We start from the raw sequence: 55,969 nt of genomic DNA on the forward strand, positions 1-55,969 counted from the left end.
GACCTTCACCGCCATCGCGCTTCTGTCGATCGTCTCGTATTTCCTGCCGGACGTCTTTTCGATCGCCTATATCGACCCGCTGGCCGGTGCGGTGATCGGCGGCCTGCTCGTCGGCTTCGCTCTGCTGGCCCTCTTCCGCCACCGGGCGAGCCTCGGCGGCGCCGGCATTCTGGCGATCTATCTGCAGGACCGCTTCGGCTTCCGCGCAGGCCTCGTCCAGCTGGCCTTCGACCTGACGATCCTGACGATCGCGCTCTTCGTCGTCGATTTTGCCGCGGTGATCTATTCGCTGATCGGGGCGGTGGTGCTGAACGGCTTCCTCGCCATCAACCACCGTCCCGACCGCTATCTCGCCACCTGAGGCCAGCCGGAACCGGCCTTTTCAGGGCCCCTCAGGCCGGCGCGATCATCGTCGAGGGATCGACGATGCGGTCGTAGTCCTCGGCCGAGACGAGGCCCGACGCGATCGCCTCTTCGCGAAGAGTCGTGCCCTTCTTGTGCGCCGTCTTGGCGATGTTGGCGGCGTTGTCGTAGCCGATCGTCGGCGCCAGCGCCGTCACCAGCATCAGCGACTGCTGCATCAGGCTGGCGATCCTCTCCTCGTTCGCCTCGATGCCGTCGACGCAGTGCTCGGCGAAGCTCTCCATGCCGTCGGCAAGCAGCCGGATCGAGGAGAGCACGGCATTGGCGATCACCGGCTTGAAGACGTTAAGCTCGAAATGGCCCTGGCTCGACGCCACCGTGACGGTCGTCTCATGGCCGAAGACCTCCGTCGCCACCATGGTCAGCGCCTCGCACTGGGTGGGGTTCACCTTGCCCGGCATGATCGAGGAACCCGGCTCGTTGGCCGGCAGGCTGAGCTCGCCGAGGCCCGAGCGCGGGCCCGAGCCGAGGAAGCGGATGTCGTTGGCGATCTTCATCAGGTCGGCCGCCAGCGTGTTCAGCGAGCCGTGGAAGAAGGTGAGCGCGCCGTGGGAGGCGAGCGCCTCGAACTTGTTCTCGGCGGTGCGGAAGGGCTGCCCGGTCAGTTCGGCAATCTCCGCGGCGATCTCGGTATCGAAGCCGACAGGCGCATTGAGGCCGGTGCCGACCGCCGTGCCGCCCTGGGCCAGCGCCAGGACGCCGTCGAGGGAGTCGGCGATGCGCTTCTTCGCAAGTTCCAGCGCCATGGCGTAGCCGGAAAACTCCTGGCCGAGCGTCACCGGCGTCGCGTCCTGGGTATGGGTGCGACCGATCTTGATGATCGAGGCGAATTCCTTGGCCTTCCTGTCCAGCGAGGCGTGAAGCGTCTCGAGCGCCGGCTCCAGCCGCGCCTTCGCCTCGACCACCGCCGCGACATGCATCGCCGTCGGGAAGACGTCGTTGGACGACTGGCTCATATTCACGTGATCGTTCGGATGAACCGGCTTCTTCGAGCCCTTCTTTCCGCCGAGCATCTCGATCGCCCGGTTCGAGATCACCTCGTTGACGTTCATGTTGGTCTGGGTGCCCGAGCCGGTCTGGTAGACGACCAGGGGGAAGTGGTCGTCGAGCCTGCCCGCGACGATCTCGTCGGCCGCCTTCTCGATGGCGTCGGCGATCTCCTGCGGCAGCCGGCCCTTCTTGGCACTCACCCGCGCGGCGGCCTTCTTGATCGTCGCCAGAGCGTGGATCAGCGGCAGCGGCTGGCGGTCGGTGCCGATCTTGAAGTTGTTGCGCGACCGTTCGGTCTGGGCGCCCCAGTAGCGGTCGTCCGCGACCTCGATGGCGCCGATGGAATCGGTTTCGGTCCGTGTCGTCACGTGGCTGCCCTTCCTTCACGAGCGTGTGTGGTCGCACAGGCAATAGCCCTGCCCGGCCGTGATCGGAAGCCCGGCGCATCGGTAAAATCGGTTGAATTTTGAGGGCGTCGACCGGCCTTGCCACATATGCGGCAGGATGGCGCGGCGGCGATGCTCTTGCTCACTTACCGACAAGCGCAATGTATCACTTGGGACCCTGATCCGAACGAGGAAGATCGAGACATGAACGCGAAGACATTTTCCGCCAGGGGCGGCGTCGCCCTCCTGATCGTCGCCGCACTGGCGGTCTCGGCGGGCTGCAGCCGGACCCAGCGGACCTGGGCTGGCGCCGGCATTGGCGGCGCCAGCGGCGCGGTCATCGGCAACGCCGTCGCCGGCACCGGCGGTGCCATTGTCGGCGGCGTCGGCGGCGCGGTGGTCGGCGGCGCCGTCGGCCACAACTACTAACGCGGCATTCGCCGAGACGGCTCCGGGGCGGCGACGCCCCGGCAGCCCTTGGCGCCCACGCGGCTCAGCTTTCTTGAGCAGGCGACCATCATCGATCGGACGTAACGCGCCTTGAACGCTCCCACCTCCCCCGCGCGCAGTTTCCGCCTCTCGAACGCGTGATCGAAATTCCCGCTGATACTACTGCTGATTTACAGATTTTTCAGCATTCCGGCGTTTCCTCAAATCTCGGGATTGCAAAATCGGAAATGGAGCGGATGGGCCGGCGCTCATCACCGGCGTCGTGGCAGGGAGGCGGGAATGGCATCTCTTTACCGCAAGACATTCGCAGCCGGGTCGCCGTTCGGCGACGCACTCCACGAGGAGGCAGGCCATTTCAGCTTCGAACAAAGTTCGGTGCTGGCGAAATCGCTGCTCCTGACCCGCGAGATCGAGCTTGCCTTTCTCGGCAGGGAATCGCTGCGGGCGCAGTATCACGCAGCCGTCGCCGCCGCCGAGGATCTGGACGAGCCGAAAGACCGCGCGAGGCACATCGCCCTTGTCGAGGTCATCACCGAGAACCGGGCCGACTTTCCGCCTGACGAATTCGTCGTTCATACCGGGCTCGAGGCCGGCGGCGCGATCAGCACCAGGATCGCCCCGCTCGCGCCGGCCAAACGCCACCGCAGCCAGGCGCTCGCCGGCTCGCCGCTGGCGCCGTCACCGCGCCCCGCAGACCTCGAAAGCGACAGCAATCCGGTCGCGATGCGGGCGCTGTCCCGCATCGTCGAGACGCTGGTTCTGGCAGCGGACGCCTCCGAAGATGGGCCCCGCGGCGGAGAGCCGGTCTTCGAAGAGCCCCTGGATCCGGAACTCGCCGCCAACGACGCCTGAGGCGACGACGGCCCTCGCACGAATGTTCAGAGCATCGAGCGTCCATTCGGACGCACGGCGCTCCAATCTCCCGATCAGCCGGAGGTCAGCGGCGAAATCGCGATCTCGACGCGCCGGTTCTGGGCGCGGCCGGCTTCCGTCGCATTGGAGGCGACCGGCTGGCTCTCGCCGAAGCCCTGGGTGTTCAGCCGGCGCGGATCGACGCCCTGGCTGGCCAGATACTGGCTGACCGAGGAGGCACGCTGCTGGGAAAGCTGAAGGTTGTAGCCGTCGGAGCCCTGGCTGTCGGTGTGGCCGTAGACGTCGACGATCGACCGGTCGAACTCCTGCAGGACCAGCGCGACGGAATTCAGCGTCGGATAGAATCCCGGCAGGATCGACGCCTGGTCGGTCGGGAAGGTGATGTTCGACGGCATGTTCAGGATGATCCGGTCGCCGACGCGGGTGACCGAGACGCCGGTGCCGCGCAGCTGGGCGCGCAGCTTGGCTTCCTGGTTGTCCATATAAAGGCCGATGCCGCCGCCGGTCAGCGCGCCGACGCCGGCGCCGATCAGCGCCGCCTTGCCGCCGTCATGGCCGGTCGCGCGGCCGATGACGTAGCCGCCGAGGGCGCCGACGCCGGCACCGATCCCGGCGCCGCCGAGCGTGTTGGAGATCTTCCGTTCGCCCGTATAGGGATCGGTGGTGCAGCCGGCAAAGGCAGCGGTGAGAGCGAGCGCCAGAGCGAGTTTCTTCATCGAGCGTGACCAGCCAGTTGCGACGGGTTACCACCCGTCGGCGTTGTTCCTTCGAAGCGGCGATAGAAGCCACAGTTGGCTGGAATAGGGCTTGCCGGCACCGGCGGATCTTTCCGCGCCGAAGTTGCCGCCTTGCAACAGCGCCGCTACGCCCCGATGCCAGCGCTTCGCAGAAGGAAGCCGGCAACGCTCGCCAGCGAAAGGACGAGACCGCAGACGATGACAAAGCGGTTGGCCCAGCCGGTCGGGTCGACGGCCGAGAGAAGCGCTGCGACGACCGCCGGCAGGGTGATCAGCACGGGGTGCAGCCAGTAGCCCTTCACCTCCGTCGCGCCGCTGCCGAGAACGAGGACGAGCGACAGAGCGAAGGAAGCCGCGACGGCCGTCAGCAGATAGCGGACTTCCGGCCTCAGCCCCTTCGGCGAGAGCGGCGTCGCGCGGCCGTCGATCCTTGCGACGATCCAGGCAGCGAGCCAGACCGCCACCAGCGGTCCGGCATAGGCAAGGCAGCCGCCGAGAAAGGCGAGCGCCCCCTCCAGACGAACGGCAAGCGCCGAGCCCGCCTGACCGATCTGGAACTTGCCGACGCTGTCGTCCAGCGTGTCGAGGCGGCTCGCCAGCCAGGCCATCGGCGCGGCGAGGACGAGGAGAAAGGCCGCAGCTGCAAGGGCGAGCCGGCGAAGCCGAAACCGCCCGCGCAGATCGGGCCATGCCAGCCCTGCCCCGATCGCCCCGGCGAGAGCGATCAGGCCGTTATATTTGCCAAGGACCGCAAGAGCCGCGCTGGCACCGGCAAGAATGTAGCTTTTGGCGGTGTTCCGCTCGATCACCATGAGCATGGCAAGCTGGAAGAGTGCGGTGAAGAACAGGCCGCTGAGCGAGTGGCTGTAGGCGCGCTGGGCCTCCCAGCCGACCGGCGGCATCAGGAAGAGCCCGAAGGCGGCCGCCGCCGCTCCGTCCCGCGACAAGTCGAGCGCCCGGCCGATGCCATAGAGGACGGCGGCAAGCAGGCAGAGGATCAGCGAGCGGGTAATGTAGACCGCGGCGATATCGTCGCTGACGATGAGGTCGACCAGCTTGATCAGCCAGGTGTGCAGCGGCGGCTGCACGCCGCTGTAGCCGAGCGCCCAGTGGCCCATGGCAGCCAGCTGCTCGCGGTCGTCGAAACCGGGCGGCACCCTGGCGACGATACTGAGGAGGCAGTTGGCGATGAAGACCAGGGCGATGACGGCGAGCGGCAACGGCAGCGGGCCGACGCGGGCCGCGGCGAACCGCCCGACCGCATCGTCGATAAAGGCCGTCCGCGCAAACAGCGCGCCGAGCAGGGCCGGCGCACCCTTTGCGGTGCGATCGTCTGAGACCGTCAATGCCGTCTCCGAGGGCGGGAACGGGCCCGCCGGGCCCGATTAAGGAAGCCGCCGGCGAGCGCCGGTGACCCCTTGCCCTTTAGAGGATGCGAGGCGGGCCGTCCAATGGCGGGTCGGATCGCGAAGAGCTCCGCGATCCGAGCGACTGGCTCAGGCAGCCTTGCGCTGCTTGAGGAGGCCGCGATTGACCAGGAGTTCGGCGATCTGAACCGTGTTCAGGGCCGCCCCCTTGCGCAGATTGTCCGAGACGACCCAGATGTTGAGGCCGTTTTCCAGCGTCTGGTCCTCGCGAATGCGGGAGATATAGGTCGCATCCTCGCCGGCCGACTCGTAGGGGGTGACATAGCCGCCGTCCTCGCGCTTGTCGATGACGAGACACCCAGGCGCCTCGCGCAGGATATCGCGCGCCTCGTCGGCGGTGATCGGGTTCTCGAACTCGATGTTCACCGCTTCGGAATGGCCGATGAAGACCGGCACGCGCACCGCCGTGCAGGTGACCTTGATCTTCGGGTCGAGCATCTTCTTGGTCTCGGCCATCACCTTCCACTCTTCCTTGGTCGAGCCGTCCTCCATGAAGACGTCGATATGCGGGATGACGTTGAAGGCGATGCGCTTGGTGAACTTCTTGGCTTCCACCGGATCGGCGACGAAGACCGCGCGCGACTGGGTGAACAGCTCGTCCATGCCGTCCTTGCCGGCGCCGGAGACCGACTGGTAGGTGGCGACGACGATGCGCCTGATCTTGGCGTGGTCGTGCAGCGGCTTCAGCGCGACGACGAGCTGGGCGGTCGAGCAGTTGGGATTGGCGATGATGTTCTTGCGCGAGAAGCCGGTGACGGCGTCGGCATTCACCTCAGGCACGATCAGCGGCACGTCCTGATCGTAGCGCCAGGCCGAAGAGTTATCGATGACGACGCATCCCTGCGCGCCGATGCGAGGCGAATATTCCTTGGAGATATTGCCGCCGGCGCTCATCAGGCAGATGTCGACGTCGGAGAAGTCGAAGCCCTCCAGCGCCTTGACCTTCAGCGTCCGCTCGCCGAAGGAGACTTCCGTGCCCTGGCTGCGACGCGAGGCAAGCGCCACCACCTCGTCAGCCGGGAAGCCCCTCTCGGAGAGGATCGACAGCATCTCGCGACCGACATTGCCGGTGGCTCCGACGATGGCAACCTTGTAGCCCATGGGATATCAGACCTTCTCTCGCTCTCCCCTTGCCAAACGATCGAGCACGCTCGTCCTCCGCCCCGGGGGAGACAAGCGGGGCGGGGCGTCAGCTAATCGACGTTTTCGTGAGTTTGGAGCGCACGGTCATGGCCGGTCATATGCGCGGGAAGGCAAATCTTGTCAATCGCGGCAATTGCGGATCAACAGGGTGCCCGTCCGGGGCGCGCCTCTCGCCTTTGAAGCGATTCGTGCGTGCCGGGCGCCGCCTGTCGCCGGGCGGCGCGGAAAGGCGCCGCGCTCGCCGGCGCATGACAGGAAGGAAAGACCGAAGCGATGGAGCATTTCGTCATTCTCCTTGCCGGCCGCATGGAGCCGACGCCAGCCCTTCGCGCCGCGATCGAAGGCGGCCGGGTGATCGCCGCCGACGACGGGATCCGGCATGCGGCGGGCCTCGGTCTTGCGCCGGAACTCTGGGTCGGCGACTTCGATTCCGCCCCGCAGCAGCCCCCCATCGCCCTCGCCGGCATCCGCCGCGAGACCTTTCCGCGCGACAAGGACAAGACCGACGGAGAGATCGCCATCGAGGCGGCGATCGCGCTCGGCGCGACGAGGCTCACCCTCGTCGGCGCGCTCGGCGGCCCGCGCAGCGACCACGCCTTTGCCCATTTCATCCTGGCGCTGCGCTATTTCCACCAGGGCCTCGACATCGCACTGGAAGACGGGGCGGAATCCGCCTTGCCTCTGTCCGCGACACCCCGGCGCGTCGATCTCGAACCGGGGACGCAGTTCTCGGTCCTGAAGTTTTCAAACGTGAGAGGCCTGACGATCGAAGGGGCGAAATGGCCGCTCGACAATGTCGACCTGCCGTTTTCCTCGATCCTCACCCAGTCGAACGAGGCCGCCGGCCCGATCACCGTCAGCGTCGCTGAGGGCGACGCGATCCTCCTCGCCCAGTGCGACCCGAGCGTGCGGTGAGATTCCGGGCGTTCGGTAAAATTCGGCGGTCAGCCAGATCGATCGACGCTTGGCCTTCAGGCACGAGTTCACTATGGTGCGCGCCGAGTGGTCCCGTAGCTCAGCAGGATAGAGCATCAGATTCCTAATCTGAGGGTCACAGGTTCGAATCCTGTCGGGATCACCAGAAAATCCATTGTCCGGCCCGGAGACGTGAGTAACGGACCGTTCCTAAGACATGGGTGACAATCTCGTGCCGCACGCCGCAGCAATGCATCTGCACGGGTCGCCGCCGAAAGGAGCGTGATCGAGCCGCCATTTGTTTCGGCATCTCCCATCGTTCGAAGTCGAATGCTATTCAAGGCTGTGTAATTGTAACGGCGTCGGAGCGACGCTGACGCGATACCGGCGTGCTCCCTGCCGTGCGAAAGCCCGCCGACTGGTGGCACCCGGCAGCGTTCAATTGTATCTTTATACGTTGACAATATGTCGGCGATTTCCACGGATGCGTTGACAATCCGGGCCGACTATCTTGCCGACATCGACAGCGACCCGACGGAATGGTCCGACCGGGCGATCATCGGAGCAAGACCGCCATGAACCAGAGTGTCATTCTCGCCGGCCGCGTTCTCCTCTCGGCCATCTTCATCGTCTCGGGCTTCGGCAAGCTGACCGGCGCAGAGGGCTTCGCCGGCTTCCTGTCCAGCCTGAACTTTCCGGCGCCGCTCGCCATGGCCTATCTGGTTGGCGCCTTCGAGCTCGTGGCCGGCCTCGCCGTGCTCGTCGGCTTCCAGACCCGCATCGTCGGCATCGCGCTGGCCCTGTTTTGCGTGGCGACCGGCATTCTGGTCCATGCCGGCGACCAGACGGTGCTGTTGAAGAACATCGCCATGGCCGGCGGCTTCCTCGTTCTCGCCGGTTCCGGCGCCGGCTCGATCGCCATCGACAAGTCGAGACGCGAAAGCCGCTACGCCTGAGGCATCAGGCCAAGCCGAGCGATCCGGATGTCCTCGCGCCCAGCGGCGCAATAGCAGCATCGCCCGGGACGGCCGCGCCGTCCCGGGCGATGCTGTTATTCGTATTCGGTAGCCGCTTCGGCTGTCGGCGCTTCTACGCGGCCTCGGCCGTCTGCGGCATGTTCGCCCGATATTCCTTCTCGGCCCGCTCGGCGGCGCTGTCGCCGTCTTCGGCCTGATCTGCGCCCGACGCGGCGCCTGCCTCGCTGCCGGTGGCCGCGGCAAGAGCGGAGACGTCCATCCGCGTGGTCGAGGAGAAGGGATTGCCGGCGTCCTCTTCCGTCTCGGTCTTGTCCGCCGCCTGTGCATTGGCGACCGGAGTGGCGCTAGCCGTCGCGGAAGCCTTTTCGGCCTTGGCGAGTTGTGCCGTGTAGCGGTCGATCAGCGCCTGCTGCGTCGCCGCCGCTTCGGCATCCTGGGCCTCCTCGGCCTCTGCCAGCGCCTTTTCGGCGGCGGCGAGCTTTTCCTTGATCGCCGCGGCGTCGTCGCTGCTGGAATCGCTCGCCGAAACAAGGCTGACGGAACTCGTCGACCCGACTGTCAATGACATGCTGTCCTCGCGCGAAGAAATCGTCTCATGACCATCAGCTAGGCCGACAGTCGTGAAGGATCCCTTGCCGAAACTGTTACCGAATGTATCGAAGCGTTGCGGCAGCTTTCCGCTGCCGCAGTTCTCCTCCGCCGGCGACGATGCCGACACGTCCACCGGCTGCCCATGTCGAAGATTTCGGCCGCCAGGCCAAGGCTTGGCAGACATCCGATCGGCCGTCCGGATGCCTCCTTGCATCAGCCGGCAAAGCGGCGCCCGAGATCCTCGGCGAGGGCCCTGTCGCCCGCCTCCCGCTGGCGAGCGGCCGAGCGCAACAGGCAGGCCTCGGATTTGAGGATCACCCCGTCGCCGAGCACCTTCAGCTGGTTGGCCTTCAGCGTCGAGCCCGTCGTGGTGATGTCGACGATGATGTCGGCCGAGCCCGCGGCGGGGGCGCCCTCGGTGGCGCCGAGGCTCTCGACGATGCGGTAGCTCTGGATGCCGTGGATGCGCGAGAAAAAGCTTTGGGTCAGCCGCCAGTATTTCGTGGCAATGCGCAGCCGGCGGCCATGGCGGGCGCGGAACGAGCCGGCGACGTCGCCGAGATCGTCCATGCTGACGACGTCGACCCAGGCCTCCGGAACCGCGACGACGACATCGGCATGGCCGAAGCCGAGCCGCTTCACGAAGCTCACCGCCATGTCGGGATCGGCGACGCTCTCGCGGATCAGGTCCTCGCCGGTGATGCCGAAGTCGATGGCGCCGGCGCGCAGCTCGCGGGCGATCTCGGAGGCGGAAAGCAGCAGCACCTCGAGCCCGTCGAAGCCTTCGACGCTGGTGCGATAGGAGCGGCTTTCTCCGGCGGTCACCGCGATGCCGGCGTCTTTCAGCGCCGCGACGGATTTTTCCATCAGCCGGCCCTTGGAGGGAATGGCAAGGGTGATGGTCATGGTCGCAATGTCCCGGCTGCGAAGAAGCGGGCGTTCGTCAAGCGCTGCGGCGGCTTGCCCCCCTCTGTCCTGCCGGACATCTTCCCCTCAAGGGGGGAGATCAGCAGCGTAGACGTCACGCGCTTCCCATTGTGCGTTTGCCCAACGTGCAGCCGGCAGAGATTGGCAGATCCGGCAGTTGGCGTTCGATCTCCCCCCTTGAGGGGGAGATGCCCGGCAGGGCAGAGGGGGGTGAGCAACGCTGGCAGCAAGATCTCAGCCATTCACCACCTCCCCGATCCGGTCGAGCCAGAGCGAAAAGCCGACGGCGGGGATCGGCGCCTCGGCGCCGAGGATCGTCATCAGCCGGTCGTAGCGGCCGCCGCCGGCGAGCGGATCCTCGCTGCCGCGCATCCGCGCCTCGAAGACGAGGCCGGTGTAATAGTCGATCGGCCGGCCGAAGGCGGCGCGATAGGATAGGCGCGAAAGATCGACATTTGCCGCCCGCATGGCGAGATTGCGGGTCTCGAAGGTGGTCATCGCCCGGCCGAGATCGAGCCCCGCCGTGCCCATCACCTCGGCGAGCCTTTCGCCCGCCTCGTCCAGCCGGCAATCGACGGCGAGGAATTCCTCAAGGATATGAAGCGCCCCTTCGCTCAGCCGGGCCTCGGCCACCTGCACCTTCTCGATCAGCCTGGCGGCGATCTCGCCGGGCGAGCGGCCGGAATGGGGCGGCAGGCCGGCCTCCTCCATCCGCGTGCGGATCAGCCGCGTCAGCGTGCCCTCCTCGCGGTCGCGGGCAAGATCGACGAGTTGCGGGTCGATGCCGGCAAGGGCGTCCTCCGGGCCGTTGGCGAGACGGCCCAGCGCCGCGCGCAGCTGACCGTCATGGCCGAAGGTGCGGATCAGCCGCCGCTGCCAGCCTTCCGGCAGACCCAGCGCCCGCAGAACCGCTTCGAACAGGCCCTGGTCCCCGAGAATGACGTCGATGGTGCCAAGATCGACGCCGCAGGCATCGAGGCTGGCGAGGGCGTCGGCGACGGCGCGCGCGTCGGAGGTCGCACGGTTCTCCTCGCCGAGATCCTCGATGCCGGCCTGGAAAAACTCCGCCGGCCCGTCCGCTCGCTGGCGAAAGACGAGGCCGCGATAGGAATAGCGCCGCGGCAGGTCGGCGCCCTCGGCGATGTGGCGCATGCAGACCGGCACGGTGAAATCCGGCCGCAGGCAGAGATTTTCGCCGCTTTCGCCGCGGGTGAGGAAGATGCGCCGGCGCAGCGCCTCGCCGGCGGTGTCGAGATAGGGCTCGGCCGGCAGGATGATCGGCGGCTCGGCCGGCTCGGCGCCCCGTTTGGCGAAGAGCTCGTCGAGCGCCGATCCGATCTGGTCCTTGCCGGCGGCCATCACGTCAGCCCTTCGCGCCGGACGCACGGGCGAGGATGGCACGCACCGCCGCGATCATGTCGCCCGGCTTGTCGGGCGCATAGTCGACCATCTCCTGGCCGGCCCGCGCCTCGCGCCATTCGGCATTGTCGGTGATTTTCGCCGAAAGCTCCTTGCCGAGCGCCAGATCCTTGACCTGCACCTTGCAGGCGGCCTTCTCGTCGCCGCCCTGGATGATCACGCAAGGGGCATCGCGCCGGTCGGCATATTGCAGCTGCTTGCCGAACTGCTTCGGGTTGCCCTGGAACACCTCGACGGGAACGGGGGGCCCGAGCGGCTCGCCGCTTTCGTCCTTCGGGTTCAGCGCGGCGCGGAGATCGGACGCCATCTTCTGGTAATCCGCCATGCGGTCGCGATCCATGACGGTGACGACCACAGGGCCGGTGCGCGTCGATGTTTCGAGGCGGCCGAGATTCTTCAGCGCCGTCATCAGCCGCGAGACGCCGATGGAAAAGCCCGTCGCCGGCACCGGCTGGCTCATGAAGCGCGACACCAGCCCGTCATAGCGCCCGCCGCCGCCGACCGAGCCGAAGCGTACGACCTCGCCCTTTTCGTTGGTCACGTCGAAGAGCAGCTCGGCCTCGAAGACCGGGCCGGTGTAGTATTCGAGGCCGCGGACGACGGAGGGGTCGATGACAACGCGAAGAGAACCGTATCCTGCAGCCTCGCATGCCTCTGCAATTTGGATGAGTTCCCTTGCGCCCTCCCGACCAACGTCGTTTCGGGCCGTGTCGAATGCAAAGCGTCCAGCGAACAAATTGTCGTAAAACAGTGTCTCGCCCTCGGCAGTCCGCATATCACCTAACGGCCTGCCGGTCGCGTTGCGCACTTCTGTGAGATCGAACGCCTGCGAGGTAGCCGTCAGCACAAACGTTTGCTGTTCCTTATTGAGCCCCGCCCCCGGCGTGAAATCCCCGCTTTCGTCCTTACGCCCCTCTCCGAGCAACAGCCGAACGCCCTCGACGCCGAACTTGTCCAGCTTGTCGATCGCCCTGAGCACCGTCAGCCGCCGCCCGGCGTTCTCCTCACCGCCGAGTCCGATCGCCTCCAGCACGCCGTCGAGCACCTTCCGGTTGTTCACCCGGATGACGTATTGCCCGTGCGGGATGCCGAGGGCCTCCATCGTGTCGGCCATCATCATCGCCATCTCGGCGTCGGCCGAGACGTTCGGCGCGCCTACGATGTCGGCGTCGAACTGCATGAACTGGCGGAAGCGGCCCGGCCCCGGCTTCTCGTTGCGGAAGACGTAACCCGCCCGGTAGCTGCGATAGGGCTTCGGCAGGGTCTCGAAATTCTCCGCCACATAGCGGGCGAGCGGCGCAGTGAGATCGTAGCGCAGGCTCATCCACTGCTCGTCGTCGTCCTCGATCGAGAAGACGCCCTCATTCGGCCGGTCGCTGTCGGGCAAAAACTTGCCCAGCGCATCGGTATATTCGAACACCGGCGTCTCCACCGGCTCGAAGCCGTAGGTCTCGTAGACCCGCCGGATCTTCGCCAGCATCGCGTCCTGCGCGCGCAGATCGCTCGCGTCGCGGTCGACGAAGCCGCGCGGCACCCGCGCCGTCACCCGTTTCGGCTTTTTCGCAGCCATATGTCGTTTCACCAATGCGTCGCGGCCAGCCATCCGACGCGCAAGAGCGCTCGGTGCCAGCCAGTGTAACCATCTGGCTGCGGCTTAGCCCATCGGCCGGATGGGCTCAAGCGCGTCAGGCAGCAGGCGGAAGTGACCAAGCTGTCCCAAGCGGTGGTCTGGCGTCAGGCGTTCCAATCGCCCTATATGAAAGACATCATCTTTCGAGGGTGCGGGAATGACGAGCCTGACCATCACCAATCTCGACGACAAGACGACGAACCAGATCATCCGCATGGCGACCAGGCATGGCCGCTCCATGGAGGACGAAGCGCGGGTTCTGTTGCAGCAAGCACTCGAAGTGATCGCAAACCAGCTCTCGCAGGAGTCTCCGGCCGTGCCCGAAGGGGACCGGCGCGAAAACGCTCGGCATCAGCCTCAACCCTCTGCTGGCTCCGACCCTGATACTCCGCCGCGCGGCAACCTCGCTTCAAGAATTCGCGCGAGGTTCGAGCCGATCGGCGGTGTCGAACTCGACCTACCACCCCGTGAACCGGGCCGTGAACCTCCGTCCTTTGATTGAATGATCATTCTCGATACGAACGTGGTTTCGGAAATGATGCGCCCAATTCCGGAGCGGCGGGTGATCAGATGGTTGGACCAGCAGGACATGGACGCGGTCTTTCTCACAGCGATCAGCGAAGCAGAATTACGATACGGCATTGCCATCATGCCCGACGGACGACGAAAAAAGCTTCTAGCCGACAGTCTGGCCGCGACCCTTTCCGAAGATTTCGGGAGCCGCATTTTGCCATTCGGCAAGAAAGCTGCCGAAGCCTATGCCGTCATCCGGTCGAAGCGCCGAGCCATCGGGCGCCCTATTAAAGAGATGGATGCTCAGATCGCGGCCATTGCAGCCAGCCATGGCGCAGACATTGCGACTCGCAACGTCAAGGACTTCGACGACTGCGGTGTCACGGTCATCGACCCATGGCTGCCCTGATCGGTCGTACCAAGCTCGCTTCAGTTACTCCCCACCGCCAGTTCCGGCACCGTTTCCAGCACCAGCGCCATGTCCGCCCGGAATGCCTTTGTCTCACGCTCCCTGGCCGCCTCGTCCGGCAGGCGCAGGAGATAGGACGGATGCACGGTGACGATCAGCTTCGTCGCCGCGTCGAGGTCGATCAGCATCGAGCGCGTCGCCTTGATCGTCACCGTCTTGCCGAGCACTGCCTGCGCCGCCGTCGCGCCGAGCGCGACGATCAGTTTCGGCGCGATCAGCCGGCGCTCCTGGTCGAGCCACCAGCGGCAGACGGTGATCTCGCCGGTGTTCGGCTTGGCGTGGATGCGCCGCTTGCCCCGCGGCTCGAACTTGAAGTGCTTCACGGCATTGGTGACATAGGCTTGTGAGCGGTCGATGCCGGCGGCCGCCAGCGCCTGGTCGAAGACCTTGCCGGCCGGGCCGACGAAGGGCTCGCCGGCGATGTCCTCCTGATCGCCCGGCTGCTCACCGACGAAAATTACCGGCGCGTCCTCGGGGCCTTTGCCGAACACCGTCTGGGTTGCCGGCTCCCATAGCGGACAGGCTCGGCAATGGGCGGCCTGCTCGCGCGCTTCGCCGATCGTGCCGGGGGCCTTGTCGTCGCCAGCGCCGGAGCCCTGCCCCTTCTCCATCCGTGGCAGGCTCATGGCGCGACGCTCCTTCAGTCTTTCGTCACGCAAACTCGGCAATGTCGGCTGGGTTTCCAGCATGCGGCGGTGGGCCGCTTCGGCCCCGGCGATCAGCGGCTTGACGAGGGCGGTCTCCGGCATGTTCGCCCAGTATTTCTTCGGCATCTCGGCGGTCATCGCCTTCACCTTCAGCCGCGCCGGGTTGAAGATCGAGGCGTAATAGGTGAGCCACAGCGCCTCCATGTCGTCGTCGCTCGGCGCCATGTCGCGGGTCGCGCCTGGGAGAAAGGCGAGTTCCTCGCCGTTCCAGTGGGCGGTGCGCTCAGGCGTCAGGATGGTCCAGACCATTCCGGCAAAGCGCCTGGCGAAGAACGGCGCGGTCAGTTCGACGGTGTGATGGAAGGGCTCGAACCAAGCGACCGAATGGCGGCCGAGCTCGGCATCCTCGATCTCGCGAAACCGCACGAAGGCCTTCATCTTGTGGCTATCGCGGCGCACCGCTTTTTCCATCTCGGTCGCACGGACGACGTCCCTGTCCGAGGCAATCTCGAGCAGGCGCTTCTCGCCCTGCAGGCGCCAGAGCAGCCGATAGGCGAAGACGAAGCGGTCCGGGTCCGCATGGCAGATCAGCTTGCGGGCAAGATCGGGAAAGGCTTTCGGCACGCTCGGCTGCGGCGCGTCAGCCGGCATCGTGTCGGGCAGCGGCTCGGCAAACAGGCTTGGCGCCTCCTCGCCGATGGTAAAGCTCATCTCTTCAGGGGAGACCTTCAGAGTCAGCGCCCGGCGGGCAGCGTCCCGCCATCCGTCGAAGTCGGCCGGGAAGGCGAGCGGGGCGTTGTACATGGAACGAACATCCGTTTGCCTTCGGCGGCCGTTGAACGGGGTCGACGCAAGTCGTATCTCTTCTGAACAAGACCCTACACGGGAGCGTCGCGATGAATTTTCACGAGCGGCGGATTTCCGCGCGCGAGTTCAACCAGAACGCCTCTGCCGCCCGAAAGGCTGCAAACGACGCCCCGGTGGTGGTGACGGAGCGCGGGCGGCCGACACATGTCCTCATGCGATACGAGGAATACGAGCGACTGACATCGAACAATCGGTCGGCCTTGGACATGTTCGCCGATCCGAGACCCGAAGCGGATTTCGAATTCAACCCTGAGCGCGATAAGTCCTTGCCGCGGTCGTCGAGTTCGATCTCGATTGATGTACCTGTTCGACACCAAAGTCGTTTCTTCGCTGCGTCGGCCCGACAAGCTCAATCAACGGACGGCGCAGCGCATCGCCGCTATTCCCGATGGAAAGGTTCGCATTTCCGTCATCTCGGTTCTCGAGCTGGAACTCGGCATCCTCTCCCTCGCGCGCAAGGATGCGAGACAGGCACAAATCCTCCGCGAGTGGTTTGACGCGAAACGGGCTTCCCTGTCTGAAGCGCAAGTCCTGCCCATCGACGAGCCTGTTGCTTTGGCTAGCGCCGCCTTGCACGTTCCCGATCGCCGTGACCGACACGACGCCCTCATCGCGGCGACCGCGCTCGCCCACGGCCTGACGCTGGTGACACGCAACGTCAAAGATTTCAGAACGATCGACGGCCTTCGCCTGCTCGATCCCTGGGCCTGACGCGCGCCCGCCGGTGTCAGCGCCGGTGCAGCCGCTCGTGCAGCGCCCGGATCTCGTCAGTGAACTCGTCGAACGGCCCGACAATCTCGACTTGCGGCAGCATCTCGCGAAGGGTCACCGGCTTGTAGGGCAGCGGCGCCGCGCCGAAGTCCGCGAGCCAGCCGACCAGCTGCGGCGTCGAGGTGGCGTAGACCGCCCGGCCGACGCCGCACCACCCTTGCGCCACTGCGCACATCGGGCAGTGCTCGCCGGAGGTGTAGATCGTCGCTTCCGACCGTTGCTCCTTCGAGAGATTGAGCGCCGCCCAGCGCGCCAGGGCGAATTCCGGATGCGCCGTCGGATCGCCGGAGCCTGTCCGGTTGTGGTCCTCCTTCAAGACTGTGCCGTCACCGGAAACGAGCACCGAGCCGAACGGCCGGTTGCCGGTGTCGACAGCCTCACAGGCAAGCTCGACACAGCGGCGAAGATGGCGGCGGTCGATCTCGGCATTGAAATGAAGGCACATGCGGCTTCCTGACGCTCCTAATTCCCGCGAACAGATAGCACGGTGCATCGGCGCACAGGTGCTTAAAACAGTTCCAATTGTCCCCCTGCCCGCTTCGCCTTCGGAACGAAGCTGTCCCGCAAGCCCTCCCGATCGGTCAGCCCGCCCGGCGACCAGTCGACCGCCATGATGAACGGCCGCACCTTGTCGATCGACTGGCAAAGCCTTGCGATGTCGTCGAGCCGAAGCGTGCGGTGGCGCCGCGTCGAAAGGATGCGCTTCACCGCCCTAGTGCCGAGGCCCGGCACGCGCAGCAGCATCTCGCGATCCGCCCGGTTGACGTCGATCGGAAAGTGCTCGCGGTTCTTCAGCGCCCAGGCAAGCTTCGGGTCGATGGCGAGGTCGAGCATGCCGCCCTCCCCGCCGGCAACGATCTCCGCCCGCTGGAAGCCGTAAAAGCGCATCAGCCAGTCGGCCTGGTAGAGCCGGTGCTCGCGCATCAAGGGCGGCTTGGCGAGCGGCAGCCGGCTCGAGGAATCCGGGATCGGCGAGAAGGCCGAATAATAGACCCGGCTCAGCCGGTAATTGCCATAGAGGTTTTCCGAGCGGCCGAGCACGTCATCGTCGTTGGAGGCGTCCGCGCCGACGATCATCTGCGTCGACTGCCCACCGGCGGAAAAGCGCTTCGGCTTGGCCCGGTCGCGCTTTTCGCTCTTATGCTCCTCGATCTTCGCCCTGAGATGCCCCATCGAACGACGGATGTCGCGGGCGTCCTTTTCCGGCGCCAGCGCCGAGAGCGTCACGTCCGTCGGCATCTCGATATTGACCGACAGTCGGTCGGCGAAGAGGCCGGCCTCCTCGAGCAGCGCGGGCGAGGCATCGGGGATCGTCTTCAGGTGGATATAGCCGGAAAAATTCTCCTCCAGCCGCAGCTTTCGCGCGATCCGCACCATCTCCTCCATGGTGTAGTCGGAGTTCCGGATGATCCCCGAGGAGAGAAACAGCCCTTCGATATAGTTGCGGCGATAAAAGTTCATGGTCAGAGCCACGACCTCGTCGACCGAGAACCGCGCCCGCTCGACATTCGAGGACGAGCGGTTGATGCAATAGACGCAGTCATAGATGCAGAAATTGGTCAGCAGGATCTTAAGAAGGGATATGCAGCGGCCGTCCGGCGCATAGGCATGGCAGATGCCGGAGCCTTCCGTCGAGCCGATCCCCTTCGACTTCGACGAGTCGCGCCCGGCTGCCCCGCTGGAAGCGCAGGAGGCATCGTATTTCGCGGCGTCGGAGAGGATTGCGAGTTTTCGGCGAAGGTCGAGTGCGGGCATGGGCGTCTCTTATCGTTCCCGAAATGTTCTGACCAGAGAGAAAGGGCTTAGCCAGCACCAGCATATTGTCGCAGCGGCGCCACGATGCCCAACCGAGCCGCATGCGGCGCGGCAGCCGTCCAGAATCAAGCACTTGTTCGTGATCATCAGATCGTCTGGAGAGTGAACGATTGCGGCTTCCGCTGCGTTGTCCAGTCAAAGGGATCAATGCGCAGAGGGGTCATCCTCCGTCGCGCCCGTGAACCTTGCGGCATCCCTTATCGATTGGAGACAAGTGATGAAAACGATCATTTCCACCATACTGGCCGCAGCCATGACGCTGGGAACTCTCGGAACGGGCACGATGAGCGCCAGCGCCGAGCAGATCGGCGGACACCAATGGTACCGCCACGGCGGACACCACAACGGGCACCACGGCAAACGCCATTATCGCGGCGGAAACTGGGACAACCATCGCTACTATCGTGGCGGCCACCGCTATTATCGCCACTATGACGACAACGGCGCGGCAATCGGCGCCGGCATTGCCGGGCTTGCCATCGGGGCGATCGTCGGCGGTGCGCTCGCCGATCACGGCCATGTCCGCAGGGCGTATCCGGCCGGTGGCCACGTCGCCCGATGCGACGCGCATTACCGCTCCTATGACGTTCGGACCGACACGTTCATGGGCTATGATGGCCGCCGCCACCGCTGCAGGCTGTGACCCGGAGAAACCGACGTGACAACATCGAGATGCCCGGGAGCGGTTCGCTTCCGGGCATTTTTGTGTCCCGATGGCCTCACACCACATGGACCAGCAAGTAGGGGGGTCCGTGTCAGCGTGGTCGCCTGATGGCTGGGTGCAACCGTCTGAGATACAAGCGGAATTCGAGACACCCCGCGGCAACCCGATCGCCGTGACAAACGTTGACACCGGGCCAAGAAATTGCCCGAAACACGGCTTCCTATGGCGAAGGGACAGATGGGCTCCGTCGACAGCGTCCTGATGCTTGAAGGCAGGACGGCCCGACGCCCCGCAGCGATCGGAATAAGACGATGAACAGATTGACTTCCGCAGCCCTCGCGGCGCTGATCGCGGCCGGCACCATCGGCGCCGCGACGGCCAGCGCCAGCGCGGATCCATGGCGTCACGGCGGCTGGCACCACGGCGGCGGCTACTATCACGACTACTATCGCGGTGGCTGGCACCATCACGACAACGGCGCGGCCATCGCCGCCGGCATCGGCGGCCTCGCGCTCGGCGCGATCGTCGGCAGCGCGATCGCCTCACCAGGCTATTACGACGAGCCGCCGGTCTATTACGAGCGTCCGGTGCCGGTCGAGCGGGTCTATCCTGCCCGCCGCTACTATCGTGTCGCGCCGCGCACGGTCTATTACGGCGATCACGCCACCGTCTGCGCCGAGCACTATCGTTCTTACGACCCGCGGTCGGACACGTTTCTCGGCTATGACGGCTACCGTCACCGCTGCAATCTCTGAGCCGACGCCTGCCTGAGGCAGTCCGGGAGACCACGCATGGAAAAGGCCGGCGGAGCGATCCGCCGGCCTTTCGCTTGGCCGAAATACCCGCCGTCTGCGCCGGCGTTTCGATCAGTGGCTCAGCGCCTTCTTCACCGCACGCTTGGTGACGACCTTCACGAGGTTGGCGCGATAAGCCGAGGAGCCGTGGATGTCGCCCATCATGTCGGCCTCCGACACGGTCAGTCCGTCCACCGCCTCGGGCGCGAAGTCCGACGACAGCGCCTGTTCGCCGTCGCTCCAGCGGAAGGCGCCGGACGAGCCGGCGCCGGTGACACCGACCTTGACGCCATCAGCCCGCCTGGCGACGAAGACACCGCACATGGCGTAGCGCGAGGCGGGGTTGCGGAACTTCTCGTAGGCGCACTGATCCGGCGCCTCGAAGGAGACCGCGGTGACGATCTCGCCCTCTTCCAGCGCCGTCTCGAACAGGCCGAGAAAGAAATCGTCGGCTGCGATCTCCCGCTTGTTGGTGTGGATCGTCCCGCCGAGGGCCAGAAGCGCCGCGGGATAATCCGCCGCCGGATCGAAATTGGCGACCGAGCCACCAACCGTGCCCATGTGACGGACCGCCGGATCGCCGATCAGCCCGGCGAGGCTCGCAAAGCCCGGGCAGACGGATTTGATCTCGTCGCTCATCGCGACCTCGGCATGGGTGACGCCGCCGCCGATCCGGATCGACCGGCCATTGACGGTGATGCCTTTCAGTTCGCCCACATGGCGAAGGTCGATCAGCGCCTCCGGCGCCGCGAGACGCTGCTTCATCGTCGGGATCAGCGTCATGCCGCCCGAGAGATATTTGGCCTCGTCGCCCTTCTCGGTGGCGAGATTGGCGGCCTCTTCCAGCGAAGTCGGCCGGTGGTAACTGGTTTCGTACATCGTCTTGCCTCTCTTCAAGGGCTCGCCGGGCTGGCGCATCGCCAGCCGCGCGGCTCACCGCGTCCGTACCGTTATGCCGGCGAGGCCGGCGAACCGGCGGCGTCCAAAAGACGCCGGCCGGCCTCAGGATCGACCGCCTACGCGACGGCGTTGAGCGCCTTCCAGACCTTTTCCGGCGTCGCCGGCATGGTCAGGTCGTTGTTGCCGATCGCGTCGGTGATGGCGTTGATCACCGCCGGCGGCGAACCGATGGCGCCGGCCTCGCCGCAGCCCTTCATGCCGAGCGGATTGCCCGGGCAGAGGGTCTCGTTGGTCGACACCTTGAAGTTCGGCAGGTCCCAGGCCCGCGGCATGGCGTAGTCCATGTAGGAGGCGGTGAGGAGCTGGCCGGCATCGTCGTAATGGGTGCCTTCGAGCAGCGCCTGGCCGATGCCCTGCGCAAGGCCGCCATGCACCTGGCCCTCGACGATCATCGGATTAATCACCCGGCCGAAATCGTCGGCCGCGACGAACTGGATGATCTCGGTCGTCCCGGTCTCGGGGTCCACCTCCACCTCGCAGATGTAGCAGCCGGCCGGGAAGGTGAAGTTGGTCGGGTCGTAGAACGCCCCCTCCTTCAGCCCCGGCTCCATGCCGTCCGGCAGGTTGTGGGCGGTATAGGCGCCGAGGCAGACCTCGTGCCAGCCGAGCTTCTTGTCGGTGCCGGCGACCTTCACCTCGCCATTCTCGATGACGATGTCGCCCTCGTCGGCCTCGAGCACATGGGCGGCGATCTTCTTCGCCTTGGCCTCGACCTTGTCGAGCGCCTTGACGATCGCCGACATGCCGACCGCGCCGGAGCGCGAGCCGTAGGTGCCCATACCGAACTGCACCTTGTCGGTATCGCCATGGACGATCTGGACATTGTCGACCGGCAGGCCGAAACGCTCGGCGACGAGCTGGGCGAAGGTCGTTTCGTGGCCCTGCCCATGGCTGTGCGAACCGGTGAGAATCTCGATCGTGCCGACCGGATTGACCCGCACTTCGGCCGATTCCCACAGGCCGACGCCGGCGCCGAGGGAGCCGACCGCCTTCGAAGGGGCGATGCCGCAGGCCTCGATGTAGCAGCTCATGCCGAGACCGCGCAGCTTGCCGCGGGATTTCGCCTCCTCGCGCCGCGCCTCGAAACCGGCGACGTCGGCAGCTTCCATGCCGGCGTTCAGCGTCGCGTCGAAGTCGCCGGCGTCATAGGCCATGATCACCGGCGTCTGATGCGGGAAGGAGCGGATGAAGTTCTTGCGGCGGAATTCGGCCGGCGAAATGCCGAGCTCGCGCGCCGCCGTCTCCATCGTCCGCTCGACCACATAGGTCGCTTCCGGCCGGCCTGCGCCGCGATAGGCGTCCACCGGGACGGTGTTGGTGTAGACCGTCTTGACGTTGGCATGAATCGCCGGGATGTCGTACTGGCCCGACAGAAGCGTCGCATAGAGATAGGTCGGCACCGAAGACGAGAACAGCGACATGTAGGCGCCGAGATTGGCGATCGTCCCGACCCTGAGGCCCAAGATCTTGTTGTCGGCGTCGAGGGCGAGTTCGACGTCCGTCTCGTGATCGCGGCCATGGGCGTCGGTCAGGAACGCCTCGGAACGGTCCGACGTCCACTTCACCGGGACGCCGGTGCGCTTGGAGGCCCAAAGGCAGACGATCTCTTCGGGATAGATGTAGATCTTCGAGCCGAAGCCGCCGCCGACATCCGGCGCGATCACCCTCAGCTTGTGCTCCGGCGCGACGTTGTAGAAGGCGCTCATCACCAGCCGCGCGACATGCGGGTTCTGCGAGGTCGTCCAGCAGGTGTAGTGGTCCTCCGCCGGATCGTAGTGGCCGAGCGCGGCGCGCGGCTCCATCGGGTTCGGCACGAGGCGGTTGTTGTGAATGTGGATCTTGGTGACGTGGGCGGCCTTCGAGAAGGCCGCGTCGGTCGCCGCCTTGTCGCCGAGTTCCCAGTCGAAGATCAGGTTGCCCGGCGCTTCGGGATGAAGCTGCGGCGCGCCCTCCTTCAGGGCGTCGACCGCGGTGGTGACCACCGGCAGTTCCTCATAGTCGACCATCACCGCCTCGGCGGCGTCACGCGCCTGCAGCTGGGTTTCGGCAACGACGATCGCCACGGCCTGGCCAACATGGCGGACGGTGCCGACGGCGAGCGCCGGCCAGGCGCCCATCTTCATCGGCGTGCCGTCCTTGGAGGAGACCGCCCAGCCGCAGATCAGATTGCCGATGCCGTCGCCCTGCAGCTGCTGCCCGTTGAGGATACCGATCACCCCGGGCATGCCCTCGGCGCTGCTCGTGTCGATACCGGTGATCTTGGCATGCGCGTGCGGCGAACGCACGAAGGCGGCGTATTTCATGCCCGGCACGCTCATGTCGTCGACATAGCGGCCGCGTCCGGTGATGAAGCGGCGATCCTCCTTGCGCAGGACCTTCGCACCGATACCTTCAACGCCCATTCTCAAACCTCCCTGAAAACCCGGCCGCATCTCCCATGCGCCAGGGCGCAATCCGGCCGTTTCGAAATCTCTGCGACGGACCAGGCGCCGCCGCGGTCTCACCACGGCGGCGGCGGCCGCGTCATTCCGCGGCGATGCTCTGTGGCTGCGAAGCGCCGGCTGCCGAGAGGATCGCCTTGACGATGTTGTGATAGCCGGTGCAGCGGCAGATATTGCCGTCGAGTTCCTCGCGCACCGTCTCCTCGTCGAGGGACGAGCCGTGCCGCTGGATCATGTCGACCGCAGTCATGATCATGCCCGGCGTGCAGTAGCCGCACTGCAGGCCGTGATGCTCGCGAAAGGCCGCCTGCACCGGATGCAGGTCCGCGCCGGAGGCGAGACCCTCGATCGTCGTGACGCTCGAGCCCGAGGCCTGGACCGCGAGCATGGTGCAGGACTTCACCGCCTTGCCGTCGACATGGACGACGCAGGCGCCGCACTGGGACGTATCGCAACCGACATGGGTGCCGGTCAGGCCGAGATTGCCGCGCAGGAACTGCACGAGCAGCGTCCGGTCCTCGACCGAACCCTTCATCTCACGCCCGTTCACGGTGATCGTGACGTCCGTCATTCACTCCTCCCAAACTCGCCGGCCGTCCGGCCGGTCCTCGTCGTTGCCGTCGACACCCTTTCCGATGGCCTGGGGTTCGATCGAACCTTCAGGCCGGGCGGGGTCGCTCCGGCGGGAGATTGCCCCTTTGCGGTCGAGGCTTCAAGCGCTTTTCAGAATTGTTCCATTTGCCACGGCACCGGCGAGCGGTCGCGACATTGCAATCAACTCGGGTCGTCGGAGGCAGGTGAAGCCAATGCATCGCGAACGGCATCGGGATTCTTCTCGATGACCCGCAGAAGAGCGACTGTCGCCTTGTCGGGACGCCGGCGCCCCTGTTCGTAAGCTTCCATCGTCCGCGCAGGGATTGCAAAGTCGCGCTCGAAAGCACGGGTGCTGGAGGCGAGCCCAGAGCGAATCCGGCGAATGCGCTCCGGCGTCAACACTTCAGCCGGGACATCGTAGCTTTCTGCCTTCTGCTCGGAACGAAGGTCGGCCGCAAGCTCTTCGAACGCCTCGATCAGATCGTTGCCTACCCGGCTCATGACTCACTCTTCTTCAAATTCTCGATCGCGGCGAGTACGGCCTTGCGCTGCTTCGGCGAAAGATCGTCCGCTTCGTTCTTCGGATAGGCAGTCATCATGTAAATCGCTGATCTCACGGCGACGAAATATATGACGCGACCGCCACCAGACTTCCCTCGCCCTGGCAAAGCGAACCGGGCCTTTCTCACGCCGCGCAAGCCTTTCATGACCGGGTGCGCTTCCGGTGCCGCGGCCAGGTCCAGTTCGATCGCGCGCATGGCAGCGTCGTCCAGCCCCATCCGAGCCATTGCACGCAGATACGGCTTGAGGCGGACGACTCTCATATTCAGCACATTACGTCAATGGCGTAATACGTCAATTGCGTATCGGGGCGATTTCATGGGAGCGCAATCTTGCCCTCCGCGGCTCTTTGCTTGTTGCCTCCGCGCAAGCGTCAAACAATTTAACCCTGGGCGACACCGCCTGCGACAGTAAGTCTCACTGCGCATCTCCGGCTGTTGTCGCTTCGGCACAGCTTGCGCTCAATCGACGTTTATCGCCCGGGCTGCGGCTGTTTGCCCGTCAGACGTAGTTGTTATTTCACGATTTCCCGTCATGCTTACGGGCACCTGAAGGGGGGAGGGAAACTTTTCCGAAGGGGCCGCAAGGCTCCGCCGCGCCATGACGGCCGGCACCCTGACCCTCCGCATGATCGCTGGCTCAGGGGATGTAAGCGTTTGATCGCAAATGACCGCCTGCTCGCAATCTGCCTGTCGATTGCCCTGGCGATTTCTCTGGCCTCGCCCGTAGGCGCCTTCGAGATCTTCGGCATGAAGTTCTTCGAGAGCGCCGATTCCGAGGTCGAGGTCATCGATCCCCTGAACTACGCCGTGACGCTGCAGGTCGAGCCCGCCCCCGACGACGAGGACGGCGCGCTGGAAGAGACGCTGAACGACGCCTCCGGCCTTGTCAGCGACGAGGAAAAGCCGGTCTCCGGCTCGCTCGGGCTGATCTCCAAGGCCAAGACCGACCGCAAGCGCCTGGTCGCTGCGCTGTTCGAACAGGCCCGCTATGACGGTCTCGTCGACATCTTCATCGAAGGCCGCGACATCACGACACTGCCGCCGGACGCCAGCTTCTCGGCGCGGCCGGTGCCGGTGACGATCAAGGTACGGCCGGGATCGAAATACCGCCTCGGCCGGATCGCGGTGTCGACCGGCGGCATCCCGGTCGATCCCGCCGAATACGGCCTCGAACAGGGCGGCGACGCCGGCTCGGCCAAGGTCCTCGAAGCCGAGGGCAAGATGTTCAACAAGCTGCGCGAGGACGGCCGGCCCTTCGTCGCCGTCACCCACCGCGACATCGTCGCCGATGCGGCCGACGACAGACTGGACTACGAGGCCAGCCTCGACCCCGGCCCGCGCGTTCCTTTCGGCGACGTCTGGATCGACGGGGCCGAGGACGTCGACCCCGGCTTCATCGCCTATATGACGGGCATCAAGGCCGGCGAGGTGTTTTCGCCGAAGGAACTTGCCGAGGCCCGCGCCCGGCTGAACAAGCTCGGCGTCTTCTCCTCCGTCACCGTCAAGGAAGGCAAGGCGCAGGATCTGGACGGCACGCTTCCCGTGCAGGTCGAGGTCGGCGAGCGCAAGTTCGGCTACTATGGCGTCGGCGCGACCTATTCGAACACCGAGGGTGCCGGCGCCAACGGCTATGTCGGCTACCGCAACCTGTTCGGTAGGGCCGAGTCGCTCCGCTTCGACGCCTCGGTCTCGCGCATCGGCGCCACCGCCGTTTCCGGCGAGGCGCGCGAGACAAGCGGCATCGATTATTCGAGCTCGCTGGTGTTCAAGAAGCCCGGCGTGCTCGGCCCGGACTCGGTCTATATCGGCTCGCTGGAGATCAAGCGCGAACAGCCCCTCGCCTATGACCGCACCAGCTACGCCGCGACCAGCGGCGTCGAATACGACATCGACGAGCAGCAGAAGCTCAACGTCACGCTGCGGGCGGAATATGAGGAGATCACCGACTTTCTCGGCGATCGTGACTATTTCATCACCTCGGTGCCGATCACCTATACCTATGACGGGCGCGACAACGAGCTGAACCCCACCGACGGCTTCTATTTCCAGGCGCTGGCCGAGCCCTCCTACGGCTTCAACACCTCCACCGCCTTCCTGAAGACCCGGCTCGACGGAAGGGCCTATCTCTCGCTGCTCGAAAGCGACCGGCTGATCTTTGCAAGCCGCCTCGGCTACGGCACGATCTTCGGCGCCGACCTCCTCGACATCCCCAACGACCGCCGTTTCTACGCCGGTGGCGGCGGCTCGGTCCGCGGCTACGAGTTCCAGTCGATCGGCCCGTATTTCCCAGGCTCGGTGCCGCCGGGTTCCGGCTTCAATTCCGACTTCGTCGACACCCCGACCGGCGGCCTGTCGCTGTTCGACGGCTCGGTCGAGGCCCGTATCGGCATCACCGAGAACATCCAGATCGTGCCCTTCCTCGATTTCGGCACGGTGTCCGACGAGCTCGTGCCGGACTTTTCGACCTTCAAGCTCGGCGCCGGCGTCGGCGCCCGCTATCTTACCAGCTTCGGCCCGATCCGCGTCGACGTCGGCATCCCCCTCGATCCGGGACCGCGGGACGCGAGCTACCAGATCTATGCCGGTATCGGACAGGCCTTCTGATGATCAATGAACGCCTCGCCGCCCTCGCCCTGACGCTCTTCCTCGCGATGGCCGCGCTGCTGCCGGCCGGCCGCCCGGCTGATGCGCAAGAGTTCATCGCCAGCCAGATCGAGAACCTCATCTCCACCGACACGATGAAGGTGAAGATCGACGGGCTCTCCGGTGCTCTCACCGGGGCGCTGAGGATCGAGAAGGTGACGGTCTCCGATCCGCAGGGCGTGTTCCTGACGGCGAGCGACCTCGCCATGGACTGGTCGCCGCTGTCGCTGATGCGCTCGAACGTTTCGATCGACAAGCTGACTGCCGGACAGATCGTGCTCGAACGCCTGCCGACCGGCCAGCCGGCGAGCGAGGACGACGGCAGCGGCGGCGGCTTCTCGCTGCCGTCGATCACCGCCGACATCCGCGACATCACTCTCAACGAGTTCATCATCGGCGAGGCGATCGCCGGCACCCGGGCGCGGCTGAAGGCCAATGCCAGCCTCAACCTCAAGGACGACCCGAAGCAGCTCAGCGCCAAGGCTACCGTCGAACGGCTCGACAAGCCGGGCCGGATCGCCTTCGACGTCGACTTCGCACCCGACGACAACAAGCTCGTGGTCAATATCGACGCCGGCGAGCCCCAGGGCGGCCTGGTCGCGACGCTGCTTGGCATTCCCGGCGCTCCGCCGGTCGAGCTGACGGTGAACGGCTCCGGCCCGCTCTCCGGCTTCATGGCCAATGGCGGGCTGACGGTCGACGGCGAGCAGGCGATGACGCTGACCGCCCGCGTCGACCGCCAGGAGGCGGCCTATCGCGCGGCGCTGTCGGTCAATGTCGCCGCCGAGCGTTTCGTGCCCGAGGCCTATCAGCGCTATGTCGCAGGCGGCGCCAATCTCGACGCGGCGGTGGAGATTCGCGACGACGGCACCTACCGGATCGACCAGTGGACGCTGTCCTCACAGGCGATCCAGCTTTCGGCGTCAGGCGCCGTCGATCCCTCAGGCTCCGGCAACGACATCGCAGTCCAGCTCACCGCCCCCGGCGGCGGGCCGATCGCCCTGTCGCTCGGCACGCCCGAGACGCCGATCGACATCTCGCTCGCCAGCCTCGACGCGGCGCTGAAGGGGGCGCTTTCGAGCGCCGATCTCAGCCTGAAGGCCAGCCTGCCCCAGCTCGTCTATGGCGACTATGCCGCCGACAATCTCGGCGCCGAGATCACCAGCCAGGCTTTTGACGTGACCGGCCTCACCGGGCCGTTCCAGCTTTCGGCAAGCGTCGCCTCGGCCAAGGCGCCGGAGGGGGTGCAGCAGCGCTTCCTCGACGGTCCGATCAAGCTCGACGGCCAGGGCGCCCTCGACCAGAACGGCATCCGGCTCGATCCGGCGACGCTGAAGACCGACGTCGCAGACCTGAAAGTCACCGGCGCGGCGGCGCTGACCTTCTCGACCTTCGACCTGACGCTCGATTCGAACTTCCAGACCGTCGCGCTCTCCGCCGGCCTCGCGCCGCTGGCCGGCGAGAACCTTGCGGTTTCCGGCAAGTTCGCCCGGCAGGCAGACGGTTCGCTGTCGGCGAGCGACCTCAAGGTCACCGGCGACAACCTCTCGATCAGCGGCTCGGCCGGACTGAACGGCGAAACGGTGTCGGCCGACATTTCCGGCCGCCTCGCCAATGCAGGTGCGGTCAGCCAGTCCTTTTCCGGCGCCGCAAGCTTCCAGCTGACCGCCAGCGGGCCCACCGAGAAGCCCGACGTCAACCTCACCGTCGACGGCAATGGCCTGTCGATCAACGGCCGCGAACTTGCCAATCTCACCGTCAGGGCGACCGGCACGCTCGACCCCGCCTCGCCGCGTGCAAGCGTCGACATTTCCGGCGTCATCGACGGCCAGCCGCTGGAGGGCAAGGCCCAGCTGACGACGGAAGCGAGCGGCGAGCGAAAGCTCTCCGGCCTCGTGATCCGCCAGGGTCCAAACCGCATCACCGGCGACCTCGTCCTCAACGAGAACTTCCTCCCGATCGGCACCCTCGACGTCAAGCTCGACGATCTCGCCGCCCTTGCCACCCTCGGCGGCGTCACGGCGAGCGGCGACGTGGCCGGAACGATCGGCTTCGACGTCCAGCCGGACGGAACGCCCGTCGCCAAGCCGGACCTTGCCGGCGACAGCATCACGGTCTCCGGCAACACGCTTGCCGGCGCCAGGATCGACGTTGCGCTCTACGACTATCTCGGCATCCCGCAGCCCGAAGGCAGCGTCACCGCGCTGTCGATCGGCGCCGCCGGCCTCGACGTCGAGAACCTTTCCGTCGATCTCGCCCGGGCAGGCCAGGGCACCGACACGCCGAGCACGACGGTCGACGCCTCGGCGCGGGCCAACGGCGTTCCGATCGCGCTGTCCGGCGACGCCAGCTTCAAGCCGAACGAAACGCTGATCGCCTTGAAGACGCTGACTGCCGAGATCCCGGATGCCGCCGTCGCTCTGCAGGACGAGGCGCGGGTGCGGATCGCCGACGGCACCACCTCCTTGTCCGACCTCGTCCTGACCGTCGGTGACGGCCGGCTCACGGCCTCGGGCAGCGCCGGGCAGACGCTCGACCTTTCGGCGAGCCTCGAGAACGTCCCGGCCGCGGTCGCCAACCCCTTCCTGCCGGACCTCGCCCTCGCCGGTACGCTCGATGGCACCGCGAATGTCACCGGCAACGCCGACGACCCTGCCGCCCGCTTCGACATGCGGCTGGCGCAGATCGTCGCCAGCCGCACCGGCAGCAAGGCGACGCCGCCGGTCGACGGCACCTTGTCCGGCAGCTATGGCGGCGGCACGCTGCAGCTTCAGACCGCGCGGCTCGACCTCGGCGACGGCTCGCTGACCGCGACCGGCTCGGTCGGCGACACGATTAACCTCGATGTCGACCTCGCCGATGCGCCTGTGGCGATCGCCAATGCCTTCGTCGACGGGCTCGACGCCTCGGGTACCCTGTCGGGCAATGCAGAGGTCTCCGGCACGACCAGCGCGCCGGCGGCGAAATTTACCCTGACCGGCCGCGAAATCACCGCGAAGGCCATTGCCGATGCCGGCATCGGCAAGCTGTCGCTCGACGCCTCGGGATCTTACCGGGACAACGTCCTCACCCTGGCAAATGCGGTCGTCGAGGTGGGCCCGGCGTCCCTGACGGCATCGGGCACGATCGGCGACCGGCTCGACGTTCAGGCGCGGGCCGAAAACCTGCCCGTCGGCCTCGTCAACGGCTTCGTCCCCAACCTTTCAGCCAAGGGCATCGTCTCCGGCACGGCGAGCGCCACCGGCACGATCGAAAACCCCGATGCGACCTTCGACATCCAGGGCAGCGGGATCACCACCGACGAGATCGCCCGGTCCGGCATCAAGCCGCTCGACCTGCGCCTTGCCGGCAGCTACGCCGACGGCACTGCGGACATTCAGACCGGCGTCGTCAATGTCGGCGACGGCTCGCTGAACGTCACCGGCCGGGTCGGCGACAATCTCGACGTCACCGCCAAGGTCAACAAGCTGCCGGTCGGGCTCGCCAACGGCTTCGTCGAGGGCCTCGGCGCCAGCGGCACGATCTCCGGCACCGCGAAGGCCAGCGGAACGCTGCAGGAGCCGGTCGCAAGCTTCGACCTCAGCGGCACCGAGATCACCACCGGACAGATCGCCAGGGGTGGCGTTCCGCCTTTGGTGGTCGATGCGGCCGGCAACTACCGGAACGGCACGCTCAGCCTCGATACCGCCAGGCTCGACGTCGGCGACGGATCGCTCAGGGCCTCAGGGACGGTCGGCGAAGAGCTGAACCTCGACCTCGCCCTCGACACCCTCCCCGTCGGCCTTGCCAACGGTTTCGTCGACGGGCTCAACGCCAGCGGCACGATCTCCGGCACCGGCAGGGCGACGGGCTCGCTCTCCGACCCGAACGCCACCTTCCAGCTGTCCGGCAGCGGCATCACGACGGAGCAGATCGCCAAGTCCGGCGTCGCCCCCCTCAGCCTCGATGCGGCAGGCTCCTATGCCAAGGGCACCGCGACGATCGAAAAGGCAAACGTCACCGTCGGTGACGGTTCGCTGCGGGCGGCGGGGACCGTCGGCCAGGAACTGAACCTCGATCTCTCTCTGGACGCCCTGCCCGTCGGCCTCGCCAACGGCTTCGTCGAGGGTCTCGGGGCCAGGGGCACGATTTCCGGGACCGGCAAGGCGACCGGTTCGCTCGCCGATCCGAACGCCACCTTCCAGCTGTCCGGCAGCGGCATCACGACGGAGCAGATCGCCAAGTCCGGCGTCGCGCCCCTCAGCCTCGACGCGGCTGGCTCCTACGCCAACGGCGCCGCAACGATCGAAAAGGCCGACGTCACCGTCGGCGACGGCCGTCTGTCGGCCGAAGGCACCGTCGGCGAGGCGCTCGACCTGAAGGTTACCGCCAGCGAGATTCCGGCAGGCCTTGCCAACGGCTTCGTCGCAGGGCTCGGCGCCCGCGGCACGCTGTCCGGCAATGCGACGGCCACCGGTTCGCTCTCCGACCCGCAGGCGGAGTTCACCCTCACGGGCAGCGGCATCACCACGGAAGACATCGCCCGCTCGGGCACCGCGCCGCTCACCCTCGACGTTGCCGGCAGCTATCGGAACGGCACACTCGATCTCGCCAATGCCGAAGTCGCCGTCGGCAATGGCGGGCTGACGGCACGGGGAACCGTCGGGCAGCAGCTCGACATCGACGTCGCCATCGATCGCCTGCCCGTCGGCATCGCCAACGGTTTCGTCAAGGGGCTCGGGGCAGAGGGGACGATCTCCGGCACGGCCAGGGCGGAAGGTTCGCTCTCCAGTCCGAATGCCAGCTTCGACCTCAAGGCCGCCGGCGTCTCCGTCGCCCAGAGCCGGGCGGCCGGCGCGCCGGCGCTCAGCGCCGACCTTGCCGGCAAGTATCAGGGCGGCAATCTCGCCCTCGACCAGGCGCTCGTCAGGGTCGGCGGCGGCACCATCCGCGTCACCGGCGGGGCCAGCCAGACGAACCTGAACCTCACCGCCGAGATCCGCGGACTGCCGGCCTCGATCGCCAGCGCCGCCGCCGCTGGCCTTGCGCCGCAGGGCACGATCAACGGCACCGTCAAGGCGACCGGCGCACCGACCAACCCTCGGGTCGACTACGACATCACCGCCTCGGGCGTCTCCATCCAGCAGACGCGCGGCGCAGGCGTCGGCGCGCTGCAGGTGACAACCAACGGCCAGTATGCCGGGAACCGCGTCACGACCGACACGCGGCTTTCGGGCAGCGGCATCGCCCTCACCGTCAACGGCTCCGTCGGCCTTGCCGGAACGCCGACACTCGACCTGTCGGCCAACGGCACCGCGCCGCTGTCGCTCGCCAACGCCATTCTCGCCGAGGGCGGCAGATCGGTGCAGGGCACGGCCCGGCTCGACGCTCGCGTCACCGGCCCAGCCACCCAGCCGAACGTCAACGGCACCATCAGCGTCGCCGGCGCGCGGCTCGTCGACAGCGGCTTCAACATCGCCCTCAACGACATCAACACGACGATCACGCTCAACGGCACCAGCGCCACGATCCAGAGCTTTTCGGGCCAGATCTCCTCCGGCGGCAGCGTCAGCATCGCCGGCACCGTCGGCCTGACCGGCCAGTTCCCGGCAGACCTGACGATCCGCGCCGACCGCGCCCGCTACAATGACGGCGAACTGATCGCCGCGCGCCTCTCGGCCGACCTGACCCTCACCGGCCCGCTGGTCGCGACGCCGACGCTTGCGGGCAGGATCGATGCGGAGGAAATCGACGTCATCGTGCCGGACAATCTGCCGAGCTCGCTCGCCCGGATCGACGTCACCCACCGCAATGCCAGCCGGGCGGTCATCGAGCAGCAGCGCGAACTCTTCCCCAAGACTGCCGGCGGAACCAGCGGCGGCGGCATCAATCTCGACATCACCTTCAACGCGCCGAACCGCGTCTTCGTGCGCGGCCGCGGCCTCGACCTCGAGCTCGGCGGTTCGCTGCAGATCACCGGCCCTGCTTCCAATCTCGGCATCGTCGGCGGCTTCGACCTGCAGCGCGGCCGCTTCCAGATCCTCGCCAAGCAGCTGACCTTCCAGCGCGGCAGGCTGAGCTTTACCGGCGATTTGATCCCTACCCTCGATCTCGAGGCGACCTCGACCGTCGACGACGTCACGATCTATGTGACGATCACCGGGCCGGCGAGCAATCCGTCGGTCAGCTTCTCCTCCAATCCGGCTCTGCCGCAGGACGAGGTGCTGGCACGGCTGATCTTCGGACAGGGCACCTCGGACCTGTCGCCGCTGCAGATCGCCCAGCTCGCCGAAGCCGCCGCGACGCTCGCCGGCGTCGGCGGCTCCACCGGCCTTCTCGACAATCTGCGCTCGCAGCTCGGCGTCGACGATCTCAATGTCTCGACGACCTCGGATGGCCAGACCGCCGTCGGCGTCGGCAAATATCTCAACGACAACACCTATCTCGGCGTCGATTCCACCGGCCGGGTGTCGCTCGATCTGAAGCTCGGCGGCGGCCTGAAGGCGCGCGGCGCCGTCACCTCTTCCGGCGGCGGCGAGGTCGGCGTGTTCTACGAGGGCGAGTTCTGAGGCGGGCGCTACAGCATCGGCCCGAAAATCGGAGTCGATTTTCTCAAAAGCGCGATGCGGTGATTCGATAAGTTTGAGCGCCCTTCGTGCGTCCATTCGCTTCTGCGCGATGCCCTCCGCGCACTGATCGAAAGGGAGAGCGCCCAGCAGCTCTCCGAGCGCCGCGGCAACGAAGCTGACCTCGAGCCGGCGCCGGTGCGGCGCTGACCGGGCAGCGCAGCCGCCTCACATGTACTTGTCGATCAGCGCGGTGACCTCGGCGTTGCGGGCAGCGCCGGTCTGGCCGCCCATCACGACGACGATCAGACGGCGGCCGCCGCGCTCGACGGTCGCGACGAGATGGAAGCCGGAATCGCGAATATAGCCGGTCTTCAGCCCGTCGACGCCGGCGACCTTGCCGAGCAGCTTGTTGGTCGCGTGATAGGTGCGGCCCTTGAAGGTGAACTGGGTGACGCGGAACATCGGCATGTAGCGCTGGTTGCGCGCGATCAGCGCCCTTGCCAGGGTCGCCATGTCGCGGGCCGTCGAGATCTGCCGCGGATCCGGCAGGCCGGAGGCGTTGACGAAGCGGGTGTTGCGCATGCCGAGCTGGCGGGCCTTGGCGGTCATCGCCGCCGCAAAGGCCTCCTGGGTGCCGCCGAGATTCTCGGCGATCACAACGGCGACGTCGTTGGCCGACTTGGTCGCCACGGCCTGCGCCGCATCGCGCACGGTGATCGTCTCGCCGGGCGTAAAGCCGAGCTTGGCCGGCGGCTCGGCCGCCGCCTCGGCGCTGACGGTGAGCGGCGTGTCGAGGGAGATCTCGCCGGAATCGACCGCCTCGAACAGCAGATAGAGCGTCATCATCTTCGACAGCGAAGCCGGATAGCGCAGCGCGTCGGCATTCTCCGCCTCGAGGATGCGGCCGCTCTGATAGTCCATCACGAGGACCGAATGGCCGCGGATCTCGGCCGAACTCGTCGGGCTCAGCGTCCCGACCCCAAGCCCCGCCGGCGAAAGCTCCGCCGTCTGGCAGCCGGCGAGCGACAGAGCGAGCACCGCCAGAGCGAGGAGGCGGAGCGGCCGGACGGAACGAAGTGCCTGTGGCCAAGGTCGCATGGGACGGTTCCGGAAGGTTGCGCTCAACGAGCTATGCGCAACCGGCCGGAATCCTGTCAAACCCTTGCAACAGCGTCGAAAGACTTCGCGCTTCGCCTGTGCCGGCGATGCCACATCGCGGCCGCCTTCGCGGCACGAGACGGGCCGCGGCTGGACGCGCCGCCCTCCGGATGACATCAGGGCGTCACCCTGCCGGGGGCATCTTCCGGCGAAGGACTGCGCCGGCCTCGGCCGGCATGAACGATCCGCCCTCGACGGGCGGCGCATCGGGAGACGACGGGCATGCGCGCGGCGATCTACTTCACTCCGCCGGCCGGTTCGGCGCTGGCCAAGACCGCCGCCACCTGGCTCGGACGCAATCCCTTCGACGGCGAGCCGACCCGCAAGCCGGACAAGACCCGCGATCCCCTCGTCGCCTCCCCGGCCCGCTACGGCTTCCACGCCACCATCGTCGCGCCGTTCCGGCTGATCGAACCGTCGCATCTGGAAGCGATCGACGAACGCCTCGCCGAATTCTGTGCCGCCCAGACGCCCTTCGAGATCACCATGTCGGTGCCACGGAAGCTCGGCGAGTTCTTCGCCCTCGTCCCGGCCGAGCCCTCCGTGCCACTGCGGACCCTCGAGGACGCCGCCGTCCGCGCCTTTGCGCCGTTCCGGCCGAAGCCGACCGAAGACGAGATCGCCCGCCGCCGGCCCGAGCGGCTCAGCGAACGTCAGCGCGCCTATCTGCAGGAATGGGGCTATCCGTACGTCTTCGAGGAATTCCGCTTCCACATGACGCTCTCGGGCGCCTTGTCGAAGTCCGAGGCGAAGGCGCTTCTGCCTGACCTGCAGGAGACCTTCGCGCCCTTCGACGGAGAAAGGCTGGCGATCGACCAGCTGGCGATCTTCCTCGAGGCGGAGCCGGGTGCCGCCTTCAAGGTCCACTCCGTCCACCGCTTCGAAGCGGCCTGACGCAACCCCTGCCGCAAGACGAAAGCGGGACGGCGTCGCCGCCGTCCCGCTCCGTCGTCGCGCCGGGTCGTCACCGTTTCAGGTCACGGCCCGTCCGCCCCTCAGCCCTGCTGAGGCGCTTCGTCCTGCCCGTCGTCAGGGCCCTCGTCCGGTGCCATGTCTGCCGGGCCGCCGTTCGAGGGGCCGCCCATGTCGTCCTGCGGCGGCATCGGGCCGCGCGGGCCGCCATGACGCTCGCCGAAGCGGGGGCCGTGTCCCGGACCGGGACCCATGTGATGGCGCGGGCCGCGATCGCCACGGCGCATGTCCTGCATCATCGAACGCACGAGGCCGCGGGCCGTCTTGACCTGGTCCGGCGTCAGCGTCGTCTCGAGATCGGCGAGCGCCGACTTCAGCGTCTTTGCCTTCTCGCCGGCATCGATGGCACGGTCGGCGAAGCGGTCGAGCATCCTGAAGGCGAAGAGACCCTTCTGGTCTGCCGCATCCGGCCGGCCGGCCTGATCCGTCGCCTCGGGGGCGTTGTCGTCGCCCGGCTGCGGGGCTGCCGCATCCGGTCCGCCGGGGCGGGCGGGACCCATGCCGTGGGGCCGCATGCCGTGCGGGCCCATGGGCGGCTGCATCGACTCGGCAAAATCGATCAGCGCGGCGGTGAACTTGCGCCAGGTCGCCATCTGGTCGGGCTGGATGCCGATGCCCGTCTCGATCGCGGCCAGCGCGCCGGCGAGCCTTGCCGGCGACATCATCATGCCGTGGCGCGGTCCGTGACGGCCGCCGCCGTGGTGGCCCGGTCCGCGATGATCGCGGCCCTTGCGCCAGCCGTCGCCCTCGGGACCGCCGCGGTCGAACCGGTCGGCAAGCCGCATCGGGCCCTTCTGCATCGGGCCCTTCTGGTCATCGCCCTGTCGGATCTGTTGGGTCTGCTGGGAACCGGCCTGGGGCATCGTCTGCGCAAACGCGCTGGTGCCGACGAGGGCCGCCGCGAGGATCGCGCCGGTGGTCATGCCCGCACGGCGGCCGAAGCGGCCGGCCTTGGCGGCGGGGGTCTTCATGTCTCGAACTGGTCTCATCACTGATCTCCTCTGATTCGAGTGATGGTGAAGAGATAGGTGGGGCATGTTGCGAGGGTGCGGCGGAAAGTTGCCGATTGTCGCCAAGATCACCCCGTTTTGTTACGGCATGTATCCGCCGGCGGCGAGGCAATATCGGGTTACAAAACTCGCCTCGCGCCCGGGCGCGCAAGGGCGCAGAGACTTACAACTCTTGCTCATTCGAACGAATGATCGACATGGGGACGATCGCAGATGACCCAGGCCAACATTCTCGTCGTGGATGACGATCCGGAGATCTGCCGGCTGCTCGCCAAATATCTCGAGGGTCAGGGCTTCCGCTGCCAGCTCGCCGCCAACCGCCGCCAGTGCAAGCAGCGGCTGGAGGATTTTCGCGTCGATCTCGTGGTCCTCGACGTCATGCTGCCGGACGGTTCCGGCCTCGACATCTGCCGGGAGATCAAGGACGAGCGGCCCGAGCTCGCGGTGATCCTCCTGACCGCGCTGAAGGAAGACGTCGACCGGATCATCGGCCTCGAACTCGGCGCCGACGACTATCTCGGCAAGCCCTTCAATCCGCGCGAACTCGCCGCGCGGATCCGTGCGGTCCTGCGCCGGGCCGGCGCCACGGCTCCGAAGGAGGTCACCTCGGCGCCGGGCTATCGCTTCGAGGGCTTCGTCGCCAGCCCCGAACGGCGCAGCGTCACCGGGCCGGACGGCGAGGACGTCTCGCTCACCGGCGCCGAATTCGATCTCCTGATGATCTTCCTCGACCGGCCGGGCCGGGTCCTCTCGCGCGACATCCTGATGGACCTTCTGCACGGCCGCTCCGCCGATCCCTTCGACCGATCGATCGACGTGACGATGAGCCGGCTCAGGCGCAAGCTCAACGACAACGGCGTCTTCCGCCTGTTCAAGACGGTTCGCAACGGCGGCTACCAGTTCACCGCCCGCGTCGAACGCGAGGAGGCGGAGGCCAAACCGTGAAATCGCTCAGGGTTCGCCTGGCGCTGCTGCTCGTCGGCTCGGTCCTCGGCGTCGTCGCGCTGGCGGCGGCCGTCTCGCTAGTGATGCTCGACCGGCCCGACCGGGACAGTTTCCGCACGAGCTTTGCCGAGGAGGTGCGGATCATCTCGGCGGTGCTGCGGGAAGATCCCTCGGCCGCCGACCGGCTCGGCATCACCGTCGGCAAGCGGCCGGTGCGCGAGCCGGACGTCTTCGTCCACGACAGCCGCGGCATTAAGGAAAACCTCGCCGCGCGCGGCATCCCGACCGAAGTGCGGATCGTCGGCGATCCGGCCTCGCGCACCCGCCAGATCGCCTTCGAGGTCTCGCCCGGCCGCTGGGCCTACCTGCCCTATCCGGGCTTTCCGCCGCGCAATCTTCTCGGCTTCATCACCTATCTCGCAGTGCTGGCGGTCGGCGTTTCGGCGGTGTCGATCTTCGCCGCAACCAAGATGACCCGGCCGCTGGTGATCCTCGACGAGGCGGTGTCGAATGTCGGGGTCGACGGCCTGCCGGCCCATGTTCCCGAAGACGGCCCGGCGGAGGTGCGCGCCACCGCCTCGGCGCTCAACCGGCTGACCTCCCGGGTGCGCACCGCGGTCGAGAGCCGCATGCGCCTCGTCGCCGCCGCCGGCCACGACCTCAGGACGCCGATGACCCGCATGCGGCTTCGCGCCGAGTTCCTGCCCGACGACGAGCGGGAGACCTGGCTGAAGGATCTGGAAGAGCTCGACCGTATCGCCGACAGCGCCATCCGCTTGGTGCGCGAGGAGGTCGAGCCGCAATCGGCCGAACCCGTCGCGCTTTCCGGGCTGCTCCACGAGATCGTCACCGAGCTTTCCGAGATCGGCCGCACCATCGCGCCGTTGCCGCCGGACACGCCGGCGCTGACGGTCACCGCCCGGCCGCTCGCTCTCAAGCGGGCGCTGCGCAACCTGATCGACAATGCCGCGGTCCATGGCGGCGGCGCCCGCGTGGCGCTCGGCCGATCAGGCCATGCTGCCGAGATCCGCATCGAGGACGATGGCCCGGGCATTCCGGCGGAGATGCTGGAACGCGCCTTCGAGCCGTTCTTCCGGGTCGATCCCGGCCGCCGCAAGCTGAAGCCCGGCGCCGGTCTCGGCATGGCGATCGCCAAGGAGATCGTCGACCAATCCGGCGGCACGATCGCCATCGCCAACCGCCCTGGCGGCGGCCTCGAACAGGTGATCACCCTGCCGCTGGCAGCCTGACCGGCACGGATCGGGGCCTCCCCTAACACCCTCATCACCTGAACGGTTCGATCCGCCTGTCTCATGAGGTGTGGCCGGCAATCAGCCCTTTCCCGCTTCCTGGCGATAGCGCTCTTCGAGCGAGGCATCCGGCGGCGGCGGGGTGAGGTCGGCGCCCTCCGACAGCCTGTCGGCGATATGGTTCAACGCGCTGATCCTGGCGAATTTCTTCTGGTTCGAAGGCACGACGTGCCAGGGCGCCTCGGCGGTGTCGGTACGGGCCAGCATGTCGTCTACCGCGGTGACGTAGTCGTCCCACTTCTCGCGGTTGCGAAAATCCTCATAGGTCAGCTTCCAGCGCTTCAGCGGGTTGGACAGCCGCTTTTCGAAACGCTTCAGCTGCTCTTCCGGATCGATATAGAGGAACACCTTGACGACCTTCGTCCCCGCGTCGGTCAGCATGGCCTCGAAGGCATTGATCTCGCCATAGGCGCGGCGCCAGGCCTTTTCCTCGGTGAATTCCTCCACCCGCTCGACCAGGACGCGGCCGTACCAGGAGCGATCGAAGACGGCGATCTCGGTGGCGCTCGGCAGCCGTTCGAAGAACCGCGCGAGATAATGCCGGGTCTTGTCCGCCTCCGTCGGCGCGCCGATCGGCCAGACCTTCAGCCCGCGCGGATCGATCACCGACGACATGCGGCGGATCGTGCCGCCCTTGCCCGCCGCGTCCCAGCCCTCGAAAACGACGACCGCCTTGCGGCGATGGAAGAGATAGGCCTGATGGATCGCCAGGAACCGGGTGGTCAGTTCCGCGATCGCCGCCTCGTAGTCGTCGTCGTCGATGCGCGCGTTCATGTCGAGCTGTGCGAGCTTCACCGGCTTTCTCCAATGCTTGCCTCTGTGCGGCCGGCGGCCTCTCACAGGGCCGTCACCGCTGCGTTCACCGCGTCGCCGAGCATATGCTCTTGGCGCGGCGCACCGCCACATGCGATGCAAAGGCCGAAGCAATGCCTGCCCTCGAATCGCCGCTCCGGCACGAAAGCCTGCCCGTTTGATGCACGCCACCACCAGGCTTCTCCTTGGAGGAAGCCTCACCCTTGCGATCGTCATGGGGATCGGCCGGTTTCTCTACACGCCGCTCCTGCCCCTGATGCAGCGCCAATACGGTTTCGGGCCGGACGTCGCCGGGCTGATCGCCAGCGCCAATTTTGCCGGCTACTTCGCCGGCTCGATGCTCGCGGCGCTGTTTGCGCGTGGCGTCGCGCGGCGGATCGCCTTTCAGGGCGGCCTCGTTGCCAGCGTCGCGACCACGATCGCCATGGGGCTCACCGGCGATCTCGCCGTCTGGCTGGTGCTGCGGACGATCTCCGGCGCCGCCAGCGCCTTCGCGATGATCCTCGCGGCAGGCATCGTTGCCGAACAGCTGGCGAAGGTCGGCGAGGAAAGCCGGCTCGCCTGGGTGTTCGGCGGCGTCGGAGCGGGCATCGCGGCATCGGGCCTCGTCGTCCATCTCCTCGTCGGATCGATGCAATCCTCGACGCTCTGGGTGCTGGTCGGCGTCATCGCCGCAGGACTGATGCCGATCGCCCTCTTTTTCGTGCGCGAGCGCGACCTGCCGGTGTCGCGCCGGCCGGCCGATCCCCGCCGCAGGGTGCCGCGGCCGCTGCCCTTCTGGCCGCTGCTCGTCGGCTATACGCTGCAGGGGCTCGGCTATTCGGTCTTCGCCACCTTCATCGTCGCGCTGATCAAGTCCCGCCCGGGGATCGAGGCGCTTGGCGACTGGGTGTGGATCGTCGTCGGCCTCGCCGTGCTGCCGAGCTGTCTCTTCTGGTCGAGGATGGCCGAGCGGATCGGGTTTTCGAAGGCGCTCGTCGCCGCCTATGTGGCGCAGATCATCGGCGTCGCCCTGCCAGTTGTGACCAACGCGGCCGCCGCGGCACTGATCGGCGCGGTGCTGTTCGGCGGCACCTTCATCGCGATCACCCTCCTGACCATGCCGCTCGGCCGCCAGGGCCTTGGCGGTCGAGGCTTCGCGGTCCTGACGGCAGGCTTCGGGCTCGGCCAGATGGTCGGTCCCTATGTCGCCGGCATGCTCGTCGGCGGCGAGGTGGACTATACGCTGCCGCTGGCGGCCTCCGCCGGCGTATTGGCCCTCGGTCTTCTCGCCCTCCTCGTGGCGATCCGCGGCCGTGAGGAGCCGGCTAGCCCGGCCTGAGGCCCGCCGATGGCCCCTGGGCAACGCTGACGTTCAAGCGGCTCGCGTCAGGACGGATGCGCCTCGACGAAGGCTTCCGCTGCAGAGCCGTCTGCCTCGTTGTCGGCATTTTCGAGCCGGTCGAGGAAGCTGTCGCACCAATGGGCGGCGGTCCCGTGGAACACCGCCTCGCGCATCTGCTCCCAGCGCCGCTTTCGCTCTTCCAGCGGCATGGTCAGCGCCCGCTGGAGGGCCCGCGCGACGTCGTCCGTCGAATAGGGATTGACCACCAGCGCCTCGGTCAGTTCCGACCGCGCGCCGGCAAAGCGCGACAGGATGAGAACGCCCGGATCGTCGGGGTCCTGCGCGGCGACATATTCCTTGGCGACGAGGTTCATGCCGTCGCGCAGCGGCGTCACCAGGCAGACCCGCGCCGCCCGGTAGATGCCGGCGAGCGCCCGACGGGTGAAACCGCGGGTCATGATCTGCAGCGGCGTCCATTCGAGCGTCGCGAAGCGGCCGTTGATATGGCCGGCGAGTTCCTCGAGCTCGCGCCGAAGCTCGACATAGGCGTCGAGCTCGGAGCGCGACAGCGGCGCCACCTGCAGGAACTGCACGTTGCCGCGATTCTCCGGATATTCCTCGAGCAGCCGTTCGAAGCCGCGGAAGCGCTCGACCAGACCCTTCGAATAGTCCATCCGGTCGACGCCGATGATCTGCAGCCGGTCGCCGACCATGCCGCGCACCATTTCCTCGTGCTCGCCGGCCTCGGGCGAGACGGCGAAGCGGGCATAACCCGGCGCGTCGATGCCGATCGGGAATGTGTCGGCGACGACGACGCGGTCGCCGACCCTGATGCGATGGCCTGGCAGCTTCTCGCCGCCGAGCTCGCGGACGCAGAAATTGGCGAAGTTGCGCCGGTCGGTGTCCGTCTGGAAGCCGATGACGTCATAGGCGAGCATCGCCCGGACGATGTCGTGGCTCGCCGGCAGCGCGGTGAAGATCTCCGGCGGGCAGAAGGGAATGTGCAGGAAGAAGCCGATCTTGCCCCTGAAGCCGCATTGGCGCAGCTCCGAGCCCATGTAGAAGAAATGGTAATCGTGGATCCAGACGAGGTCGTCGTCCTCGAGCATCTGCGACAGGCGGGCGGCGAAGCGCTGGTTGACCGACCGATAGATGCGGTCCGACTGCCGGTCGAACTCGGCAAGGTCAAGGCGATAGTGAAGGAGCGGCCAGAGCGAGCGGTTGGCATAGCCGTAGTAGAAGCCGGAAAGCTCCTCCTCGCTCATGTCGATGGTGGTCAGCGCGACATCGCCCTCGATCTCGGTGGCGGCCTCGCTGAACGTGCCCTTCGACGAGGTGTTGCCGCTCCAGCCGAACCACAGTCCGCCGCGCCGTTTCAGCGCGTCCGACAGGCCGACGGCGAGACCGCCCGCCTTGCCCTCGTCGTTCAGCGGCCCGACGCGGTTCGAAACTGCGACCAGCCGGCGATGCCCCTCAGCCATGGTCTCCCTTCCTTCACATGGTGCCGGCCGGGCGCACCCGGCGGGTCGTTGATCAAATCCCGCAGACATCCAGCCAATGGTGGACATCCGCGACATCCGCGAGACGGTATTCTGCGACGCTCTCCTTCGAACCGACCTTGATCGCCACACCGCCCTGTTCGCTGACCGTCTTCAGCGCGAACTCGTCGGTGGTGTCGTCGCCGAGATAGACCGGGACCCGGCCCTCGAAGGGCGGCGCGGACAGGAAGTCGGCGAGCGCCCTGCCCTTGTCCATGCCGGCCGGATGAACCTCGACGATACTGTCGCCGTCCATCACCACGAGGTCGTCGCGCCCTTCGACGGCATGCCGCATTGCGCTCTTTGCGGCCGCCGCGAGATCCGGCGCGGTGCGATAGTGCAGCACCAGGGCGGTGCCCTTGTCCTCGAGCCGCAGCCGCTGATTGGCCTCGAGCGTCGGCGCGAGAGCGTCGCGAACCGGATCGAGCGCTTCCGGCTGCAGCAGGAATTCGGTCTCGCCATCCGGCCGGCGCCGCCGCTCCAGCCCGTGGACGCCGGCGGCGGCAAAGGCCAGCGGCGCGAGGAACCGGTCGAGATCGGCAATCCTGCGGCCGCTGACGATGGCGAGCGCACCGGACAGCCTTTCGCTCATCTCCTGCAGGCGTGCGACCCTGCCGGCAGCGAGCGCGACGTCGTCCGGATCGTCGACGAGATCGACGAGCGTGCCGTCGAAATCGAGGAAAAGCGCGTGGGTCCTCGGGTCGATGGCAGGAGGTCGTTTCATCGCTTCACGGGGTTCGCTTCGTCTGTCGCCGAGTGGTGTTTCCAAGCGACGCAGATAGTGCGGTGAAACGAAACTTGTATCGAAAAAGCGTGAGCGGCCGCCGGGCGACGGGCCGTTTTGACCCGTCGCCCGGAAGGCTGGAGGAGGGGCAATCGCCCTGATCGCATGGGTTTGGCCGGATCAGGAACGAGGCGCCGTGATGCTGTGAGGACCGCTGCCGCGGATCCGATGAACCGGCTACGACCGGCGGAGCGCGACCGCGCCAGCCGCCATGATCGACGGCTCCAAGGGCGAAGCGCGGCTGCCGCAAACGATGTCTGGAAAATGGCCGGCGATCTGCAGCGGCCAGGCCAGCCGCCCGAGATGGGCTCTGCGGCCTTCAGCCCGACCGCCGCGGCATGGAGCCTGCGGCGTGCCGGCGGCCGGTCCGGTCAGATCGCTTTCAACTGCGGCCGCTCGTCGTCGGAATCATAGATCACCACGACCATCATTCCCTGGACGACGGCGTCGTAATCGAAGTCCGGCGGCAGATGATAGATCTGCCCATCGCTCAGCCTCAGCTCCGCGCGCTCCTGGTCGATCGATTCGATCACGCCGTCGGTCTCCTCCGCCACCGCGGGGATCGACATTGCGACCGTCAGAAAGGAGCTCGCGAACAGCGCCAGAATGCGTCTCGTCATGACATCCTCCTCACCTCGACTAGGCGGCCCGCGGACGACCGGACGGGCTCCGCCATCCGGGAAATTCGCCGCGGGGCCGCAATCCGCGTCGACAGGGTCGGAAGGTCGCCCGCGATTGTGTCCAAAGTCGTACCGCGACATAGCGAATTGTATCGAACTGTTTTCATCATGGTAAGCGACATCTTAAGGCTTGCGGCGCGTCGAGCCCCGGCTGGTCGCCCCAAGCTGCACATCGGGCCGGCGCCTGGATGTGACGAAGATCACCATGACGGTTGCGCAGGATGCCGGGATGGTCGCAGCCAATGCCGGTTTGCGTCGGCCCGACATTTGCGCGTAGAGAAGCCTTCGCATCATCATTCCGTCACGACACGACCGCCCATGTCCCACAACACGTTCGGCCATCTCTTCCGCGTCACCACCTGGGGCGAGAGCCACGGGACGGCGATCGGCTGCGTGATCGACGGCACGCCGCCGAACATCCGCTTCAGCCTCGCCGAGATCCAGGCCGAGCTCGACCGCCGGCGGCCCGGCCAGTCGCGCTACACGACGCAGCGCCAGGAGCTTGACCAGGTGCGGGTCCTGTCCGGCGTCATGCCGGGCGAGGCCGAGGGCGACTATGTCTCGACCGGGACGCCGATCGCGCTTCAGATCGAAAACACCGACCAGCGCTCCAAGGACTATTCCGACATTGCGCGGCGCTACCGGCCGGGCCACGCCGACGTCACCTATGACGTCAAATACGGCATCCGGGACTATCGCGGCGGTGGCCGCTCCTCGGCCCGCGAGACGGCGATGCGCGTCGCTGCCGGAGCGATCGCCGGAAACATCGTCCCCGGGCTCAAGGTGCGCGGTGCGCTGGTGGCGATCGGCGACTGCTGGATCGACCGCTCGCGCTGGGACTGGGACGAGGTCTCGAACAACCCGTTCTTCTGCCCCGACGCCGAGACGGCCAAAAGATGGGCCGAGCTTCTCGATGGCGTCCGCAAGCGCGGCTCGTCGATCGGCGCGGTGGTGGAGATCGTCGCCGATGGCGTTCCCGCCGGCCTCGGCGCACCGATCTACGGCAAGCTCGACGCCGACATTGCGAGCGGCCTGATGTCGATCAATGCGGTGAAGGGCGTCGAGATCGGCGAGGGCTTTGCCGCGGCCGCGCTCTCCGGCGAGGAGAATGCCGACGAGATGCGCCCCGGTCCGGACGGCAGACCGGCCTATCTCTCCAACCATGCCGGCGGCATTCTCGGCGGCATCTCGACCGGCCAGCCGATCGTCGCGCGATTCGCCGTGAAGCCGACCTCGTCGATCCTGACGCCGCGCCAGTCGGTCGACGCCGACGGCAACGCCGTCGACGTCATGACCAAGGGCCGGCACGACCCCTGCGTCGGTATCCGGGCGGTTCCGGTCGGCGAAGCGATGGTCGCCTGCGCCATCGCAGACCATTATCTGCGAGATCGCGGGCAGACCGGAGCCGTCCGTGTCTGACCGCCGGCCATTCGCACCGATCACAAGCTGCCGAACGGTCCCCCGCGCAGTCTGCGCAAGACATCCCGGCGCGATTGAACTCGCCGTAGCCAACGCTAGCTCGTTCCGATGAACACCCGGCTTTACTATCACGACGTCTTTACCGAGCATCTGACCGGTCCGGGCCATCCCGAACGGCCGGATCGGATGAAGGCCGTCGCCGCGGCCCTGGAGGCTGAAACCTTCCAGCTGCTCGAACGCGTCGATGCGCCCGAAGGCTCGCTGGAATCGGTCTATCGCTGCCATCCGGAAGAGTTCGTGCGCAAGGTCGCATTGACCATTCCTGAGGAAGGCCTGACCCGGATCGACGCCGACACCATCGTCAGCCCCAAGAGCTTCACCGCGGCGATCCATGCGCTCGGTGCGGCGACCGCAGCCGTCGACGCGGTGGTTTCCGGCGAAGCGCGCAACGTCTTCGTCGCCTCGCGACCGCCGGGCCATCACGCCGAGGCGGTGACCGCGATGGGCTTCTGCCTGTTCAACAATGCCGCGATCGCCGCCCGCCACGCCCAGGCGGTGCACGGCCTCGAACGGGTGGCGATCGTCGACTGGGACGTCCATCACGGCAACGGCACCCAGGACATCTTCTGGTCCGACCCGACCGTGCTCTACGCATCCACCCACCAGATGCCGCTCTATCCGGGCACCGGGGCCAAGAGCGAGACCGGCGCCGGCAACATCGTCAATGCGCCTCTTTCGGCGGGTGATGGCGGCGAGAGGTTCCGCGCCGCGATGCTCGAGCGGATCCTGCCGGAGCTTGAAGCCTTCGCCCCCGACCTCGTGATCATTTCCGCCGGATTCGACGCCCATCATCGCGACCCGCTGGCGAGCCTCGAACTCACCGAGGGCGATTTCGACTGGGCGACCGGCCATCTCCTCGATGTCGCGGATCGCCATTCCGGCGGTCGGCTGGTCAGCCTCCTCGAAGGCGGCTACGACCTCCAGGGGCTCGCGCTTTCCACCGCGGTCCACGTCAAGCGGCTGATGACCGGCTGACCCCGCCTCGGCAGCCGCCGGACACCTTCAATCAGACGATCGACGAAAGGCCCCACCATGGCCGAGACCGGTGAGACGACCCTTCCCGCCGACGATTCAGACATCAAGCGCATGAGCTTCGAGGATGCGATCGCCGCGCTCGAGCGGATCGTCTCCGACCTTGAGCGCGGCGACGTGCCGCTGGACAGGTCGATCCGCATCTACGAGCGCGGCGAGAAGCTGAAGAACCATTGCGAGCGGCTGCTCTCCGCGGCGGAGGACAAGGTCGAGAAGATCAAGCTGGGTCGCTCCGGCAAGCCCACCGGCACTGAGCCGCTTGATCCGGGCTGAGGCAGCGGCTGACATTTCTTCGAAGTGCCGCGGCAGCGCCCCGACGGCGCCGATTTCGGCGAGGCGTATGATTTTTCAGGCAGATGGATCGGCGGACTTGCAGTGCCGCGCTTGAACGGCGCACTCTGTGAACGATTTATAGCCATGCCGCCGGGTCGGGTTTCGCCCCGATGGCGGGCCGGGCCAGCGAAAGCGATTTCCGGCAAGCGCGCCCCGCCATCCTGGATGAGCGTTGCGCGATCTTGAATGAGTTGGAGCATGCCGTCGGCCGGACGGCGCTCCGGCGGCGGGCAGGCGGGGTATCTGACCCGCGTCCCGGCTGCGTCAGTGTCGTCGAAAGGTTTTGTGGTGGCAGAAACATCGAATACGCCGCTCCTCGATCAGATCCGCTTTCCGGAGGATCTGCGCGACCTCGACGAATCCAAGCTGCCGCAACTCGCCGACGAACTGCGCGCCGATCTCATCGACCAGATATCCCGGACGGGCGGCCATCTGGGCGCCGGCCTCGGCGTCGTCGAGCTGACCGTGGCGCTCCATTACGTCTTCGACACGCCCCGGGATCGACTGATCTGGGACGTCAGCCACCAGGCCTATCCCCACAAGATCCTCACCGGCCGTCGCGAACGGATGAAGACGATCCGCCAGGAGGGCGGGCTGTCGGGCTTTGCCAAGCGCGCCGAGAGCGAATACGACCCGTTCGGCGCCGGCCATTCCTCCACGTCGATCTCGGCTGGCCTCGGCATGGCCGTCGCCCGGGATCTCTCGAAGGGCAGCAACAACGTCGTCGCGGTCATCGGCGACGGCGCGATGAGCGCCGGCATGGCCTATGAGGCGATGAACAATGCCGGCGCGCTGGACGCCCGGCTGATCGTCATTCTCAACGACAACGACATGTCGATCGCCCCGCCGACCGGGGCGATGAGCGCCTATCTCGCCCGGCTCGTTTCCGGCAAGACCTACCGGACCCTGCGCGACCACGCCAAGAGCTTTACCCGGCTGCTGCCGGATTTCATGCGCGAGGGCGCCCGCCGCACCGAAGAATATACCCGCGGCTTCTTCACCGGCGGCACGCTGTTTGAGGAACTCGGCTTCTATTATGTCGGCCCGATCGACGGCCACGACCTGTCGCATCTCCTGCCGATCCTGAAGAATGTCCGCGATGCCGGGACCGGGCCCATCCTAGTCCATGTCGTCACCCGCAAGGGCAAGGGCTACGGCCCGGCGGAGAGCTCGACCGACAAGTATCACGGCGTCTCAAAATTCGACGTCATCACCGGCGCCCAGTCGAAATCCAAGGCGAATTCGCCGAGCTATACCGGCGTCTTCGCCGAGGCCCTGATCCGCGAGGCCGAGGAGGACGACAGGATCGTCGCGGTGAATGCCGCGATGCCCGCCGGCACCGGCCTCGACAAGTTCGGCGCCCGCTTCCCCGACCGCACCTTCGACGTCGGCATCGCCGAGCAGCACGCCGTCACCTTCTGCGCCGGCCTCGCCTCGGAGGGCTACCGTCCGTTTGCGGCGATCTACTCGACCTTCCTGCAGCGTGGCTACGATCAGGTCGTCCACGACGTTGCCATCCAGCATCTGCCGGTGCGCTTTGCCATCGACCGTGCCGGCTTCGTCGGCGCCGACGGGCCGACCCATGCCGGTTCCTTCGACATCGGCTTCATGGCTGCCCTGCCCGGCATGGTGGTGATGGCCGCGAGCGACGAGGCCGAGCTGAAGCACATGGTGCGCACGGCTGCCGCCTATGACGATGGGCCGATCGCCTTCCGCTATCCGCGCGGCAACGGCGTCGGCATCGAGATGCCGGAGCGCGGCGAGATCCTCGAGATCGGCCGCGGCCGCATCGTCAAGGAAGGCAGCAAGGTGGCGATCCTGTCGCTCGGCACGCGCCTCGCCGACGCGATGGCGGCCGCCCGCGAGCTCGACGGTTTCGGCCTGTCGACGACGGTCGCCGATGCCCGCTTCGCCAAGCCTCTCGACACGGCGCTGATCGCCCGGCTCGCCCGCGAGCACGAGGTGCTGGTGACCGTCGAGGAGGGCGCCGTCGGCGGCTTCGGCTCGCAGGTCATGCAGTATCTCGCCATGTCCGGGCTGCTCGACGGCGGGCTGAAGGTCCGGCCGATGGCGATGCCCGACCGCTTCGTCAATCACGCCGCGCCGGAAATGATGATCCGTGAGGCGGGGCTCGACACGAAGGCGATCGTCGACACGGTGTTCCGCGCCCTCGGCGAAGAGGCCAAGCGCCAGTTGCAGGCCTGAGCGAGACCGCCAGGATTTCGCGCTCCGTAGCGAGGCGCTCGCCACCCGCCCTCGACCGGCGAGAGGCTCGACCTCAGCCGGCGATCAGCCGGTTTCGTCCGGCGGCCTTTGCCCTGTAGAGGTTGCCGTCGGCCCGCAGGAACATGTCGTGGAATCCCGCATCGTCGGGATGCAGCGTCGCGACGCCGAGGCTGAGGGAAACGGGTTCAACGCCGAGGAGCAGTTTGGCGCTCTGGCGCACGGCCTCGCGGATCCGCTGGCCGGCCTCCGCCGCCGTCGCCTTGTCGGCGCCCTCCATCAGCACGCAGAACTCGTCGCCGCCGAGCCGCACCCCGTAATCCGACGAACGGATTCCCCCCCGGATCGCGTCGGCGACGAGGATCAGCACCTTGTCGCCGGTGGTATGACCGTGGCGGTCGTTGAGCTGCTTGAACCGATCGACGTCGATGACGAGCAGCGACAGGAGCGTTCTGCCGGCCCGCGCCTTTTCGATCGTCGCCTCGCCCTCCTCGGAGAGCCAGCGGCGGTTGAACAGGCCGGTCAACGGGTCGGTGGAAGACAGACCCTCCAGCGTCGCGATACGCCCGTCGAGAGCAAGAATCGTCGCCTGGACGCGCGTCATCAGCCGCCCGGCAAGGTCCAGGTAGCGGGTCGGAAGCTCGGGCAGCTGGCGGCTCTCAGAATAGGCTTCGAGCGCCAGTGTCGCGCTCCTGACAGGGGCGAGGATCGCAAAAATCCCGATGCAGGTGAGGCTCGTCCCGACGACGGTCGCGAGAACAAGGACTGCGACATATCCAAGGTCGGCAAACAGACGCCCCTCGCCCGCCACGACGAGAACGAACGAAATCAGGGGAATATGCACGCCGACAAAGCAGATCGTAAATATTCGTCCGACATATGATCCTGGAAATTTCAACCTGTACATGATGTCGTAGAATTTCATTCAACACCCGTTAGACGATCGGTCGATTCGATCATCGCCAACAATTGGGTATTTGCATGTATGGCACCACCGACCGCCGCGATGGTGGTTAACACCGAGTGAATGGCGGACGGCAAAATCGCCTGAAATGCGATCCTTCCAGCGGCCTGCGGGAGGATGGCCGCGACCCTTCAAGCGGGCAAATCTTACGCGTCGCGGCGTCTGTCGGCGACCTCGCCGGAGGGGACGACGCGATGGGCCCGCCAGTTACCGCCGGGAACCACCGGATCGCCCGGGGACAGTCGCGAGACATAGACCCAGGCGGTCAGGCCGGCCGGCTCGACGAGCTCGACCCGGCGCCGGACATACATCGAGCCGTCCTCGTTCCTTGGGTCGTAATTTTCCCAGGCGTCGAACACCGCGAAGGCCTCGGGCCGGAGCACCTCGTGCAGCTCGGCGGCGACGAGTTTTCCGTCGGTAGCCTCACCGCCCCGACCTTCGGCCGCGGGGAAATAGCCTGGATAGGCGCCGTGATCGCGCAGGACGCCCGCCAGCCGGCAGGCGCCGACCCGCCGGACGAGGCCTTGCGTCGAGGGCGTGTCGGGATCTCCCGCATCGTCCATCAGCGTCCCGTAGAAGGCGAAATAGTCTGTCATCGTCGTTATCTAAAATCCGCCCGCTGACTGTCTGTATGAAAGGGACGACGCGCATCCGCGCAGTCTTGACTGCAGGGGCCGGGAAGGGCCGCATCTCGCGTCGATGGCGGGCCCGATCATCCGATCGAGAGCCGGTTGCGGCCGGTGCGCTTGGCATGGAGAAGCTGCTCGTCGGCACGGCGCCTGAGATCATGGAGGGTCTGGTCGCTCGCCCTCAGCGTCGCGACGCCGATGCTCAGGGTGACCTTCTCGACGCGCAGGAAATCCTCGACGCCGAGTTCCGTCGCAAGGCGGATGCGCTTGGCGACCGCCTCGGCGCCCTCGCGATCGCAGTCCGAAAGAAGGACGCAGAATTCGTCGCCGCCCTGCCTGACCCCCTGACCGCCGTCGCGGGTGCTTTCCCGGATGGCGTCGGCAACGAGGATCAGCACCTGATCGCCGAGGGCGTGACCGTGGTTGTCGTTGAACGACTTGAAGCGGTCGACATCGATGACCAGCATCGAGAAGGCCCTGCCCTGACGCCTGGCGATGGCGACGGTGCGCTCGCCGACATCGTCGATCCAGCGGCGATTGTAGAGGCCTGTGAGCGGGTCGGTGACGGACAGGCTCTCGAGTGTGTCGATGGTGCGGTCGAGCTGCATCAGCGTCGACTGGACGCTCTTCATCAGCTGGCCGGCAGCGTCCTCGTAGACGGTCGGCAGGTCCGGCGGCACCCGATCGCGCGTATAGGAATCGAGAGCCTTGCGGGCCTTCAGAATCGGCATCAGCATTCCGGCTAGGCCGAGCAGCGTCCCCGCCGTGCCGATCAGCGTTGCAACCAGAACGACGAGGACGATGCCCCAGTCATTGCCGAGGTGGCCGCTCCAGATCAGCCAGCCGACCAGCGCGATCAGCGGAACATGGGTTCCGACGAAGCAGATCGCCATGGTCTTGCCGACATAGGAGCGCGGCCAGCCAACCCGTTGCATGAACGCGTAGAATCGCATCGACCACTCGTTTCGTGAAGCGCTCGATGACTCCATCGCCGGGGCTTTTCCTCGCGTTGCTCGTTCGTGCGTGTGATCGCTACCGGCCGATGATAGTAACGCTCCGTTCGATTCCAAGTGGTTGAGGTTTCGCCGCGGCGTCTGACGCAGCAGTTGAAACCGTCTCACTCCGGCTCGAAGTCCAGCGCCACGCCATTGATGCAGTAGCGAAGGCCCGTCGGCGGCGGGCCGTCGGGGAAGACATGGCCAAGATGGCTGCCGCACTGGCTGCAATGCACTTCTGTCCGCACCATGCCGTGGCTACGATCGACGGTTTCCTCGATGGCGCCCTCGACCGGCGTGTCGAAGCTCGGCCAGCCGGTGCCGCTTTCGAACTTGCGCGTTGCGACGAACAGCCGCTGTCCGCAGCCGACGCAGGAAAAGGTCCCGGCGCGCTTTTCGTTCAGGAGGGCGCAGCTGCCCGGGCGCTCGGTGCCGTGGCCGCGCATGACGGCATACTGCTCCGGCGTCAGCATCTCGCGCCATTCGGCCTCGCTGCGGGTCACCGGGAAAATCCTCTGATCCATGATCTCGTCCTCATTCAATGGGCCGAACGGTCGATACGCGGCGAGCGGCAAAGCGCCATTCGCCTCGCCCTTCCCTCGCCAGTCGTGCCCGTAACGTCCCTTATATGGTGCCAAGAGAGGCAGAAAACACCGCTTTGTCAGTCTGTGCCGGCTTCGAGGCGGCCGCCGCAGGGGAGCGGCAGGTCGTCGCAGCCGGGTCGGGAACGCTCCCGCAAACCCCACGGAAAAAACTGCCGAAATTTCCTTTTCTCGATGGGGGGCACAGGCCACCCAGTGGAGCGACTGCACCTCGCCACTTCGTCATCCCCTCATATATCCTTCAAACCATGAGAGAATCGTGAAGTCGTTGCATCAGCATCGAAGTCTGCAATGACGCGATGACACGCTGTCTGACCATGGGGGCAACATTCAAGATGGCCGTTCCAAGCGAGGCGAAACTGCAGGGTCGCGCGTTTCGTCGTCGTCTGAAAGCAATTGACAGGGCTAAAGCGGGAGGCGGCACGACGACCATCGCTGGATGCTCTCTCGTCGCATGGTTTGCCATTCTTCTGACCGCTCAGGGCGCCCATGCGGAGGAAGGTCTCGCGGACGCCGCCGCCGCGGTCGCGGCGTCGGAGGTGGAGGTCGGCGTTCCCGTCGTGGCGATGGTCGTCTTCGGCATGGCCCTGCTGCTGCTGTGTGCGGCACTCGGGGCAAAGCTCGCCGGCTCGCGGCTGAAGGCTGCCAGAATGATCCGCGACGACGCCGTCGAGGCCGGCAAGACGCGCTTTCAGACCCTCTACCGACGCACGCCGGTGCCGATGCATGCCCTCAACGAGCATGGCGCCATCGAGTTTGTCAGCGACGCCTGGCTGGAGGTGTTGAACTATGAGCGCGACAACGTCATCGGCCGGCCGCTGACCGACTTCATGACCAGCGCGTCGGCCCGCCAGCGGATCGAGGTGGACTGGCCTGCCCTCCTCGACAATCGTGATCTCACCAATGTCGAATACCAGTTCGTCACCGGCGACGGGCGCCAGCTCCACTGCCTGCTCTCGGCCCATATCGAGAGGGATGCCGCGGGTCAGTTCGTCCAGGCGCTGTGCGGCCTGATCGACATCACCGCCCGCAGGAAGGCCGAGGAACAGCTGCGCCAGTCGCAGAAGATGGAGGCGATCGGCCACCTGACCGGCGGCATCGCCCACGATTTCAACAATCTCCTGGCGGCGACGCTCTCCAATCTCGCGATGCTGGAAAAGCAGCTGCCGGCGGACCCCAAGATGCAGCGCTTCCTTTCCACCGCGATGCTCGCCGCCGAGCGCGGCGCCGCTCTGACCCAGAGGATGCTGGCCTTTTCCCGCCGGCAGGACCTCAGGCCCGGCAGCCTCGACCTTCACGAGCTGATCGTCGGCATGACGGAGCTGATGCAGCGCTCGATCGGGCCGATGGTGCGGATCGAGACCGACTTTCCCGACGATCTGCCGCCGGTCTTCGCCGATGCCAACCAGCTCGAACTCGCGATCCTCAATCTCGTCGTGAATGCCCGCGATGCGATGGCCGACGGCGGCTGTATCCGCATCTCGGCCTCGGCCCTCGAAATGCGAAACGACCCAGATCTCGAGCCCGGCGGCTATGTGCGCATCGCCGTCGCCGACGAGGGCCGGGGGATGGATGCCGAGACGCTGGCGAAGGCGACGGAGCCGTTCTTCACCACCAAGGGCGTCGGCGAGGGCACCGGTCTCGGCCTTTCCATGGTGCAGGGGCTCGTCGCGCAGTCGGGTGGCAGGCTCTGCCTGGTCAGTGACGTCGGCAAGGGAACCACCGCGAAGATCTATCTGCCCGCTGGCGCTGCCGGCTTCGCGGCCAGGGAGCCTCTACAGATGTCGAGCGAGGTGCCTCTCGACCGCGACGTCACGCTGGCAGCAACTTCGGCTCCGGCCCGGCCGCTGCGGGTGCTCGCCGTCGACGACGACCCGCTCGTCCTGATGGGCACGGTGGCGATGGTCGAAGACCTCGGCTACGAGGTCCTCGAAGCAACCACCGGCCAGGAGGCTCTTGAAACGCTGAAGGTCGAGGAAGTCGACCTGATCGTCACCGACCACGCGATGCCGAGCATGACCGGGATCCAGCTCATCAACGAAATCCGCGAGACCCGGCCAGAGCTGCCGGTGATCCTCGCCAGCGGCTATGTCAGCCTGCTGGAGGAGACCGATCACGGCCTGCCGCGCCTGGCAAAGCCGTTCAGCCAGCAGGCGCTCGCCGCTATGATCGACGAACTCGTCGCAAAGCGCGGCGAGACCGGGCGCGCGATGGAGCCTGCACCGCCGACGCTCATGTGACCGCCTTCTCCGGCGCGCCGGCGGTCGGGCGATGCCCCGCCGTCTTGCGCAACTGCCGGATACCGCGCCGGGAAGCGGATTTTCGCCGCCTGTCCCTTTCGCAGGTCCCGGTCGCGGTCTATATCAGCGAAAGGCGGGCTGCGCGGTGCGACAGGGGTAACATTTCCTCGGGGCCTTAGTCATTCCCAAGGGAGCTGTCCCTGCCTCGGCCCGTGGGCTGGGGCATACGGCGCCCACCTACGTTGTAGGTTCCCGGGTTCGACTTCTCCATCGGCCGGGTGGCTCGCCAGCTTTCCGAATTCAGGATGCCTATTAAGGTCCGCCCTCGCCGCGACCGAAGCGCCGCGCTACACTCGGCGACCATGACCAACGATCTTGCCGAACGCAAAGCCGCTATCCGCCGCGAAGCCCTCGCCCGTCGTGACGCGATGGACGAGGCCGAGCGGATCGACGCCTCGCTGACCGTCGGCGACCGCGTCGCCGATCACGTCACTGCGGCGCCTGCCGTCGTTTCGGGCTTCCTGCCGATCCGCTCGGAGATCGACATCCGCCCCTTGATGATGCGCTTTGCCGACCGCCGCGCCCGGCTCTGCGTGCCGGCGATCGTCTCCGGCGAGCTGCAGTTTCGCGAGCTCCTTCGCGGTGCGCCGCTGGAGCCGCAGGGCTTCGGCACCTATGCCCCCGGGCCAGACGCCGCGGTCCTCGATCCCGAACTGATGCTGGTGCCGCTTGCGGCCTTCGACCGGCGCGGCGGGCGCATCGGCTACGGTCGCGGCTACTACGACCGGGCGATCGCCCGGCTCCGCGGCAAGGGGCTTTCGCCGATGCTGATCGGCGTCGCCTTCGCCTGCCAGGAAGCCGACTCCGTGCCGATGGACGATCACGACGTTCCGCTGCCGCTGATTGTCACGGAGGCCGGGATGATCCAGCCCTGATCGTCCCTTCCAGTCTGCCGCGAAGAGCCCGGTCGACCGTCGCCTATTCGTGGGCGCCGAGGATCAGCGCCCAGTATGGTTCGCCATTCGGCCCGGCTGCGGCGGCAAAGCCGATCTCGCGAACGCGCGGGTTGAGAAGGTTTTTGCGGTGGCCGGAGGAATTCTTCCAGCCGTCCATGACTGCCGGAACCGAGCGGTAGTTCCAGCCGATGTTCTCCGCCGCCGCATAGACGTCGTAGCCATAGGCGCGCACCCTGTCCGGCAGCGTGCCGTCGACGCTGTGGGAAAGATCGCCGCGCGCCGCCATCGCCCGTGCCTGACGCTCCGCCACCTGGTCGAGAACGGCGTTGAAGCGCAGCGTCGGCAGACCGTTCTGGGCGCGGAACGCGTTGATCGAGGAGAGCGCCAGCTGACGGTCGACGGGAAGGTCCCGTGTCGCGCCGACATTCACCGAGCCGAGCCCACCGGCACAGCCCGCAAGCGCCAGGGAGACCGCCAGCGCCAGCATCGCGCCGGACATACGCCGCAGCTTGCCGGAGCGGCCGATCACCGCGCTTTTTCGCTCGTCCCACATTTCGCCCCGCTCCCCCTTGCCGCCCCCGCCTTTCGTGACGGGCCGGCCGACCTAGCTTTCGCAGTCACGCGATGATTCCAGAGGAAGGATTTTTGATGATCGACCTTTACACTTGGCAAACGCCGAATGGGGAAAAGCCGGTCGTGATGCTGGAAGAGTGCGGTCTCGACTATCGGCTTCAGATGATCGACCTCTCATCCGGCGAACAGAAGACCCCGGAATTCCTGGCGATCAATCCGAACGGCAAGATCC

General features: G+C 66.7%; 50 protein-coding genes, 1 tRNA gene, 1 other RNA gene and 1 pseudogene (2 of these 53 only partly in view). 26 read left to right on the plus strand and 27 right to left on the minus strand.

From position 1 onward, the window contains the following. Positions 1-361: the 3' portion of a YitT family protein gene (locus E3C22_RS05935; protein WP_134761094.1), read on the plus strand. It extends 311 nt beyond the left edge of the window; the window shows 361 of its 672 coding nt (coding positions 312-672); the start codon falls outside the window, past its left edge; it ends in the stop codon at positions 359-361. 31 nt (positions 362-392) lie between these two features. Here E3C22_RS05935 and fumC read toward each other — a convergent pair whose 3' ends face one another. Further along, positions 393-1,781, minus strand: coding sequence for a class II fumarate hydratase (gene fumC, locus E3C22_RS05940; protein WP_134761095.1), 1,389 nt, complete (start codon positions 1,779-1,781; stop codon positions 393-395). Positions 1,782-2,003: 222 nt separating this feature from the next. Here fumC and E3C22_RS05945 point away from each other — a divergent pair, with 222 nt between their 5' ends. After that, the gene (locus E3C22_RS05945; protein ID WP_134761096.1) at positions 2,004-2,228 is read left to right on the plus strand and encodes a hypothetical protein; all 225 of its coding nucleotides are present in this window, start codon (positions 2,004-2,006) and stop codon (positions 2,226-2,228) included. Between the two features lie 300 nt (positions 2,229-2,528). Beyond that, entirely contained in the window at positions 2,529-3,101 is a 573-nt protein-coding gene (locus tag E3C22_RS05950; protein WP_134761097.1) for a hypothetical protein, read from the plus strand. Between the two features lie 74 nt (positions 3,102-3,175). On the opposite strand, the gene E3C22_RS05955 is transcribed toward E3C22_RS05950, so the two are convergent. The 3 genes from E3C22_RS05955 to E3C22_RS05965 form a co-directional block, all read right to left on the minus strand. Beyond that, positions 3,176-3,838, minus strand: coding sequence for a YiaD family glycine zipper/OmpA-like lipoprotein (locus E3C22_RS05955; RefSeq protein ID WP_134761098.1), 663 nt, complete (start codon positions 3,836-3,838; stop codon positions 3,176-3,178). 146 nt (positions 3,839-3,984) lie between these two features. Next, positions 3,985-5,205 (minus strand): glycosyltransferase family 39 protein, encoded by a 1,221-nt coding sequence (locus tag E3C22_RS05960; protein ID WP_134761099.1) that lies wholly within the window; start codon positions 5,203-5,205, stop codon positions 3,985-3,987. 150 nt (positions 5,206-5,355) lie between these two features. After that, positions 5,356-6,387 carry an aspartate-semialdehyde dehydrogenase gene (locus E3C22_RS05965; RefSeq protein ID WP_134761100.1) on the minus strand — a complete coding sequence of 344 codons (1,032 nt, stop codon included), beginning with the start codon at positions 6,385-6,387 and terminating at the stop codon, positions 5,356-5,358. A 315-nt stretch (positions 6,388-6,702) separates the two neighbouring features. Between E3C22_RS05965 and E3C22_RS05970 the strand changes: the two genes are divergently transcribed. The 3 genes from E3C22_RS05970 to E3C22_RS05980 all read left to right on the plus strand — a co-directional run bounded on the left by E3C22_RS05970 (position 6,703) and on the right by E3C22_RS05980 (position 8,300). Beyond that, on the plus strand, positions 6,703-7,344 hold the full coding sequence (locus E3C22_RS05970; RefSeq protein ID WP_134761101.1) for a thiamine diphosphokinase: 642 nt from the start codon (positions 6,703-6,705) through the stop codon (positions 7,342-7,344). A gap of 89 nt (positions 7,345-7,433) precedes the next feature. Beyond that, positions 7,434-7,510 (plus strand) — tRNA-Arg (locus tag E3C22_RS05975). A gap of 409 nt (positions 7,511-7,919) precedes the next feature. Beyond that, the gene (locus E3C22_RS05980) at positions 7,920-8,300 is read left to right on the plus strand and encodes a DoxX family protein (RefSeq protein ID WP_134761102.1); all 381 of its coding nucleotides are present in this window, start codon (positions 7,920-7,922) and stop codon (positions 8,298-8,300) included. A gap of 133 nt (positions 8,301-8,433) precedes the next feature. On the opposite strand, the gene E3C22_RS05985 is transcribed toward E3C22_RS05980, so the two are convergent. The 4 genes from E3C22_RS05985 to hisS form a co-directional block, all read right to left on the minus strand. Next, positions 8,434-8,889, minus strand: coding sequence for a hypothetical protein (locus tag E3C22_RS05985; protein WP_134761103.1), 456 nt, complete (start codon positions 8,887-8,889; stop codon positions 8,434-8,436). A 236-nt stretch (positions 8,890-9,125) separates the two neighbouring features. Next, the gene (gene hisG / locus E3C22_RS05990) at positions 9,126-9,818 is read right to left on the minus strand and encodes an ATP phosphoribosyltransferase (RefSeq protein WP_134761104.1); all 693 of its coding nucleotides are present in this window, start codon (positions 9,816-9,818) and stop codon (positions 9,126-9,128) included. Positions 9,819-10,073: 255 nt separating this feature from the next. Next, the gene (locus tag E3C22_RS06000) at positions 10,074-11,198 is read right to left on the minus strand and encodes an ATP phosphoribosyltransferase regulatory subunit (RefSeq protein ID WP_134761106.1); all 1,125 of its coding nucleotides are present in this window, start codon (positions 11,196-11,198) and stop codon (positions 10,074-10,076) included. A gap of 4 nt (positions 11,199-11,202) precedes the next feature. Further along, positions 11,203-12,828, minus strand: coding sequence for a histidine--tRNA ligase (gene hisS / locus E3C22_RS06005; protein WP_134761107.1), 1,626 nt, complete (start codon positions 12,826-12,828; stop codon positions 11,203-11,205). Between the two features lie 217 nt (positions 12,829-13,045). Here hisS and E3C22_RS24730 point away from each other — a divergent pair, with 217 nt between their 5' ends. Both E3C22_RS24730 and E3C22_RS06015 read left to right on the plus strand, forming a co-directional pair. After that, positions 13,046-13,390 carry a FitA-like ribbon-helix-helix domain-containing protein gene (locus tag E3C22_RS24730; protein WP_134761108.1) on the plus strand — a complete coding sequence of 115 codons (345 nt, stop codon included), beginning with the start codon at positions 13,046-13,048 and terminating at the stop codon, positions 13,388-13,390. Continuing rightward, positions 13,391-13,810, plus strand: a complete 420-nt coding sequence (locus E3C22_RS06015; RefSeq protein WP_134761109.1) for a type II toxin-antitoxin system VapC family toxin — start codon at positions 13,391-13,393, stop codon at positions 13,808-13,810. 20 nt (positions 13,811-13,830) lie between these two features. Here the strand turns inward: E3C22_RS06015 and E3C22_RS06020 are convergent, their stop codons facing one another. Then, positions 13,831-15,321, minus strand: a complete 1,491-nt coding sequence (locus E3C22_RS06020) for a UdgX family uracil-DNA binding protein (protein ID WP_134761110.1) — start codon at positions 15,319-15,321, stop codon at positions 13,831-13,833. A 92-nt stretch (positions 15,322-15,413) separates the two neighbouring features. Here E3C22_RS06020 and E3C22_RS24735 point away from each other — a divergent pair. Both E3C22_RS24735 and E3C22_RS06030 read left to right on the plus strand, forming a co-directional pair. Continuing rightward, positions 15,414-15,605: pseudogene (locus E3C22_RS24735) on the plus strand (type II toxin-antitoxin system Phd/YefM family antitoxin); the annotation flags it as partial. Positions 15,606-15,681: 76 nt separating this feature from the next. Then, positions 15,682-16,095 carry a type II toxin-antitoxin system VapC family toxin gene (locus tag E3C22_RS06030; protein ID WP_134761111.1) on the plus strand — a complete coding sequence of 138 codons (414 nt, stop codon included), beginning with the start codon at positions 15,682-15,684 and terminating at the stop codon, positions 16,093-16,095. Positions 16,096-16,111: 16 nt separating this feature from the next. On the opposite strand, the gene E3C22_RS06035 is transcribed toward E3C22_RS06030, so the two are convergent. Together E3C22_RS06035 and E3C22_RS06040 are read right to left on the minus strand one after the other, a co-directional pair. After that, on the minus strand, positions 16,112-16,600 hold the full coding sequence (locus E3C22_RS06035) for a nucleoside deaminase (RefSeq protein ID WP_134761112.1): 489 nt from the start codon (positions 16,598-16,600) through the stop codon (positions 16,112-16,114). Positions 16,601-16,662: 62 nt separating this feature from the next. Beyond that, positions 16,663-17,910: a putative DNA modification/repair radical SAM protein gene (locus E3C22_RS06040; protein ID WP_134761113.1), complete on the minus strand. Its 1,248-nt coding sequence runs from the start codon at positions 17,908-17,910 to the stop codon at positions 16,663-16,665. A 277-nt stretch (positions 17,911-18,187) separates the two neighbouring features. Here E3C22_RS06040 and E3C22_RS06045 point away from each other — a divergent pair, with 277 nt between their 5' ends. After that, positions 18,188-18,613 (plus strand): BA14K family protein, encoded by a 426-nt coding sequence (locus tag E3C22_RS06045; RefSeq protein WP_245514811.1) that lies wholly within the window; start codon positions 18,188-18,190, stop codon positions 18,611-18,613. 332 nt (positions 18,614-18,945) lie between these two features. Next, positions 18,946-19,389 carry a BA14K family protein gene (locus tag E3C22_RS06050; RefSeq protein ID WP_134761115.1) on the plus strand — a complete coding sequence of 148 codons (444 nt, stop codon included), beginning with the start codon at positions 18,946-18,948 and terminating at the stop codon, positions 19,387-19,389. 111 nt (positions 19,390-19,500) lie between these two features. Here E3C22_RS06050 and E3C22_RS06055 read toward each other — a convergent pair whose 3' ends face one another. The 5 genes from E3C22_RS06055 to E3C22_RS06075 all read right to left on the minus strand — a co-directional run bounded on the left by E3C22_RS06055 (position 19,501) and on the right by E3C22_RS06075 (position 24,181). Next, positions 19,501-20,307, minus strand: coding sequence for an FAD binding domain-containing protein (locus E3C22_RS06055; RefSeq protein ID WP_134761116.1), 807 nt, complete (start codon positions 20,305-20,307; stop codon positions 19,501-19,503). A gap of 137 nt (positions 20,308-20,444) precedes the next feature. Then, positions 20,445-22,790, minus strand: a complete 2,346-nt coding sequence (locus E3C22_RS06060) for a xanthine dehydrogenase family protein molybdopterin-binding subunit (RefSeq protein ID WP_134761117.1) — start codon at positions 22,788-22,790, stop codon at positions 20,445-20,447. Between the two features lie 121 nt (positions 22,791-22,911). Next, entirely contained in the window at positions 22,912-23,400 is a 489-nt protein-coding gene (locus E3C22_RS06065; RefSeq protein WP_134761118.1) for a (2Fe-2S)-binding protein, read from the minus strand. Positions 23,401-23,603: 203 nt separating this feature from the next. Next, positions 23,604-23,924: a helix-turn-helix domain-containing protein gene (locus E3C22_RS06070; protein ID WP_134761119.1), complete on the minus strand. Its 321-nt coding sequence runs from the start codon at positions 23,922-23,924 to the stop codon at positions 23,604-23,606. After that, positions 23,921-24,181 carry a type II toxin-antitoxin system RelE/ParE family toxin gene (locus E3C22_RS06075; protein WP_167591658.1) on the minus strand — a complete coding sequence of 87 codons (261 nt, stop codon included), beginning with the start codon at positions 24,179-24,181 and terminating at the stop codon, positions 23,921-23,923. Before E3C22_RS06075 ends, E3C22_RS06070 begins: the two co-directional genes overlap by 4 nt. A 459-nt stretch (positions 24,182-24,640) precedes the next feature. On the opposite strand from E3C22_RS06075, the gene E3C22_RS06080 reads away from it, so the two are divergent. After that, positions 24,641-26,590 carry an autotransporter assembly complex protein TamA gene (locus E3C22_RS06080; RefSeq protein WP_245514813.1) on the plus strand — a complete coding sequence of 650 codons (1,950 nt, stop codon included), beginning with the start codon at positions 24,641-24,643 and terminating at the stop codon, positions 26,588-26,590. After that, on the plus strand, positions 26,590-33,177 hold the full coding sequence (locus E3C22_RS06085; RefSeq protein ID WP_134761122.1) for a translocation/assembly module TamB domain-containing protein: 6,588 nt from the start codon (positions 26,590-26,592) through the stop codon (positions 33,175-33,177). The genes E3C22_RS06080 and E3C22_RS06085 overlap by 1 nt, the downstream gene beginning before the upstream one ends. Positions 33,178-33,402: 225 nt before the next feature. Here E3C22_RS06085 and E3C22_RS06090 read toward each other — a convergent pair whose 3' ends face one another. Continuing rightward, entirely contained in the window at positions 33,403-34,275 is an 873-nt protein-coding gene (locus E3C22_RS06090) for a D-alanyl-D-alanine carboxypeptidase family protein (protein ID WP_134761123.1), read from the minus strand. Between the two features lie 282 nt (positions 34,276-34,557). Here E3C22_RS06090 and E3C22_RS06095 point away from each other — a divergent pair, with 282 nt between their 5' ends. Beyond that, complete coding sequence (locus E3C22_RS06095; protein WP_134761124.1) at positions 34,558-35,229, plus strand: DUF1045 domain-containing protein; 672 nt, start codon at positions 34,558-34,560, stop codon at positions 35,227-35,229. Between the two features lie 101 nt (positions 35,230-35,330). Here the strand turns inward: E3C22_RS06095 and E3C22_RS06100 are convergent, their stop codons facing one another. Continuing rightward, on the minus strand, positions 35,331-36,296 hold the full coding sequence (locus tag E3C22_RS06100) for a hypothetical protein (RefSeq protein ID WP_134761125.1): 966 nt from the start codon (positions 36,294-36,296) through the stop codon (positions 35,331-35,333). 234 nt (positions 36,297-36,530) lie between these two features. Here E3C22_RS06100 and E3C22_RS06105 point away from each other — a divergent pair, with 234 nt between their 5' ends. Together E3C22_RS06105 and E3C22_RS06110 are read left to right on the plus strand one after the other, a co-directional pair. After that, positions 36,531-37,262: a response regulator transcription factor gene (locus tag E3C22_RS06105; RefSeq protein WP_134761126.1), complete on the plus strand. Its 732-nt coding sequence runs from the start codon at positions 36,531-36,533 to the stop codon at positions 37,260-37,262. Further along, the gene (locus tag E3C22_RS06110) at positions 37,259-38,512 is read left to right on the plus strand and encodes an ATP-binding protein (protein WP_134761127.1); all 1,254 of its coding nucleotides are present in this window, start codon (positions 37,259-37,261) and stop codon (positions 38,510-38,512) included. Before E3C22_RS06105 ends, E3C22_RS06110 begins: the two co-directional genes overlap by 4 nt. Positions 38,513-38,593: 81 nt before the next feature. On the opposite strand, the gene E3C22_RS06115 is transcribed toward E3C22_RS06110, so the two are convergent. After that, entirely contained in the window at positions 38,594-39,367 is a 774-nt protein-coding gene (locus tag E3C22_RS06115; RefSeq protein WP_245514814.1) for a polyphosphate kinase 2 family protein, read from the minus strand. Between the two features lie 178 nt (positions 39,368-39,545). Here E3C22_RS06115 and E3C22_RS06120 point away from each other — a divergent pair, with 178 nt between their 5' ends. Next, a complete protein-coding gene (locus E3C22_RS06120) occupies positions 39,546-40,706 on the plus strand; it encodes a YbfB/YjiJ family MFS transporter (protein WP_167591659.1) in 1,161 nt (386 codons plus the stop codon). A gap of 47 nt (positions 40,707-40,753) precedes the next feature. Here the strand turns inward: E3C22_RS06120 and E3C22_RS06125 are convergent, their stop codons facing one another. From E3C22_RS06125 to E3C22_RS06135, 3 genes are all read right to left on the minus strand, one after another. Further along, on the minus strand, positions 40,754-42,190 hold the full coding sequence (locus E3C22_RS06125) for an alpha,alpha-trehalose-phosphate synthase (UDP-forming) (RefSeq protein ID WP_134761130.1): 1,437 nt from the start codon (positions 42,188-42,190) through the stop codon (positions 40,754-40,756). A gap of 52 nt (positions 42,191-42,242) precedes the next feature. Then, entirely contained in the window at positions 42,243-42,971 is a 729-nt protein-coding gene (gene otsB, locus E3C22_RS06130; protein ID WP_134761131.1) for a trehalose-phosphatase, read from the minus strand. 431 nt (positions 42,972-43,402) lie between these two features. Then, complete coding sequence (locus E3C22_RS06135) at positions 43,403-43,651, minus strand: DUF1344 domain-containing protein (RefSeq protein WP_134761132.1); 249 nt, start codon at positions 43,649-43,651, stop codon at positions 43,403-43,405. Between the two features lie 378 nt (positions 43,652-44,029). On the opposite strand from E3C22_RS06135, the gene aroC reads away from it, so the two are divergent. The 4 genes from aroC to dxs all read left to right on the plus strand — a co-directional run bounded on the left by aroC (position 44,030) and on the right by dxs (position 48,760). Continuing rightward, positions 44,030-45,130 (plus strand): chorismate synthase, encoded by a 1,101-nt coding sequence (gene aroC / locus E3C22_RS06140; RefSeq protein WP_134761133.1) that lies wholly within the window; start codon positions 44,030-44,032, stop codon positions 45,128-45,130. 108 nt (positions 45,131-45,238) lie between these two features. Then, entirely contained in the window at positions 45,239-46,165 is a 927-nt protein-coding gene (locus E3C22_RS06145; RefSeq protein WP_134761134.1) for a histone deacetylase family protein, read from the plus strand. 57 nt (positions 46,166-46,222) lie between these two features. Then, a complete protein-coding gene (locus E3C22_RS06150; protein ID WP_134761135.1) occupies positions 46,223-46,495 on the plus strand; it encodes an exodeoxyribonuclease VII small subunit in 273 nt (90 codons plus the stop codon). 348 nt (positions 46,496-46,843) lie between these two features. Next, positions 46,844-48,760, plus strand: coding sequence for a 1-deoxy-D-xylulose-5-phosphate synthase (dxs, locus tag E3C22_RS06155; protein WP_134761136.1), 1,917 nt, complete (start codon positions 46,844-46,846; stop codon positions 48,758-48,760). A 73-nt stretch (positions 48,761-48,833) separates the two neighbouring features. On the opposite strand, the gene E3C22_RS06160 is transcribed toward dxs, so the two are convergent. The 4 genes from E3C22_RS06160 to msrB all read right to left on the minus strand — a co-directional run bounded on the left by E3C22_RS06160 (position 48,834) and on the right by msrB (position 51,890). Beyond that, positions 48,834-49,622: a GGDEF domain-containing protein gene (locus tag E3C22_RS06160; protein WP_167591661.1), complete on the minus strand. Its 789-nt coding sequence runs from the start codon at positions 49,620-49,622 to the stop codon at positions 48,834-48,836. 266 nt (positions 49,623-49,888) lie between these two features. Next, a complete protein-coding gene (locus E3C22_RS06165) occupies positions 49,889-50,338 on the minus strand; it encodes a gamma-glutamylcyclotransferase family protein (RefSeq protein WP_134761138.1) in 450 nt (149 codons plus the stop codon). A gap of 116 nt (positions 50,339-50,454) precedes the next feature. Beyond that, entirely contained in the window at positions 50,455-51,324 is an 870-nt protein-coding gene (locus E3C22_RS06170) for a GGDEF domain-containing protein (protein ID WP_167591662.1), read from the minus strand. 164 nt (positions 51,325-51,488) lie between these two features. Further along, positions 51,489-51,890: a peptide-methionine (R)-S-oxide reductase MsrB gene (gene msrB / locus E3C22_RS06175; RefSeq protein ID WP_134761140.1), complete on the minus strand. Its 402-nt coding sequence runs from the start codon at positions 51,888-51,890 to the stop codon at positions 51,489-51,491. Positions 51,891-52,507: 617 nt separating this feature from the next. Between msrB and E3C22_RS06180 the strand changes: the two genes are divergently transcribed. From E3C22_RS06180 to E3C22_RS06190, 3 genes are all read left to right on the plus strand, one after another. Then, complete coding sequence (locus E3C22_RS06180; protein ID WP_134761141.1) at positions 52,508-54,208, plus strand: ATP-binding protein; 1,701 nt, start codon at positions 52,508-52,510, stop codon at positions 54,206-54,208. A gap of 132 nt (positions 54,209-54,340) precedes the next feature. Next, positions 54,341-54,497: non-coding RNA, 6S RNA (gene ssrS, locus E3C22_RS06185), on the plus strand. Between the two features lie 73 nt (positions 54,498-54,570). Beyond that, on the plus strand, positions 54,571-55,143 hold the full coding sequence (locus E3C22_RS06190; protein ID WP_134761142.1) for a 5-formyltetrahydrofolate cyclo-ligase: 573 nt from the start codon (positions 54,571-54,573) through the stop codon (positions 55,141-55,143). Between the two features lie 43 nt (positions 55,144-55,186). On the opposite strand, the gene E3C22_RS06195 is transcribed toward E3C22_RS06190, so the two are convergent. Beyond that, positions 55,187-55,717, minus strand: a complete 531-nt coding sequence (locus E3C22_RS06195) for a CAP domain-containing protein (RefSeq protein ID WP_134761143.1) — start codon at positions 55,715-55,717, stop codon at positions 55,187-55,189. Between the two features lie 95 nt (positions 55,718-55,812). On the opposite strand from E3C22_RS06195, the gene E3C22_RS06200 reads away from it, so the two are divergent. Beyond that, positions 55,813-55,969: the beginning of a glutathione S-transferase family protein gene (locus tag E3C22_RS06200; protein WP_134761144.1), read on the plus strand. 485 nt of this gene lie beyond the right edge of the window; the window shows 157 of its 642 coding nt (coding positions 1-157); it begins with the start codon at positions 55,813-55,815; its stop codon lies off the right edge, out of view.

The sequence above is a fragment of the Jiella endophytica genome (assembly GCF_004519335.1).
Classification (GTDB): Bacteria; Pseudomonadota; Alphaproteobacteria; order Rhizobiales; family Rhizobiaceae; genus Jiella; species Jiella endophytica.

Excerpts from the sequence above, each read along its gene's own strand:
- E3C22_RS05945 (WP_134761096.1), top strand. The coding sequence starts at position 2,004 with ATGAACGCGAAGACATTTTCCGCCAGGGGCGGCGTCGCCCTCCTGATC.
- E3C22_RS05950 (WP_134761097.1), top strand. The coding sequence starts at position 2,529 with ATGGCATCTCTTTACCGCAAGACATTCGCAGCCGGGTCGCCGTTCGGC.
- E3C22_RS05955 (WP_134761098.1), bottom strand. The coding sequence starts at position 3,838 with ATGAAGAAACTCGCTCTGGCGCTCGCTCTCACCGCTGCCTTTGCCGGC.
- E3C22_RS05965 (WP_134761100.1), bottom strand. The coding sequence starts at position 6,387 with ATGGGCTACAAGGTTGCCATCGTCGGAGCCACCGGCAATGTCGGTCGC.
- E3C22_RS05970 (WP_134761101.1), top strand. The coding sequence starts at position 6,703 with ATGGAGCATTTCGTCATTCTCCTTGCCGGCCGCATGGAGCCGACGCCA.
- E3C22_RS05980 (WP_134761102.1), top strand. The coding sequence starts at position 7,920 with ATGAACCAGAGTGTCATTCTCGCCGGCCGCGTTCTCCTCTCGGCCATC.
- E3C22_RS05985 (WP_134761103.1), bottom strand. The coding sequence starts at position 8,889 with ATGTCATTGACAGTCGGGTCGACGAGTTCCGTCAGCCTTGTTTCGGCG.
- hisG (WP_134761104.1), bottom strand. The coding sequence starts at position 9,818 with ATGACCATCACCCTTGCCATTCCCTCCAAGGGCCGGCTGATGGAAAAA.
- E3C22_RS06000 (WP_134761106.1), bottom strand. The coding sequence starts at position 11,198 with ATGGCCGCCGGCAAGGACCAGATCGGATCGGCGCTCGACGAGCTCTTC.
- hisS (WP_134761107.1), bottom strand. The coding sequence starts at position 12,828 with ATGGCTGCGAAAAAGCCGAAACGGGTGACGGCGCGGGTGCCGCGCGGC.
- E3C22_RS24730 (WP_134761108.1), top strand. The coding sequence starts at position 13,046 with ATGACGAGCCTGACCATCACCAATCTCGACGACAAGACGACGAACCAG.
- E3C22_RS06015 (WP_134761109.1), top strand. The coding sequence starts at position 13,391 with ATGATCATTCTCGATACGAACGTGGTTTCGGAAATGATGCGCCCAATT.
- E3C22_RS06020 (WP_134761110.1), bottom strand. The coding sequence starts at position 15,321 with ATGTACAACGCCCCGCTCGCCTTCCCGGCCGACTTCGACGGATGGCGG.
- E3C22_RS06030 (WP_134761111.1), top strand. The coding sequence starts at position 15,682 with ATGTACCTGTTCGACACCAAAGTCGTTTCTTCGCTGCGTCGGCCCGAC.
- E3C22_RS06035 (WP_134761112.1), bottom strand. The coding sequence starts at position 16,600 with ATGTGCCTTCATTTCAATGCCGAGATCGACCGCCGCCATCTTCGCCGC.
- E3C22_RS06040 (WP_134761113.1), bottom strand. The coding sequence starts at position 17,910 with ATGCCCGCACTCGACCTTCGCCGAAAACTCGCAATCCTCTCCGACGCC.
- E3C22_RS06045 (WP_245514811.1), top strand. The coding sequence starts at position 18,188 with ATGAAAACGATCATTTCCACCATACTGGCCGCAGCCATGACGCTGGGA.
- E3C22_RS06050 (WP_134761115.1), top strand. The coding sequence starts at position 18,946 with ATGAACAGATTGACTTCCGCAGCCCTCGCGGCGCTGATCGCGGCCGGC.
- E3C22_RS06055 (WP_134761116.1), bottom strand. The coding sequence starts at position 20,307 with ATGTACGAAACCAGTTACCACCGGCCGACTTCGCTGGAAGAGGCCGCC.
- E3C22_RS06060 (WP_134761117.1), bottom strand. The coding sequence starts at position 22,790 with ATGGGCGTTGAAGGTATCGGTGCGAAGGTCCTGCGCAAGGAGGATCGC.
- E3C22_RS06065 (WP_134761118.1), bottom strand. The coding sequence starts at position 23,400 with ATGACGGACGTCACGATCACCGTGAACGGGCGTGAGATGAAGGGTTCG.
- E3C22_RS06070 (WP_134761119.1), bottom strand. The coding sequence starts at position 23,924 with ATGAGCCGGGTAGGCAACGATCTGATCGAGGCGTTCGAAGAGCTTGCG.
- E3C22_RS06075 (WP_167591658.1), bottom strand. The coding sequence starts at position 24,181 with ATGCGCGCGATCGAACTGGACCTGGCCGCGGCACCGGAAGCGCACCCG.
- E3C22_RS06085 (WP_134761122.1), top strand. The coding sequence starts at position 26,590 with ATGATCAATGAACGCCTCGCCGCCCTCGCCCTGACGCTCTTCCTCGCG.
- E3C22_RS06090 (WP_134761123.1), bottom strand. The coding sequence starts at position 34,275 with ATGCGACCTTGGCCACAGGCACTTCGTTCCGTCCGGCCGCTCCGCCTC.
- E3C22_RS06095 (WP_134761124.1), top strand. The coding sequence starts at position 34,558 with ATGCGCGCGGCGATCTACTTCACTCCGCCGGCCGGTTCGGCGCTGGCC.
- E3C22_RS06100 (WP_134761125.1), bottom strand. The coding sequence starts at position 36,296 with ATGAGACCAGTTCGAGACATGAAGACCCCCGCCGCCAAGGCCGGCCGC.
- E3C22_RS06105 (WP_134761126.1), top strand. The coding sequence starts at position 36,531 with ATGACCCAGGCCAACATTCTCGTCGTGGATGACGATCCGGAGATCTGC.
- E3C22_RS06120 (WP_167591659.1), top strand. The coding sequence starts at position 39,546 with ATGCACGCCACCACCAGGCTTCTCCTTGGAGGAAGCCTCACCCTTGCG.
- E3C22_RS06125 (WP_134761130.1), bottom strand. The coding sequence starts at position 42,190 with ATGGCTGAGGGGCATCGCCGGCTGGTCGCAGTTTCGAACCGCGTCGGG.
- otsB (WP_134761131.1), bottom strand. The coding sequence starts at position 42,971 with ATGAAACGACCTCCTGCCATCGACCCGAGGACCCACGCGCTTTTCCTC.
- E3C22_RS06135 (WP_134761132.1), bottom strand. The coding sequence starts at position 43,651 with ATGACGAGACGCATTCTGGCGCTGTTCGCGAGCTCCTTTCTGACGGTC.
- aroC (WP_134761133.1), top strand. The coding sequence starts at position 44,030 with ATGTCCCACAACACGTTCGGCCATCTCTTCCGCGTCACCACCTGGGGC.
- E3C22_RS06145 (WP_134761134.1), top strand. The coding sequence starts at position 45,239 with ATGAACACCCGGCTTTACTATCACGACGTCTTTACCGAGCATCTGACC.
- E3C22_RS06150 (WP_134761135.1), top strand. The coding sequence starts at position 46,223 with ATGGCCGAGACCGGTGAGACGACCCTTCCCGCCGACGATTCAGACATC.
- E3C22_RS06165 (WP_134761138.1), bottom strand. The coding sequence starts at position 50,338 with ATGACAGACTATTTCGCCTTCTACGGGACGCTGATGGACGATGCGGGA.
- E3C22_RS06170 (WP_167591662.1), bottom strand. The coding sequence starts at position 51,324 with ATGCGATTCTACGCGTTCATGCAACGGGTTGGCTGGCCGCGCTCCTAT.
- msrB (WP_134761140.1), bottom strand. The coding sequence starts at position 51,890 with ATGGATCAGAGGATTTTCCCGGTGACCCGCAGCGAGGCCGAATGGCGC.
- E3C22_RS06190 (WP_134761142.1), top strand. The coding sequence starts at position 54,571 with ATGACCAACGATCTTGCCGAACGCAAAGCCGCTATCCGCCGCGAAGCC.
- E3C22_RS06195 (WP_134761143.1), bottom strand. The coding sequence starts at position 55,717 with ATGTGGGACGAGCGAAAAAGCGCGGTGATCGGCCGCTCCGGCAAGCTG.